The following is a 57,671-nucleotide window of genomic DNA, read 5'->3' as shown; positions in this document are numbered from 1 at the left end:
AATTATACTTATGGCTACAATTTTGTAGTTTGCTATACGGAACTATTTTTATTTTGACGCTACATCTCTGGAAAATATCTCAAGAAATGTTAAGAAAGTCAACGAATCCTGACATTTTGGAAAAATCCGCTTTACAAAAAAAATTCCGAGTAGTTAACTTAACCTGCTTATTAGCTCGTATGACTTTGATGCCACAAGTCTGAAAGTCCTGCTGTTACTGTGTATAGGCAAGATTTGGTGGTTAGTAAGAGTTTATATCGCGATGGCTTACATATCAAAAAATCACCTTAAAAGTTGGATCTATAACTGCTGGTATTCATCTAAGGTAAACAACACAATAATATTTGTCAGTTATTTTTGTATAAACTGTTGCAAAACATAACGGCTAAAGTATACTATCAAGGTTTTTACCATAGCATCTGTTAGCAATTTCTTAAGTAAGCCCATAATTTCTTAGTTAATTTCAGCACTAAAAATATCCAGTTTTCTTTTAAAAAACATCTGTAAAAGGGTGGAATAATACTCTGATTCATAATTAGGACACACATAAACAAAAGTGAGAATACAGAATTGCTAAATATTCCGCCTCTCAAGGAATAGAGCTTTAACAAAACAAGGAAGAATATTTAAACTTTGTTTCGCCCGCAAGAAAAGAAGTGTACTGCTGAATTAGGTTATGTTTACATTAAAACAGACGCGATCTAGTCACGTCTGTAAACTGTTTGGCGGATTTGCTGAGATTAATTGTTCTGAAGTTACATTGTTGTTTTAGTTACTTATTCGGAAGATTCCTGATCATTTGGAACAGTGCTGTCTTCTACTGCTAGCAGATTTTCTGGTGGACGATCATGGTTAAGTTGGTTTAGTAATGCCAATACCTTATTACCACGTTCTATGGAGCGATCTTCGAGAAATATTACTTCTGGTGTACGACGTAGCCGTACCCGCGCCCCAAGTTCGCTACGGACGTAACCCGTGGCTGACTTTAAGCCTGCCATTGTTTCTACCTTAGCTTCATCCGTACCATAAATGCTGACATAAATTTTAGCGTGTTGGAGATCGCCGGAAACATCAACATCAGTAACACTGACCATTCCAGTACCCACACGGTCATCCTTAATTCCGTTAAGCAGCATTTGGCTAACTTCCCGTTTGATCAGTTCAGCAACGCGGGAAACTCGACGATTTGTAGCCATAAAAATCTTGCCTCATCACAGAGGTTGTACGACAAAAATAAATGAAAGTTGGGTAGACAGTACTTAGCGGGAGCAACGCCAAGAGCAACCGTCTGTGGGGTATAGCCCCGATATAACGCAAGTCTAGATTGTACTCAAGCCCAGCATTGCCCGTAAAGTGAAAGTAAGGAAAACTAGGCTGCTCACAAATAAACCCAAGATAGCGATCAAGGTGATAGGGCGTTTCAACAATGGCACTAATGGCGCAAAAGTGTTCAGAAACAAGCCTAAGACTATCGTAATTAAGTATCGGGGGTAGCGAAAGACGTTATCCCAAAATCCGTCAAACATCTGAATCTAAACTGCCTTGTTATATACTTACGTTTGTTTTGATATGCTTTATCTACTCAATTGTAATATATGCGGCTGGAAAATTAGCCAGTTAATCTAAAATTTGGTTTGTCGGTTATATTGGCTTTATTTAGTCATAATTATTTTTAGTTAAATTGTAAATAAATGGTAATTCAAATCCCTAACGAAATTAGCCCGCGTCCATTTTTGAAGTGGGCAGGGGGTAAAAATCGGTTAATACAGCAATATATTCCTTATTTTCCCAAGAGTTATAAAAATTACTATGAGCCATTTTTAGGTGGTGGTGCTGTTTTTTTCTATCTCCAACCAAATGCAGCGATTTTAACTGATATTAATGCCGAACTAATTAACACTTATTGTTGTGTTAGAGATCGTGTTGAGGAATTAATTTCTCTATTAAAAGAGCATAAAATCCGACATGATAAAGATTATTACTACAGTATCAGAAACAACTCTGGTGGTAGTGATATAGAAAAAGCGGCTCGTCTAATTTATCTGAATAAGACTTGTTTTAATGGTCTTTATCGAGTAAACTCACAGGGCAAATTTAATGTACCTTTAGGCAGATATAATAATCCCAATATTTGTGCTGAGATTTTACTTAAATCAGCCTCCGAAACGCTTTTCCATGCAGAAATTAAGCAAGCAGATTTTACAGAAGTCCTAAATCATGCGACTAGCAGTGATGACTTTGTATTTTTTGATCCGCCCTACCATCCTATCAGTGATACTAGCTATTTCACTGCTTATAGTCAAAATTGTTTTAGTAAAAAAGACCAGGAACTTTTAAGAGATGTTTGTGCAGAGTTAGCAAGTCGTGGTGTCAAAGTTATGATATGCAATTCTAATAGTGAATTTATTAGAAAAATTTATAGTGAGATCAATTTTGAAACTTATAAAATTAAAGCAGTGCGTTCAATTAACTCAAATATAAAAAACAGAGGGATGATTGACGAACTATTAATTACATCTTTTAAAGATTTTTATTTGCCCAAGCAATGAATCTGTCTAAGCTATAAACTGCCAATAAATTCTGATTATCATTAACTCTTGCTTTCAACCATTTGCTTGCACCTTCTCGCATACCTTCACCACCTAAAATTACGATAGTTGGTGCAGGGTAATAGTGCTGAATATTCATGTTCAAGTAAGGAAACTTTTCATCAACGGAACCGGGGCTTTCTTGCCATTTGCACTCGAAAATTAAACCAGATGGCATTACAGATGAGCCAACAACATAAAAATCAACCTTTAGATACGTATGATAAATTCCAGTGCCAATATAAACTTCTTTGCCATAACGTTTTGGCAATAAAGTAGCATTTAATATAAATTCTTTTTGAACATAATTTCCTACTTGGAAATAATTATGCCCATGCAAGATTGCTTCTACATTTGCTTCTAAAATATTCCCAGATTTATTTGCCCGTCCGCCTTGAGTCAGAGCCATCTTCAATCCCTCTGCCAAAAGTCCTGCTTATTATAGGATTTCACAGAAGTAGTAAAAAAGGGTCAATTACTTAATATGAATTTTTGATTTTGGCTAAACGTGGTTGGATTAATAAGTAAAAAATCTGAATTTATTGGTATTTTTGTACTAAATAAATACAAATGTATTAATAATTTGCGTAAGAACGAGTTACAGTTCTTCAGATAATAGTTAAAATAATGGATTTATCTATAGTCTCAAAAACCAACTATTGCAAGCAACTACGCCATTTTTCTAAATATTGGGAACAATGGAAAACAGCGTAGACAATAATCTCCTGTTCATAAACTCGTAAAAAACGACGTAGGGAAAACGCCTGACTGTAGCGTGGCGATAAGTTTCATGAATAATCTAATATGTGCTGGGGTGACGCTGAATTAAATTCAGGCAGGCATTACAACATTTTTAATAACTGCAATTTAGCTTGGATAAATTTTAGTGATTTCGTCTTGGCTTCAACCTGTTTGAGCTTCAGTATGACCGTTGCGGATAGCCCATGCTAGTTCTAAAAGTTGAGTCCAGCGCTTTTGCAGCTGTTTGGGGGTGCATTTAATGGCTTTAGCGATCGCAACGTCGTTTTCTCGTGCAGTTTTTAACTGTAATATTTGCTGTTGCTGTTCTGTGAGTTGATTCACAAAGATTTCCCACTGCTGGCAAGATAAACCCAATTTTTGCTCTAAACCCGCGCCTAACCATTGATGTACTAATTGCCAGTGGTGTTGTTTGGCAAACTTTTCTACATGATATTTAAACCGTTGTTGGAGATAATCGCGCTGACGGCTAGTTAAACCGAGAATTTGGTCAATTTCTGGGGCTGAAAGGTCTTGAAGTTTCAAACTGAGGTAATTCATACAATCAGATTGACCTTGAGACTCCAGATATTTCATCAATTCAGTGATGACGCGATCGCGTTCTGATTCTTCAGATGGATCGAAATTAGTTTGGGCAATCATTTGCGATCGCAGCTGTTGCACCGCCGAGTTACGTTGGTAAGATTCTGCTTCTTCACCCTTAGCAGACTCTACCGCCATTTCAATATCCACGGTAGTTTCTTGGGGCTGACGACGAGCAAAACCTTGAGCGCGCAAGATAATCAATTGCTGATTTGCACCACCAGGTAAATTGATCCGGCGTTTGGCATATTGCTCTGTAAAAGCCATGTATTCAGCTAATTGCAGCTGAGTACGCGGCGTGTGATTCTCTGGTAGTTCGTTTTCTCTACGGAAAGCTTTGATTGCTTCGATATAAAATGCTTGTAAAAAATCTTCAATCAGGCTGTAACGAGCATCAAAGCCCAACTCTGAACCAGACATAGTTACATGACGGTAGACCATAGCACCCAAATTGCTATGTAATTCTACCCGCCCTTGCTTGGAACCTAGTTGGTAGTAACGTAAGCATTTTTGCATCCGATGCCTGCCCAACGTCATTTGCCAGGACTTGATTTCCCCAGATGTTTGAATGCGGGAGCTTTTGTCGCAAATGCGTTCTACTTCTACGGCTATGCGCTTTGCTAAAGCTTCTACACACTTGGGTGTTGCTTTCACTTGCGCTTGCATTTCCTTAGACAGCAATTGAATCAAGCGATCGCTGCTGCTATCTGAAAATTCTTCAGTTGAAATGTGATTCTCAAAAATGGGTGTAGAGTTTGGTAGACTGACGACGTTAGCTTTCATGACTTTTCCAGTAGTATTGCACCGTAATTACAACGCAGACACAGCAATCAAGACCGTCCAAGGCTGGAGAATCTTTAGGCATTCATCCATCAAGACTTGCCGTATATAATGCTCACATCTAAAGCTCATATATTAAAACTATAGGAAATACGAAAGAGTTACAGTTATGGCAATGTGTCGGTTTCGTTCACAAGCCACCATCTCAACGCTGGCACACGAGTACCCGCCATTTTTTTAAACTTGTCAAATACCTTACTGTGTCAAGTGTTGCCACCATCCTCTTATATCTACTGCCTCACCGAACAGTCAATCCTAGACATCGCTTTTAAATATGACAATTTTAAAACTGGAGTGATTTTTATCACAATTTCCGAAACAAAGAGGTGCGCCTGTGAAGTGGAATTTTTATACCCATGCTGCTGCTGTTTCCCAACCTAAACCCCTCCGTATAATTGCTGCTTCGTCTCCGGTCAGATCCAAGATAGTAGATACTTCAAATGTAGGTTCCTCACCAGTGTCTACAATTATGTCTACCAACTTGTCCAAACGATCGAATAGCTCTACCCGCGACTGAATCGTTTCAGGATTTATCCGAATCATGCCATTATCTAGTTCATCTGATGGCAGATGTGCTGAAGTTGAAATAATCGGATTGCCTAACGCTGCCAGCAATTCCAAACATACAGTATGGTTTGGTACTCTAATTCCAGTAGTTTTCCGCTTGGGGCTTTGCACCAATCGTGGTACCAACTTCGTAGCTGGGAGCAAAAACGTGTATGGCCCTGGAATTAGGCGTTTCATAATCCGATAGGCTGTGTCACTTACGAAGGCATAAGTTGCCACATTTGAAAGTGAGGGACATAAAAATGTCAATGGTTTATCGTTTGCTAGCTGTTTAATTTGCCGCACTCGTTCTACCGCCGACTTAGCATTCAAATCACAACCAATCGCATAGACTGTATCAGTAGGGTAAAGCATGACTGCTCCACCAGAGAGCGCCGACTTTACTTCCTCTATTCGGCGAATTTGAGGATTATCCGGATGAACTGGGAAAATTTTTGCCATAGGACGGGGATTGGGATAAGGGGTAATGGGGACTAGGAACTGGGAATTGGGGATAGGAGAGAATAAAAAATGATTCTTGACTAATGACTAATAACTAATGATTAATGACTAATTTTTTATGAATAAAATTGCTTATCTTCAATGTCCGACAGGAATTTCTGGTGATATGTGCCTGGGTGCTTTAGTCAGTTTGGGTGTTCCTGTGGAGTATTTAATTGCAAAACTTAATGGGTTGGGTATTGAACAGGAATATCAGTTAAAAGCAGAACTTGTTCAACGGAATGGTCAGCAGGCGACTAAAGTCCATGTAGATTTAGTACACGACGATCGCCATCACCATCATCACCACGATCGCGAACACAGTCACCATCACACACGCCATTTGCCAGAAATAGAGGGGATGATTATCAAAGCGGCGTTACCACCACGGGCAGAAGCTTGGAGTTTGGCAGTATTCCAACAGCTAGCAGTAGCAGAAGGGGCGGTGCATGGCATTTCGCCTGAAAAAGTTCATTTTCATGAGGTGGGTGCTATAGATGCGATCGTAGATATTGTGGGCACTTGCCTGGGGTTAGATTGGTTGGGGATTGAAAGCAATAACGAAGGATTGCCCCTACTTTACTGCTCGGCGTTTCCAACTGGTGGTGGCACTGTTCGGGCTGCACATGGTCAGATGGCAGTACCAGTACCAGCGGTATTAAAGCTGTGGGAAATGCGGGGTTGTCCAGTTTATAGCAATGGTATTGACAGAGAATTAGTAACACCAACAGGAGCGGCGATCGCCACTACTTTGGCAAGAGATTTTGGTTCGCCACCTGCGATCGCTATCAAGCAGATAGGACTGGGAGCAGGAACCATAAATTTACCCATTCCCAATATTTTACGCCTCTGGTTGGGTGAAAGCGCTAGTTTACAGGCAAATTTCAGTGATTTGGAAGCTACTAGCTCAAACTTGGAAACCATTTCGGTATTAGAAACCCAAATTGATGATTTAAGTCCACAAGCGATTGGCTATGTGTTTGAGGCGTTGTTTGCGGCTGGGGCGCTGGATGTTTTTACCCAAGCGATCGGTATGAAAAAGTCCCGTCCGGGGATTTTGCTAACTGTGATTTGTCATCCAGAAAATTTACTCAGTTGTGAAGCGGTTATTTTCCGCGAAACTACAACTTTGGGCATTCGGCGAACAACTCAGCAACGCGCCATTTTACAACGGGAAATTCAACAAGTGGAAATTGAATATGGCAAAGTGCGTGTCAAAATAGCATGGAAAAAGCAATCACCAGAAAAAGTTATTGCAAATGTGCAGCCAGAATATGAAGATTGTGCAGACTTAGCCCGAAAGCATAAGATTCCTTGGCGCGAAATTCAACGACTGGCGCTACAGCGTTGGTATTTAGTCAATGGCTGATAAGTTTGCGATCGCAACCCCATATAGTTTTATATTTTGATGTGCCGCATCAATTAAACCTCGTAAATCTTTTCTTTTACCAAATCGTTCATCTACACCAAAATAGCGAATTAGTAAAAAGACCCAATCTACCGTTAAGGCTATACTCATCAAAGGTTGATTAAAGATTTATGCAAGTTTAAAGAAAATTTTATATCCCCGATTTCTTTAAGAAGTCGGGGATATATATAGGACTCATATTTGATTGCGTGAAAAAACTCAGTACACCTTTATTCCTTTTTCCCAGTCCCCAGTCCCTAGTCCCTAGTCCCTAGTCCCTAGTCTCTAGTCTCTACGAATAATTTAGGAATCAAATCGGATTGCTATATTACCACGCTATTTGCGATCGCTCTTGGACAACTCGCTGATACACTTGTTCTGTTTGATTGGCTAATTTCGACCAGCTAAAGCGTCGCTCTAAATCCTCATAAGCATTATCTATCAGCCATTGGCGATAACCTGGATTTTTCAACACTTCTAAAATTCCCCAAGCTAAAGAATCAGGATTGTTTACCCAAGTGACAATGCCTGTTTTGGTATGTTGCACCACTTCAGGAAAACCACCAGTATCAGAAACTACTACAGGTACACGAGAGGCAAAGCTTTCTAAAGCAACAATCCCAAAGGGTTCGTAAAGACTCGGAAACACCGCGCAGTCTGCAACAGTTTGAAATTTATCTAAGTATTCATCGGAGAGAAAACCGGTAAAATAGCAATGATGCCAAATTCCCAAATTCCAGGCTTGGCGCTTGAGATGGTCAGTATTCCCGCCACCAACGATCACAAATTTAACATTACCTCCCATTTGGTAAAGGATCTTAGGTGCAGCATTGAGTAATATTGGTACACCCTTTTCGTAGGTCATGCGACCGAGGTAATAAACGATTTTCTCATTGTCTGTGGCAAATTGGCGGCGAAAATCTAGTGGATGAAAATCTACGTGATGCTGTTTCTTTTCGGCTCGGATACCGTTATAAATGACATCCATTTTATCCCAAGGACTATGCAATGCTCTTTCTATTTCTTGGCGCATATAATCGCTACAAACGATAATCCGCCAAGCGTTGAAAGCTAACAAGGTTTCTTTGCCATTTATATAACCTTGAATATCAGTGTTAATACCGTTACAGCGTCCGTATTCTGTAGCGTGAATTGTGGCAATTAGTGGTATTTTAAAATTATGCTTGAGAGCGATCGCAGCATCTCCAACTAACCAGTCATGGGCATGAATTAAATCAAAAGGCCCGTCTTCTAAAATCAACTTACCACCGTGATCTCCCATACTCAAGTTGAGATTGACTACCCAGTGGAAAAAGTCATTACTATATGCCACTGGCACTCGATGTATCTTTACTCCTTCAACTACCTCATACATCGATGCGTGACCAAACTCTGCTGTAATCAGGTGAATTTCATGTCCTAGCTTTACCAGTTCCGGGTATAACTCCGCCACGTGTCGCGCAATTCCCCCAACAATCCTTGGTGGAAACTCCCAACTTAGTACCAGTATCTTCATCTACAAGCCTCCCCAACACTTTATAAATATCTAACAAACTACATTTACCTAAAAATACAGGTCTGACCAGTGTAGTGAGTACTTTTACTAAAATTTTTTGATTTTTTAACAGTAACAGAAGGTAGGGGGCAGGGGGTAGGGGGCAAAACAGTTCCGAGTTCCGAGTTCTGAGTAAATTAAGTGAGATTTCCCACTCAGCACTCAGCACTCAGCACTCAGCACTTTCAAGTCAGGGGCAGGAGGAACCTACCCTACGCGCAATACATGATTTAGCTGAATTCTATTAGCTTTGATCCAAGCGCAGTACTGCCATAAAGGCTTCCTGGGGTACATCTACAGTACCTACAGATTTCATCCGCTTTTTACCTTTTGCTTGCTTCTGCAAAAGTTTTTTCTTGCGACTGATGTCACCACCGTAGCATTTGGCTAGCACATCTTTCCGCAGAGCCGGGATATGTTCGCTGGCAATAACTTTACTGCCAATAGATGCCTGAATTGGCACTTTGAATTGATGGCGGGGAATTAATTCCTTGAGTTTTTCTGCCATTGCCCGCCCAACGTTGTAAGCTTTATCTCGATGTACAATCATCGCCAAAGAATCCACAGGATCGCCGTTAATCATGATATCCAGCTTCACCAAAGGATTTTCACGGTAGCCGATGAGGTGATATTCCATACTGGCATAACCGCGCGATCGCGATTTCATCTGATCGAAAAAGTCAGTCACGACTTCCGCCAAGGGTAGCTCATAAGTGAGGGTGGTTCGTCCTTGGGCGAGATATTTCATATCTTTGAAGATCCCCCGACGATTTTGTGACAACTCCATCAAACTGCCGACATAAGTTTCCGGGGTAATCATCTCAACTTGCACGTAAGGTTCTTCAATTCTTTCGCGATCGTTGGGAGAAGGCAAACGACTAGGATTATCAATGTACACTTCCTCACCTTTCAGGGTAATCACCTTATAAACCACTGAGGGGGCTGTAATGATTAAATCTAGGTTATACTCTCGCTCTAGACGTTCTTGGACAATTTCCATGTGCAGCAAACCCAAGAACCCGCAACGGAAACCGAACCCCATCGCGCTGGAAGTTTCTGGTTCGTAGTGCAGCGCTGCGTCGTTGAGTTCCAGCTTTTCCAAGGCTTCGCGCAAATCTTCAAATTGATCGGCATCAATGGGGAACATTCCGCAAAAAACCATCGGGTTCGCTTCTGCGTAACCTGGTAAGGGTGCATCTGCTTTCGCCTTACTGAGGGTAATTGTGTCTCCTACCCGTGCATCAGCTACAGCTTTAATTGCCGCTCCCAAATAGCCGACTTCCCCAGCGTGCAGTTCTTCAACTTGCTTTTGAGTCGGAGAAAGGACACCCACTTCATCAATTTCAAATTCTTTACCAGATGCCATTAAATGGATGCGATCGCCTTTTTTAAGGGTGCCATCCATCACCCGAAAATACACAATTACTCCCCGGTAACTGTCGTAATAGCTATCAAATATTAACGCTCGTAAGCGTTCATTTATCGTATTTGGTGGTGGCGGTATCCGTTCAACAACTGCTTCTAAAATCTCATCAATACCAATTCCTTCTTTAGCAGAAGCCAGAATCGCCCCACTGCAATCTAGACCGATAATTTCTTCAATTTCGCCAATTACCCGTTCTGGTTCAGCCCCTGGCAAATCAATTTTATTCAAAACCGGGATAATTTCCAGGTTATTCTCTAAAGCTAAATATACATTAGCCAAAGTTTGCGCCTCTACACCTTGGGACGCATCTACTACCAATAGCGCTCCTTCACAAGCAACAAGAGAGCGGGAGACTTCATAAGAGAAATCCACGTGTCCCGGAGTATCAATCAAGTTCAGCACATACTGCTGACCATCTTTGGCTGTGTAGTTCATCCGGGCAGCTTGCAGCTTAATTGTAATGCCGCGCTCCCGTTCCAAATCCATATTGTCGAGAAACTGTTCCTTCATCTGTCGGTCTTCAACAGTGCCAGTAGCTTGTAGCAAGCGATCGGCGAGGGTTGATTTCCCGTGGTCGATGTGAGCAATAATACAAAAATTGCGAATGCGAACTGCGGGAACGTCAGTCATATACTATCTTTGCCTTAGCAGCAACCAAAGTTAAAAGGGCAATTTACTTAATGTATTTTAATGCTTTCTTAGCCAAGACGCTCCGCTTTTAGTGCTGAGTTCTGAGTGCTGAGTGAGGAGTTAAAAGTTAAGAATTAAGAGTTAAGAGTTATTATTCTTCCCCTGCTCTCTTGCTCCCCTGCACCCCTGCCTCTTTCCCCTCTTCACCCCATCTTTAACTTTCGAGCTAAATAGGTGGCCATTTAAGAATATTATGAAAGTCTATTTGTCGCTGCTAGTATTCAACAGCTAGGAGCGTACAATAAATGTAAATAAGTACATGTAGAGATCGTGTAGGGTTCATGGGTAATTGCGACTAGTAATTGCCTATGAGCGCTGATTTATTAGCAAAACTTCTAGAGCTATTGTCTAGTCAGTTATATGAAAAATGCGATTTAAAACTTAAAGCTGTTACTTTGGTGCTATTTCAGGGAAATATTTAATTGTGCACTTGAAAATTTTTTTGCGAATTAGCCCAAATAATGAATATAACTACTTTACAAAGCTTTAGACAAAACCAATTCCAAGAATTTAGAGTATATAAACCTATGAATATGAGAGAGAAAACTACCAAAGCGGAAAATACACAAGCCGATAAGGTAGAAATTGCTGTCCGCCTAGACTCCGAGTTACTAAAGCAAATTCAGCATCTCACCAATGACCCAAGTAAAGTAATTGAGGTGGCGATTCGCCAGTGGTTACGGGGTGAACTCCTCAGAGATGACGAACTAACGCGTACACCTGTGCGTACTTCTGTTCCTCCTCGCGGTGAATGGAATGATTGAGGCCATTATTTAACTAGTCAATGCAAGTTAAAAAAAGTAAAGTTTGCCAATCTGGTTTTCAAAACACCAAAAAATACCTTATAAAACACAAGAAAGCTGTAAAAATTTATGTATAAATTTCAGCGGCTTTAGTAAAATTACGGTCGGATACTCTTTGTCTATCCAACTCAATTAATGACTATTACTGCCAATTCCCAATTGTCGAATGTATTTTCCCAAAACCTGGAATCCATTACCAGTAATACTGATGGCTCATTACCAACTCTAGGAGCTGAATTGGTTTATACGCAAAATGGGGCAGGACACTATCTGACCTTTTATTGGCAGTATAGCGAACTCCTGGGGTTAAATACTGAAAAAATAGTTGACGACCTAAACCAGACTCAAACCTTTGCCCCGGTGGATAAGGTTACTTATTTGGAACGATTGCACCGAATTTTGACAAGTTTGGTACCAGAAAGGTTTCAGTGTTGGTTTAGCTATCACAAGGAATTATTTGAGTTGGACTTAGCGATTAGTCCGATTATGCCGAGTTTGGGAACAACTGCCACTACAGTTTTAGTGATGGGACGGTTAGTACAAGCGACACTCAACAAAAAACAGGCGTGTGCGGCAGCAAAAACGCCCACACAAATAGAGTTAGCTTTACGATCGCAACAACACCAAAAACTCGTAAATCGCATTACCAGAAATATTCGCCGGACATTGGATTTGGATATTATTTGGCAGCAAACAGTTGACAGTTTGGGGAAAGCACTGCGGGTAGAACGCTGCATTATTTGTCCTTATCAGCCCTCAAGCTCAAAAGTGCAGGTGAAGGCTGAGTATCGCCAGCAAGAACTCAAATCAATGCTTGGCTTAGATATAGATATAGCTTCTGAGCCTGCCTTTGCTCAAGCCTTGGCAACCCTAGAACCAGTTATGATGGAAGTGCCTGGATACAAAGAGTCTGGGCGGCAGAGAACTTTGGTAGTTGCGACTTGCTATCAAGACCAAGCCAATGGATTGGTTGCCTTGAATTGGCAGGATGAATGCTATACATTAACAGAACTGGAATTAGAACTGGCAAAAGAAGCAGCAGATCAATTGGGAACTGCGATCGCTCATGCTACTTTATATGAAGAATTAGAAATAGCGCGTCAAAAAGCCGAAGAAGCTTCCCGCCTCAAAAGCGAGTTTCTAGCTAATGTATCCCATGAAATTCGTACCCCCCTTAACGGTATGATTGGCTTTTTGAAGCTGATTTTAGAAGGGATGGCAGACGATCCAGAAGAACAAAATCAGTTTTTGGCAGAAGCTCATCACTTATCGATACATCTGCTAAATATCATTAACGATATTTTGGACATTGCCAAAATTGAAGCTGGGAAAATGGAGCTAGCTTACGCTCCAGTCAAGCTAGATGAGCTATTCAGCGCTGTAGAAGGTTTCATGCGTCCCCAAGCAGAAATGAAAAACCTCAGCTTCCAGATGCAAATGCCTGCTACCTCCGATGAAATCATTGTCCAAAGCAACTACCAACGGTTGCTACAAGTAATGATCAATTTGGTAGGTAATGCGATCAAATTTACCCATGAGGGTGGCGTTACCGTCAGTGCCGATTTAGTACTCAAAAAGGCAAACTTTCAAGAGCAGCAATTTCCTGGGATGGTGAAAGTACGTGTAGCAGATACTGGTATTGGTGTTTCCTTAGACAAACAAGATAAACTGTTTCAATTATTCTCTCAAGTCGATGGTTCCCGCACTCGCCAGTACGGCGGCACAGGTTTGGGATTAGCAATATCTCAAAAGCTCGTGGAGGCAATGGGCGGCGAGGTACATTTTTATAGTTTGGGCGAAGGACTTGGCTCAACAGTCACATTTACCGTGCCACTATATCAACAACCAGTTATGGTTTCGTCTAATGATGGCGACTCAACAAGTAGTGCTGAGTGTTGATTTAGTCATTGGTCATTGGTCATTTGGAACATTACCAATACTGGGTTTTGAGATTTTAAATTTAAATTTTTTGAGCAACTATTATTTAATAACTAAATTTAAAATTGGGAAGAGTTCTTTCCATAACCATTAAAGTTATATAATTATAGATTGGGTTGAAAAACGAATGATACTAAGAAAAGCCCTTTTAACTAGTTGGAGCAACGGCTGTATCTTAACTGAATGCCATTCGGTTGAAGAACAAAATACAACAAACGCTTAAATATTGGCTTTTGCTCGACTTTACTCCATTTACGAGAAATAGATTTTTGACCCTTTTTTACAGGGAGTGTACTGAGGAGCCTAAAATCCTGTCTTCCGTTGGACTGCAAAACAGAACCTAAAGGCTAGAGTAAAGTAGGAGGCTCAAAGGGAAACAAAGTTTCAGCTAATCTAATCTCAAGTTGCTAAAATCAGCAGTGGTTTAGTCAAAAGTCATTAAAAACTGACACCTGACAATTTATCGGCAACTAGATTTAGGATCGATTTAACAAAGCTGGAAAATAAAACTTTGGATAATGGTTAATGAGTAAGGGTGCATTGGTGATAGGGATCGTTATTATTTTACTATGCCCCATGCCCCATTCTCCATTCCCCATACCCATCCTTAACTTAGCAGGTCTAAACTATGGAACTCACAATTGACAACGTTGAAACAGTCTTAGATGAAATGCGCCCTTATCTCATGTCTGATGGCGGCAACGTGGAACTCGTAGAACTTGACGGGCCCGTTGTAAAACTGCGGCTGCAAGGTGCTTGTGGTTCTTGTCCCAGTTCTGCAATGACCCTGAGAATGGGTATTGAGCGTCGCCTTAAGGAAATGATTCCCGAAATTGCAGAAATTGAGCAAGTGGTGTAAAAGTTAGGAGTTAGGAGTTAGGAGTTATGAGTTTTGAATCAACTCCTAACTCCTTATTCTTAACTCCTAACTATTCTTATGTCCCATCCTCTCTACATTGCTTTTATCTGGCATCAACATCAGCCGCTGTACAAATCTCCTGGCAGCGGCGTTTCGCTATCTCCAAGTCAGCAGTACCGCCTACCTTGGGTACGTTTGCATGGAACTAAGGATTATCTGGATTTAGTATTACTCTTAGAGCAATATCCTAAGTTACACCAAACGGTGAATTTAGTTCCATCGCTGATATTGCAACTTGAAGATTATATTGCTGGCACTGCTTTTGACCCTTATCTCACAGCCAGCTTAACGCCAGATGAACAACTCACCTACCAACAGCGCGAATTTATTATCCAACACTTTTTTGATGCCAATCACCATACCTTGATCGATCCTCATCCTCGCTATGCCCAGTTGTACCAGCAAAGGCAGGAAAAAGGGCAAGCTTGGTGTTTGGCAAATTGGGAGTTGTCAGATTATGGTGATTTGCTAGCTTGGCACAATTTGGCTTGGATCGATCCGCTATTTTGGGATGACCCAGAAATTGCTGCTTGGTTAAAACAGGGTCGGAATTTTACTTTAGGCGATCGCCAGCGCATTTATTCCAAACAGCGAGAAATCTTGAGCCGAATTATTCCCCAACATCGGAAAATGCAAGATGCGGGGCAGCTAGAAGTTACCATTACGCCTTACACCCACCCGATTTTACCTTTGCTAGCTGATACTAACTCCGGTCGGGTAGCTGTGCCCAATATGACATTACCTAAACAACGCTTTCAGTGGGCAGAAGATATTCCCCGCCACTTGCGGAAAGCTTGGGACATTTATCAAGACCGCTTTGGACAGATACCTCGTGGTTTGTGGCCTTCAGAACAATCAGTAAGTCCAGCAATACTTCCAGATATTATTAACCAAGGATTTAAGTGGATATGCTCAGATGAAACCGTCTTAGGGTCGACGCTGAAACATCTTTTTCATCGGGATGGAGCGGGAAATGTGCAGCAACCAGAACTGCTGTACCGACCCTATCGCCTCCAAACCGCCGAGGGTGATTTATCAATTGTGTTTCGTGACCATAGATTATCAGATTTGATTGGCTTTACTTATAGTGCAATGCCAGCAAAACAGGCAGCAGCAGATTTAGTGGGACATTTGCAAGCGATCGCTAAAATGCAAAGAGATAGTCAAAGCGAACAACCTTGGCTAGTTACCATCGCTTTGGATGGCGAGAATTGCTGGGAATTTTATCCCCAAGATGGCAAACCCTTTCTAGAAGCTTTGTATCAAAGTTTGAGCGATGAACCCCACCTCAAACTTGTCACCGTCTCCGAATTTCTCGAAGAATTTCCAGCTACAGCAACTATTCCTGGAGGACAACTACATAGTGGTTCTTGGGTAGATGGCAGTTTCACCACTTGGATTGGCGATCCCGCCAAAAATCGTGCTTGGGATTATTTAACAGAAGCAAGAATTATGCTCGCAAGTCATCCCGAAGCGACGGAAGAAAACAACCCCGAAGCGTGGGAAGCATTGTATGCCGCAGAGGGTTCCGACTGGTTCTGGTGGTTTGGTGCAGGACACTCTTCAAATCAGGATGCCATCTTTGATCGGTTGTTTCGAGAACACTTATTTGGTATTTACAAGGCATTAAATGAACCTGTACCGCCCTATCTCAAGCAACCAGTGGAAAACCACCAAGCACAGGGAAATCACACCCCACAAGGGTTTATTCATCCCGTGATTGATGGTAGGGGTGACGAACAAGACTGGGACAAAGCTGGACGCATAGAAATCGGCGGAGCGCGGGGAACGATGCACAATAGCAGCGTCATCCAGCGACTTTGGTATGGAGTCGATCACCTGAATTTCTATTTGCGGCTGGACTTCAAAAGTGGCGCTGCACCAGGGCAGGATTTGCCAACAGAGTTGAATTTGCTGTGGTTCTATCCAGAAAAAGCAATGGTCAATAGCCCAGTTCCCTTGGCAGATGTACCAGATGCAGCCCCACTTAATTACCTTTTTCACCATCTTTTAGAAGTTAACTTGCTAACGCAATCGATTCAGTTTCGGGAAGCTGGAGACAATCATCAATGGCATCCCCGTTTCAGTCGCGCTCAAGTAGCTTTAAATAGTTGTTTAGAGTTAGCAGTGCCGTGGGCAGACTTGCAAGTTCCGCCAGATTCTCCTCTACGCCTGATTTTGGTGCTTGCAGATGAAGGGCGTTTTTCCAACTATTTGCCAGAAAATACTTTGATTCCCATTGAGGTACCTTAGAACTTAATACCTTTGGTTTTGCGAAATACCAATTAGGGGCGTATATCTGTACGCCCCTAATGTTGATTTATTACTGGAATCTAGACTAGTCAGGAGTGCAAAACTCCAAACCTTAACGGCAATTGATGTAGATCAAACCCTGATAATTACTGGCAGTCATCATATTTATGAAAACCCTTAAGTAGAAAAAATCCTGTCAATTCCTGTTCACTGCAATCAAGATTTGAAAGTTGGAATCTTGAAAGCTTTAATGAAAATAGCCCAGCTATCTGAAGAAGATTTACTTTAATTTCAAATTACTGCGAGAATGCAAGGTGCGATCGCTAAAGTGGCTATTCTTTAAGCAGTAGTTAAACAATAGTTATTGTTGTGGAGAGCGATCGCGCAATTTCACACCTCCCCTCATTTTCTTTTTTAAAGTGAACTATATTGCTTCTGAAAAACAGAAAGCTATACTTGGTCTTGCTGCTCAAAAAACTTATTACAAGGCTGCCCGCTCAGAACAAATTATGTCAGACAATGTTCATGCATCTCTACAATCCTCGGTAGTTCAAATAAGCCAGTCAAGCAATAGTAGTTTCAAAACTGAAAAGGTTTCCAGTGAATTTGAGGTATTTATTTCCTATCGTACTAGCCCCGATCAAAGTCTTGCAGTTGCTCTTAAAGAACTGATTGAGGCAGCAATAGAACCTCGACCTCACGTTTTTGTTGCTGGGGCAGGTGGTCTACGTCCATCTAACATCGGTTACAAACCCCAGATACAAGCAGCCGCACAATCTTCACGAGCATTTATTGCTATCATTACTCAGCAATCCAAGGAACGTGAGTGGCTTTTCTTTGAAGCTGGAGCTGCTTGGGGACGCAATCAGTTGTATGCACCCTTACTAGTTGGTACAAGCCCAAGTGAGCTAGCTAGTACTATGGCTGACTATCAAACAGTGCGAGCATCTGATCGAGAAGAAGTTAAAAATCTCTTAATTGCAGTCGCTCAGGCGGTCGGTGGTAATATTAAGACACGTTTAAGTCAACGATATCAAACTTTTTCTAAACAAATTGAAGCTTATCAAAAAATAGAGATTATTGAAGAAAACATAGAACAGTCTTCATCTCTATCAGAGCTTGTTGAAGAAAACATAGAACAGTCTTCATCTCTACCTCAAGCAATTAAGCTTTTGCAACGTGGAGAAGTAGAGAAAGCTAACACGATATTTGATCGGCTTGAAGAAACTGCATCCACCAACGAAGATAAAGCAAATATTAAAATTGTGAGATTGCTAAATAGTGATCGGGAAGAACGTAACCCTCTAAAGGAGCTAGAGTCGTTAGCTCCTGAATTACGTAATACTTACCATTGCCAGTTTTGGCTTGGCTTATTTGAATCTCGTGTTGCTGCTTCCATCTCCTATTATGAAGAATGCCTACGTCTAGCTACAGCCAAAAATGCTACTTTATTTTCTAACCCGGCAACTCTTTATTTAGCTAAGAAGAGATTCAAAATCGGTGAGCAAGAGATAGCACTTAACAACTTACGACAAGCAATGGTAAGTGAAGATAGAGACCTTAGAACTGAAACTGTAGAAACGTGGCAAAATCTTGACCAAAAGCCTCACTTTCTTGAGAAACTAGTTATTTTATTAACTGGTTTAAGCGATAAAGCTGACTCTTCAATTATGCTCAACGCCCTCACAGAGTTGGCTCTCGATCATAAATGGTCTTCTTTGCTTACTTATTTCGCTCAATGTGCAGATCAGGTTGATGTTCAAGGAACTGCTGCAAATAATCTAGGGCGTGCGTTTTCTGAATTAAAACTTTATTCACTTGCATATCTTGCGTATGCTAAAGCAGCTGAAGCTGGAATATCTGTGGCTAAGGTTAATATTGCAAATCTTCATTTATGGAATCCTCTTCCGGCTGCTGGTCTTAAACTTTTAAAAGAACATACAGGAACTTACGACGCTGCTGACGCTGGATATCCATACCATATTCGGGCTGAACTTGAGCGAAGTGTCCAGAAAGAGCATAAAAAAGCAGAAGAGCTATATAAGCAAGGGTATAAAGTTGCCGAGATGATAGGTCATTTTGGGTGGGAAGCGATTCGCAGTAACAAGCTCACTCTAGAAGGCAAACAAATTGAACTAGAATCTGGAATAGTAACTATCAAAGGAAGCGAACCAAATTGCCTCAAGTTCATTACAAATGATGAAAAAGTTTACTTAGAACTAAAACGTATTGGTCGTACTATCGGACTATGGCAAGCTGCCAATACAGACTCATTTACAGCCCTTTATTGCTTTACAGAAACAGGTTATATGCTTGAGTTAAGTGTACATTTGACAGAAATCACTATAGAACCCATTCTTAAAAAATATCCAATTCTCTATGTAGCTGAGGCATTAGTGCAATCGCCTTCAACGTAGTTTGGGTTTCTTGAATCAACTCAACACTTGCTTCTACTCAAACCCTACTACTTCGGCTAGGGGAGCGATTGCATTCCCAATTCAGGGCAAACGCATCTAAATTACTCTTGATCACAACGAAGGTTAAGAACCAACGAAAAAATCAGGATTTCGCGCTTAATTATTTTTTAAGCCCCAAAGCGATCGCCTAAAATTTTCGCAATAAGCAAGAGTTAATGACATTGTTTTTAGTTCTATTGAGAATAGACTTTGCTTGTTGACATGATGCGGCCGCCCTGATTCCCAATTTTGATCATAAGATGAGTGCTTATTGTGCAGGAATGGTGGCAAAATCTAAAGCAGAATTAACTCAATCAGTATATTGTGTTTTTGCTGAGTGCGATTTCCAAATGATTTATAAATATTCAAAAAAGACTTCAGGTACTAATCTGAATTCCCCAGATTTCAAGCGAGATATATCTATCCATAACGCTCTATGTTTATGATGTGGCGATTCGGAAAAAATTAAACTTTCCAGTTGATAAAATTTGGAATCAACAAAGTCACATTGAAAAAGCTGAATAATTTCATGACCTTGCCTACCATTAAATGTAAACAGGTTCTCTATACAACCGAGATATTTAATATTTGTTAAATCTGCCTGAATTTCCTCTTGAAACTCTCGTTCTAAGGCGGCACGGCTGGTTTCGCCAAATTCGACCCCGCCGCCTAAAGCCCGATAAAATGTTTGTTGTTTTACGGGATCGTAGCCTTCAGAAAGAAATATGCCATCGCCATTCCGAATTAGCCCCAAAGCTATTACGCGAATTTCGCCTGCTTTATTCATTTTTATAATTAATTCTCATAAATAGACTGAGGACGACTTTCGCTATCCTCAATAGGCCAATCTGGATTTTCGCCACCGATGTATAATTCTTCAATGGTGACATATTCCTGATTTAGTTGAGTGAGGGCATTGATTAAAATATCCAGAGCGATCGCATCACTGGTTCCTAAGTCAAACCAACAACGTCCCCATTGTCCCTCATATTCAAATTCACCAATGTTATGCATCAATGCTAGTAGGCTTTTGTCATAGCCTTGTTCATCATAATTCATGTAGCTGATATCGAGTCCAGTGTCCTGCACCTGGAGATTCTCTGCATTAAATGCACCCAATTTACCCAGATAAAACCAGGAATTGAAAACTTCTTCTACATATTGCTTTTCACGCGCAGAAGGATTTGTACTGAATTTCAGCCAAATCCACACATCAAAAGGATTAATTTCGCGGAACTGAATCTCCATTTTGGTCTAATATCTCAATTACTCTCTTGGAAATAAGCATATCAAAATGGGGAATAGGGCATAGTAAAAAAAACTTAATCGCCAATGCCCAATTATCCAGGATTTTTAAGACTAACTGCACTTCTGCGTTCGCGCTCAATTTGTTTGACTAAATCGCCTGGTAGTTGGGATTTTTTAGTCAATGCTTTGTCAAAATTAGCGATCGCTTCCTGGAACATCTGCTGGCTTTTTTCTTTTTGCCCCAGTTGTTTAAGGATTTGGGCTTTGAGATAATAAATTTCTGGATTATCGGATGTGGTTTGAATCGCCCGATTCACATACTCTAGTGCCTCTGGATACCTTTTTAAATCTCGGTAAGCAAGAGCAATACCCCGATCCACTAGATATTGAGGAGAAGCATTTTGTTCTAAGCGTTGAATTGCCTGATCTGGGCTAGCAAAAGGCAAATTAACCGCCAATAATAAATCCATATAACCTTTGATTAAATTCAGTTCTGGATCGTTGGCAGAAATCGCTTCGGCTTTGTCTAAATATTCATAAACTTGTCGCAGCCGACTCAAGGCTTGGGGTACACCGTTGACTGTACCTTGACGAGTGATAACTACTGCACCTTCTAAAAAATGACCAACAGCAGTGTATAAATTACCACGTAATGGATCGCTAGGAATCAGTTTTTGTCCTGTTTCTAGAGTTTTCTGACTATAGGTGTCAAGTTTAGCCCAATCCTTATTTCCGTATGCTAAAGATGCCTGCATAGCATAAGCTAGAGGTTCATTTGGCTCTTTGGATAGTGCTTGTTCCAGATAACGAGCTGCTGCTGGATAGTTACCTTGTTGAAAAATCGCTTTAAAAGCTGCTTCTGTTTGGTCGCCAATTGGATGAGGTTCGCGATTGCGAAATGGATCGCCAGCCAAAGAGGGATTTACCCACAAATTAAGTGCGAACGCAGTTGCAAAAGCAGTCTGAGCAAAGGTAGTGAGTTTAGCAAACACTACTAATCGAGGCGAATAAAACCTTTTAATCATTTTAACCCTCAGAATAATTGCGGTTGAAATAGTTGTATGTGTTACTTAGAATGCAAAAATGGTTAATTTTAACTTACCTCTGCTTCAACCAAAATTTTCTTATATATTGGTAATCTTTCTATGTTTCTAGGCTTGCTTTAACCATTATTTCAGGCTTAGTCTGCCACAATAAAGAAAAAGTGAATAATTCTTGCTGCTAAATTAAGGTGTTAATCCAGGTAATGCGTTATAAATTTTTCCAGAATTTTTCAGATCCTCTCAGTGTAGCTAATCAGTAATTTGCTGACTTTTTGGTAATCTTAACAAATGCTTTATCTCCGAAATGTAAATTATCATCCGACAGCGTGTCCAACAGCGATTCTCAAATCGATCAATTTAGAATTAGCACCCCAGCAGCTAGGTCTGATTATTGGCCCGAGTGGTTCGGGTAAAAGTACCTTACTAGAAATTTTGTCGGGACTAGCCGAACCCACTACTGGCGCTCTCTTCTGGCGGGAACAAGAACTTATAGCCGAACAACTACAACAATTAGCCGGGTTGGTATTTCAGTTTCCAGAGCGACACTTTTGTGGTGGTTCGATTTTAGAAGAATTGCGTTTAGGACATCCTGAGTTAGGATCAGAACGAGTCAGACAGGCGCTGAGTGAAGTGGGATTAGAGCATTTATCGCTATCTGCTGCCCCTTATGCTTTGAGTGGTGGTCAACAACGACGTTTAGCTTTGGCAGTGCAATTAATTCGCCAGCCAAATTTACTGTTATTGGATGAACCCACAGCTGGTTTAGATTGGTCAATGCGTCGGCAACTGGTAAGTTTATTAGCGAAACTGAAACAAGATTGGACATTGTTGATCGTGACACACGATGCTGGGGATCTGTTAGCGATCGCAGATCGATGCTGGACACTCAACCACGGTGAATTACAATCAGTAGACCCAAAGACACTAGAATCCAAAGTCAATGAACCTTTACCAACGGTGTGAGAGGAGAGCAGGGAGACAAGGGGACAAAAAGAATAACCATACTCCATGACAAATGACAAATTTATTGCCTGAGATGGCAGAAATCTGGCAGCAAACTCTCAATTGGCAACCTTCTGTCCAACAGCAAACGCAACTTCAAAAGCTTTATGAGTTAATCCTAGAAGGTAATCGCCAACAAAATTTAACTCGGATCGTTGAACCCCAAGAGTTTTGGGAAAAACATCTCTGGGATTCTCTGCGGGGAATTGCGCCCTTGTTATCAGCAAATTTTTACCCTGCTTCTCCCGCTATCATCGATATTGGTACAGGTGCGGGTTTTCCGGGTGTTCCAGTAGCAATTACTGTACCTAATTGCACAATTACTCTTCTCGATTCCACTCGTAAAAAAATTATTTTTCTCGACAATATATTAAATGAACTTGCTCTAACCAATGCCAAAACTATTGTTAGTAGAGCGGAAGAAATTGGTCAACACCCACAGCATCGACGAGCTTATGATATTGCATTGATCCGTGCTGTAGGGGCAGCCTCCGTCTGTGCAGAATATACTTTACCACTCCTGAAACAGGGAGGTTTAGCCATAATTTATCGCGGTAATTGGACAAAGGAAGAAACCACAGATTTACAAAATGCTGTTAACCAATTAGGTGGTGTGATTGAGTTAATTGAAAAATTTACCACTCCTCTAAGTGATAGCATCCGTCATTGCCTTTATGTGCGTAAGGTAGCAAATACAGCACTTAATTTTCCTCGTGCTGTAGGTGTACCTTCTCAAAAACCGCTTTGAGGAGGAATCAGTGCGAGAAAAAGGCGTTGCTGAGTGAAAGGATGAATTAGCCACATAAAATGACTTCTCCCCTCTTGCGGGGAGAAGGTGAGCAAAAATCAAAATAAATTGGTAAAAGTAGCAGTTTATAGTGTTGGAGATCAGCGTGTGGTGACAACGTGTGAACGGAGTTCACAAAAACAATTTCAGGAGATGGAAAACTTTTGTCGGTTGACGAAGCAATCAAGGTTTGAGTTGACGTTTTTAGACTGACGATTGCGAACACTTGCACTGCGTTTTTCATTAAAAAAAAACTGGCAGCAGAATGTTGTTTCTGTAGCCAGTTTTTAAGCCCCTATAACTCTAAATTATTGTCTGGTTTCAGGCAAATTTACTTGCTGCTGCAAACCGCTTATTAATTTCATCCCAATTAACCACGTTCCACCAAGCGTCTAAATAATCGGCACGGCGATTCTGGTAATTGAGATAATATGCATGTTCCCATACATCATTACCCAAAATTGGATATTTACCTGCACTTAAGGGAGTATCTTGATTGGCTGTAGTTGCCACTTCCAACTTGCCACCCTTGTTACGCACTAGCCAAACCCAACCACTACCAAAACGACCAGCACCAGCCTCGTTAAACTGTTTTTTGAAAGCTGCAAAAGAGCCAAAATTTTGATTAATTGCGGTGGCTATATTCCCTGTTGGTTCTCCCCCACCTTTCGGCTTCATAATTTGCCAGAACATTGAGTGGTTGACATGACCACCGCCATTATTACGTACTATTTTGCGAATATCTTGTGGTACGCTGTCAATTTTTTGCAACATTTCTTCAACAGTTTTGCCTTTGAGTTCTGGATGTTTGGCTAACGCTGCATTCAGGTTTTTCACATAAGTTGCGTGGTGTTTATCATGGTGAAATTGCATCGTTTTGGTATCGATGTGTGGTTCTAGTGCTTCGTAAGCGTAAGGTAAAGGTGGTAGTTGGATAGCACCTGGTGTACTTGCCGTTGTATTTGCTGCTGTATTTGGTGTTGTATTTGCTGCTGTATTTGCTGCTGTATTTGGTGTTGTGTTGGAAGTTGCAGTGTTTCCCTGAGAAGATTTCTCTGCCGATGCACAAGCGTCTAATGCAAAAGCACCAGCACCCGATGCAAGTAAAACTAAGAAATGGCGTCGATTAATAGTCATATAAGTTTTTACAACGAATCTATTGAGTCTATATTGCAGTTTTCATTTTCTTAGATTTTGGCTACAAAAAATTAGAAATTAGCGATTACTTCTGGCAGTTTAAGAAACTATTTATAAAATTCTGTCCCCAGTTTTGGGATCGAATACAAACAAATGATTTAAATCGAGCTGTAGAGAAAGGCGATCGCCTAGACGAAGACGCATATTACCGCCTACTTGAATATTCAACATCACCTCCGAACCAGGTAAACTAGCACGAATCAAAGTTTCTCTTCCCAAAGGTTCCACAACCTTAACTTCAACTGATAATAGTCCTGAGTTTTGAGTACTGTTAGCGGTAGCGGGAGGATCAGCTCGTTCTGAATCAGTGTTGATTTTAATATGCTCTGGACGAATCCCTAAATTAAAACTATGTCCCTGACGCAAGTGTAATTTTTCATTTACAACGGCTGGAATCGCTAATAACTGTCCACTCACATCAAAACCATTGTTTTGATAGATTCCAGGCAAAATATTCATTGGCGGACTGCCTAAAAAACCTGCCACCATTTGATTAGCAGGATTTCCATAAATAGTTTGGGGATCGCCAATTTGTTGAATACGTCCTCGATTTAGGATGACAATTTTATCAGCCAAAGTCATCGCTTCAACTTGATCGTGGGTAACGTAAATAGTTGTAATGCCTAATTCTTGATGTAACTGTTTCAATTCTGCCCTGGTATCATCGCGCAATTGGGCATCTAAATTAGACAAAGGTTCATCAAGTAAAAACACTTGTGGTTCACGAGCGATCGCTCTCCCTAATGCTACTCTTTGTTGCTGTCCCCCTGAAAGTTGTTTGGGTTTACGATCTAGCAAGCGATCCAGAGAAAGGGCTTGCGCCACATTCATCACCCGTTCTTGAATGATTTTTCGGTCAACCTTCCGCATTTCCAAGCCAAAGCCGATGTTTTGCGCCACACTCATGTGAGGATAAAGAGCGTAGTTTTGAAACACCATCGCCACATCTCGTTGTCTGGCTGGGATATTATTCACCAAGCGATCGCCAATATAGAGTTTGCCAGATGTAGCGGTTTCTAAACCGGCGATCGTTCGCAAAATTGTAGACTTACCACAACCCGATGGCCCGACTAAAACCCAAAACTCGCCATCAGGAATTTCAAAGCTAATGTCCTCAATTGCGGTGACGTTATTGAATCTACGCTTAATATCTTCTAGACGAACGTTTGCCATTATCTGATTTGATATTTTTAGTTTGGGATCATGTGGCAAGTAACCTCCAACTCAGTACTAGGGGCTTTTATCCGCCCCTTTTGAGGAACTGTGAGGCTGCTTTGTAAGTGCAGAAACTTGATTGTCCTGCACAACTCTAATCAGAAATCTTAGAGCTTCATTAACAGCATCGGCATTGGGAAAAACCTCTGCAACATCAGGTTCTAAACGAATTGTTGTTTTACCAAAGCTCTTTCGTTCAAGGCCGAATTTTCTGACTCTTAGGCTTTTTAAGTCATACTCTGAACGCAAATCCTCTTCCATTTCTGGCTTATTCTTCTTCATATACTTCTCGCTCGGCTCGCGTTACTTCTCTTGCACTAATGAGACGAATCGAATTTCCCCTTTCCGTATACGACATGATTAGTAAGCGTCCCTGATTTGACTCTCGAATAATAAGGTAACGCTCCTCATCATCAGAGTGGTCTGGATCATAGAAGTCAACATAAAGCGGATCGTCGAAAACAGTTTTGGCTTCTTCAAACGAAACCTGATGTTTTAAAAGATTTATTGCCGCTTTATTTTCGTCCCACTCAAACTTCATGAAATTATTAAATCACTACCTTTTGAATACCGATAAATTCTGGTATTTTTTTCATCAATTTTTGTTTATAAACAAAGTTCAATTACTTCTTTTATGTTAACCATCAACTTATCAATTGTTTCCCCTTGACTGTAACAGGCTTGTAGCTGAGTTACTTCTCCGACATAGTAGCCATCTTCATCCCGTTCAATAATGACGTAGAATTCTCTGTTGGTGGGATTGATCATAAGTCTATTTGTCCGTAGGCTCAAAATTATTTTTCTGGATTTTTAGACCAAGCTGGGTGAGAAAGTAAAGAAGCAAAAACTCGTACTCCGCGAAGTTGATTAGAAAGGGGTAAGTGACCTTTAGGCGCACTTAAATCCCAGGTAAACTCGTTAGGGTATCGCGTCCAGTTATTACCTGCCTTCCAGCCAATTTTCGGCCAGAAATTCTCCCAATTTTTACCCAAACTCAACCAGATTTCTCGCTGCACTGAAAAACCAAATTTACCTTCGGAGTAGACTAACCATAGGTTGTTAATGGTTTGTAAGTCAACAGACGAGGTATTTTCTACTTCGGTAAAATACAACCATTTTCGTTGTACAGCCGTTGGCCCTGATAGTTCGCACATTTTTTCGATGGTGACGCGATCGGCTGCTTGGAAATCTTGAGCAGCAAGTAGTTGTTGCAAAGAATTGTAATTAATCCCGCACTCTGATTTTAGAGGTACAATTCCTTCAGGAAAATAGGAACGCAAAAATTCTTTGGCTTGAGGTGCATCAGAGTTGTAAAGCATTTGGTAGGCTTTGCCGTCAATCCAAGTCACTGGGTTATCACGTCGTTTCAGTAAAAATTCCATCAACACGTTTAATCCCTCATTACCCAACTCAGCTAATTGTGGGATTATCTGTTGTTGGACTTTTTCAGACCCAGTGATTAACAGTATTCGGAGAGAGTCGATGTCATTAGCAGGGCCTGATAAAATCATTGGGTCTGTCATGCCATTCTTGTGTTAACGGTCAGTGAAAGAGCGGTAAGCTATCGGGCATTCTCTAAAGTGAAGTACTGATAGCGAAAAGTAGTTTACTATTTTTGATCGTACAAAATTGCGATCGCTTCACTGAAATCCCACACTTAATTCCCAAATAATGTACAAGGGGAATAAGGGGAAAATCTGCGGATTGGGGACTGGGGACTGGGGACTGGGGACTGGGGGAACATGGACAAGAAGGGGAATTATTTAAAAAATCACTCCATTGTCTCTTCCCAATACCCAGTCCCCAATACCCAATACCCAGTCCCTAATATACAAGCCTGCCACATCAGGATTTTTTGACTAGCAGTGTATCGATTAGGAGTGTGTGAACGATGTACGAAAAGATTACCCCCCCCGGAACCGGAGCAAAAATCACCTTCAAAAATGGTGAACCAACTGTACCGGACAATCCAATTATCCCCTTTATTCGTGGCGATGGTACAGGTATAGACATTTGGCCTGCTACCCAAAAAGTGCTAGATGCTGCGGTAGCCAAAGCATATAAGGGTCAGCGTCAAATTAGTTGGTTCAAGGTTTACGCTGGTGATGAAGCTTGTGATTTATATGGTACTTACCAGTATTTACCTCAAGACACTCTTACGGCAATTGAAGAATATGGTGTAGCTATTAAAGGGCCTTTAACTACTCCCGTTGGTGGGGGAATTCGTTCTTTAAATGTGGCACTGCGACAAATTTTTGACTTGTATGCCTGCGTGCGTCCTTGCCGTTACTATGCAGGTACGCCCTCACCCCACAAAAATCCTGAAAAGCTAGATGTAATTGTTTATCGGGAGAATACAGAAGATATTTATTTAGGCATTGAGTGGCGACAAGGTAGCGAAATCGGCGATCGCTTAATTAAAATTCTCAATGAAGAACTGATCCCCAGTACCCCAGAACATGGGAAAAAACGCATCCCTCTTGATTCTGGTATTGGCATCAAACCCATCAGTAAAACTGGTTCCCAGCGTCTAGTTAGACGTGCGATTAAACACGCTTTGCTATTGCCCAAACACAAGCAACAAGTGACTTTGGTGCATAAGGGCAACATCATGAAGTACACCGAAGGCGCTTTCCGCGATTGGGGTTATGAACTAGCAACGAGCGAATTTCGCCAAGAAACTGTTACCGAACGGGAATCTTGGATTTTAAGTAACAAGGAAAAAAATCCAAATATTTCCTTGGAAGAAAATGCCCGCGAGATCGATCCGGGGTTTGATGCTCTCACTGAAGAGAAAAAAGCGCAAATTGTCAAGGAAGTTGAAACTGTTCTTAACTCAATTTGGGCAACCCACGGCGAGGGAAAATGGAAAGATAAAGTTTTGGTGAATGACCGAATTGCTGACAGTATTTTTCAACAAATCCAAACCAGACCGGATGAATATTCGATTTTGGCGACGATGAACTTGAACGGCGATTACTTGTCTGATGCCGCCGCCGCCATTGTTGGAGGATTGGGAATGGGGCCAGGAGCAAATATTGGTGATTCTAGTGCCATATTTGAAGCTACACACGGTACTGCACCGAAACACGCCGGTTTAGATCGGATTAATCCTGGTTCAGTGATTTTATCTGGTGTGATGATGCTGGAATTTATGGGTTGGCAAGAAGCGGCAGACCTAATTAAGAAAGGTTTAAGCGATGCGATCGCGAGTAGTCAAGTCACTTACGATTTGGCCCGATTGCTAGAACCGCCAGTTAAACCCTTAAAATGTTCTGAATTTGCCGAAGCAATTATTCAGCATTTTGGTTAAATACACTGGTGTTAACTTAAGTTCTGGTGAATAGAATTCGCACGCTAGCTTCAAGTCTTTTAACCTGAGATATTGCAGCATTGTCAATTACCTCCTAAACTCGACTTTATCCATTTTTTCCCCAACGCGATCGTTTCAACTGAAACCTTTATGGAACATTAGTTTTACTTTTTTAACTTCATCGATAATCTGTGAGGTGGAAAAAGTATTTGCTAATAAGCTAGGGTTTTTGCCGGATAATGAAAACCGAGTCTTAATTTTGGATAAAGTCGAGCTAAGATACTGTTTGAAAAGTCAGACAAATGGTAAAAAACCTCTCTCAGTATACGCTGTGAATAGATAGTAGACAGTACTGAGAGAGCAACATGAGTAAAGCATACTCTAATTTTTGGTTTCAATCCCTAATAGGGATTTTAGTTAATTGCAATTAAAAGTTAATTTAAGGTTGTCTCAAAAACAAAAAGTTTCAATCCCTAATAGGGATTTTAGTTAATTGCAATTAATTGTTTTTGAGACTCAGGAATAGGCATTGTAATGTTTCAATCCCTAATAGGGATTTTAGTTAATTGCAATTTGTTTGACGGAACAAAAAGCTATTGAATATCTGTTTCAATCCCTAATAGGGATTTTAGTTAATTGCAATATTTAATTGATAAGGTGATTCAAGACCCAATAAAAGTTTCAATCCCTAATAGGGATTTTAGTTAATTGCAATAGGAGGTAGCAACCCTCATCATATTGTGATTTTTGTTTCAATCCCTAATAGGGATTTTAGTTAATTGCAATGGAACAATGCTCGATTACCCGGAGTTAGAACTAGTTTCAATCCCTAATAGGGATTTTAGTTAATTGCAATTTCAGCCATTGACGCTGAATGATATTTTATCAGGTTTCAATCCCTAATAGGGATTTTAGTTAATTGCAATTATCCCTGTCTGGTCTTCAAGGATGACATTAAAGAGTTTCAATCCCTAATAGGGATTTTAGTTAATTGCAATCGCTGGCTTCTGAAAGCGCTGCTGTATTTGGTTTTCAAGGTTCAGTTGCGCGAATGAACGAATCATAACACAGGGAATAGTAATATTACAAGATACAAATCGCTGAAAACCAGTCCCCATAAGGTGCGCGGATGGGTTGAAAGTACCATTGCCCTCAAAGTCTTGTATAGATGGAGCGTACAGCTTTTTTTACGCCTTCTGATTTTGTACACCTACCCATCCGCGCATTTGGCAAGAAAATTAGTCTAGTTACCGATCGCTACCACCATTAAAATAAGCGATCGCCTAATTCTTGCACACCTTAATTTATCAAATCAGGGAACACTTCTTGCACAGCAGGATGCACTAAGCGATGATTCTGCACATTCACACCTTTAGCTAATACTGGGTTAACTTCCAGTGCTAAAATTCCAAAATTCGCCAACTGGACAACATAAGGTAATGTACTATTATTAAGTGCCTGAGTTGCTGTCCAAGGTACTGCTCCTGGCATATTAGGAACGCCATAATGCACCACACCCTCTTCAAGGTATACCGGATTTGTGTGGGATGTAGGGTGTAAGGTTTCTATGCAACCGCCTTGGTCAACGGCAACATCAACTATTACCGAACCAGGACGCATTTGCTTGACAAATTCGCGAGATACTAGTATAGGCGCTCTACGTCCTAACACTAAAACTGCACCAATAAGCAAATCGGCTTCAATGACTGCGGCTTCAATATGAGCAGAGTTGCTGTAAAGCAATTCGACTCTAGAGCCAAAGAGTGTTTCTAAATAAGATAAGCGCTCGACACTCACATCTAAAATCTGTACGTTCGCACCCATGCCTACAGCAATTTTAGCTGCTTCTGTGCCGACAACACCGCCACCTAAAATTACTACTTTGCCTGGTTTAACTCCAGGCACACCGCCCAAAAGTACACCTCTACCACCTTGTTGACGTTCTAAGAATCTGGCCCCAAATTGTACTGCTAGCCGACCAGCAATTACGCTCATGGGAGTGAGTAAAGGTAATCTGTTAGCACCAGGTTGTTCTACAGTTTCGTAAGCGATCGCACAAGTGCCACAATCAATTAAATGCTCTGTCAATTTGCGATCGGCTGCTAAATGTAAATAGGTAAATAATATCTGCCCTTTTTGCAAAAATTTATACTCAGAGGTCAGAGGCTCTTTGACTTTAACAACCAATTCCCGATTCCAAGCCATTTCTGATGTAGGGACAATCTCGGCTCCAGCAACTCTATAATCATCATCAGAAAATCCAGCACCATTACCTGCTTGCGTCTCGACACAGATGCTATGACCATTTTCTCGCAGCACCCGCACGCTAGAAGGACTTAACCCTACCCGAAACTCTTGATCCTTATTTTCCTTGGGAACGCCGATTTCCATATATCGCCTCAGATAATTTTTTTTGTTTAACTGTAGCCTTCCAATTTCAAGCTTGCTACTTCCATCTTGTTAGTTCCGTATTAGAGATAGCTGGATTAGAAATACCTAACTTCTGTTCTAACTTTCTCAATTCAATCTGAGTAGCCCAAACTCTTACCCTTGACTATTGCCCCAGTATTTATACAATATATAAATAATAGTAACAATTTATTAAAAAAACGATTGTATACAGCTTACTACTAGTATTGTATTAAGCCAACCTTGCGGAGTTCGTAACGAGGGCTAAAGTTTTTACTACAAAGTTATTCATCTACCAAAGTTGATGTGGTGGATTAGTAGGAGGCTCTTGCTGAATTTATCAAGTCATTTTGGCATTCAAGCACTGCAATTAACTTTTAAGCTATCCTGACTTTTTATGTCATCTGTAAAAATTCAAACTCTCTCTTTTAAAAAGAGAGATTTAGAGAGAAGTTTTTCAGATACCATGAAAAGTAAGTAGTAATTATACCTACATTCCTTGACTTCTACCAGAAGTCTGATATCAAGTCCCGTCTGCCAAAAAAAGGTTTCTGAAAAACATGACACAAACACAACCAACAATTACACCTAAACTAGAAGAGCCTAAGTTTGGCTTTAACGAATATGCCGAACGCTTGAATGGTCGAGCTGCAATGATTGGCTTTGGTTTGCTGCTGGTGATTGAATATACAAGCAATCAAGGGGTGCTATCATGGCTGGGTCTGAAGTAATGCCATCAACAAGCACGATCTTGAAGTTGTAAGCTAGTAATTAAAAGAGTTTCAACCAGCTGGAACAACCAGTTGGTTTTAACTTCAATATATTGATAGCGGAGTACTTCGCCCTAAATAGATTAATTAAACTTATTCATAAATAACTGCCCTAGAATGTAAGTAAGAGAGGAATTTAAATATTTATTAGCAATCAAAATATCATAGACTTGCAGCTAGTATATGCAAGGCGATTAATGAGTAAATTTCCTCCCCCTACTAAAAACAATCATGAATTAGTGTCTGCCTTGAATGAGAAAGGCAAATTATGGGTGAGGTATTCTTGGTAAATATACACAAAAGGTGAACTGGAACTAACCAAGCTGTGATGAATGCTGTATTACCTCGTTTTTTGAAGTCAACCTACCGAAAAGAGCCACTAATCAGTGTATTGATAACGATGGGTGTTATGGATGCTATGATTGGCGGATTGAATGATAGCTGGTCGTTGTTTGCTTTTGGTTTGGGAACGGCAGGGATAGCGCTAGGCTTTAAGTTGTGGCGTTTTCAGCAGCGTCGTATTTTACCAGAGGAGCCTGTAGTGCAACATTATTTGCCCTCTCGTTCTTCTTCTACTGCGCCTTTACCAATGTTAAGCGTTTCTAAGAAAAAACCACCTCTTTAAGATATGCAGAGTTATTACTTAAATAACTCTGCAAAATTTATTGGGTTTAACTGTATTTATAAAAGTGAGGAAAAAGAGTGAGTAGTGAGGGAAGAGGTGGCGGTAAATTTCTGCGACCAGATATTATCCTGGCATTTATGGCAGCTGTGGCCCTTCCAGTGATTACTTGGGAAGGGTTTTATATTCATCAAGCTCATGCTGCTATTGAAGTAACGCCAAACTTCCCAGCTAATACCAACTTTGCTAATGCTCAACTGCTTTACACACTCATCGGACATAACGGAACCATTAAATCCCTTGCTTTCACTCCAGATAGCAGAATTCTTGTGAGCGGAGGTGCAGAAAACGAAGGTATAATTCGCCTGTGGAATTTAGCAAAGGGTAAAAAGTTAGCGACTATTAACAAAGCACACAAAGAAGCCGTAGAATCTTTAGTAATTTCACCAGATGGGCAAACCCTGATTAGTTGTAGCGATGACGATACAATTAACCTCTGGAACCTGAAAAATTTAAAATTTAGCCGCTCTTTTGTCGGACATACCAGTAACGTATTATCTTTAGCGGTGTCTCCTGATAGTAAAGTTCTCGTCAGTGGAGCTTTAGATGGGATTCGTCTCTGGGATTTGCTACAGCAGCGTCCTCTAGGGACTATAGTACGCTTTGATAATTCGATTTATACTTTAGCTATCAGTCCTGATGGACAGACCTTGGCTAGCGGTGATAATAAGGGTGTAATCAAGCTGTGGAACTTGAGTACTGGTAAATTAATCAGTCAATTGGCAGCTCATTCCGATGTTATTAGTGCTGTAACCTTTACGCCAGATGGACAAACATTAATTAGTGCTAGCCACGATCGCACCATAAAACTGTGGAATATTAATACTGGAGAATTAGTCCGCACTTTTACAGGACATAATAACTGGGTAAATGCGATCGCCCTTAATCCCGATGGACAAACTCTTGCTAGTGCCGGCAGAGATGGGATTAAGTTGTGGAATTTAACTACAGGCGAGTTAATAAATACACTGAATGGACATTCAGACTGGGTAAGCGCGATCGCTTTTAGTCCAAATGGTAAAATTCTTGCCAGTGGTGGATTTGATCGACAAATCAAGATTTGGGGGATTCCCACAAAACGTAATCAAAAATAATCGTCAAAAAGTAGACTATATCCCCGATTTCTTTTCAGAAGTCGGGGATATTATTTTTACACTCTTTTTAAGGCTGATTGACTCGCCATCACTCAACTTTTTATATTATGCAGAAATTCAGGCGATCGCTAATGCCAAAATATTTCCCCAATCATTTCCTGTATCTGCTAAACTTTGGTCTTGCCTTTTTAAAATTTTTGTAGTAAAAAATCAACCAAAGCTCAAATCAAATTTTGCTAGAACTAGTCAAAATCAATCATGGTAGCAACCAACAGCGATGTCTACGACGGGCTACGCCTACCCCAAATTTTGAAGAACTGTGAATACTTGATGAAAATACAGCCGAACTAATATTTTATCCAGCAAATTACTGTAAGTATAAACATAGGTAATTTCAAATCATCTGTGCAGTTACTTGCTCTCTAGATGGGAACAATTTCTGAACTTAGACAATCTTAGAAATGGTCATTGTTAGTAAATACACTCAGTTAAAAGTCACGAAATTTTGTGAAATCAAGGTTTGTAGCGCTCAAGCGTTATTTGTAAATAGGATAACTTGCTACATAAATGATGTTTAATTTTCCCGAACTGCTTTTGATCCCCATTTCGATAGAATGACTAAGCAGAACCCTAAAACTAAAAACCGCTTTTGACTGCGACGCCCATGAATCAATTGAACAATGGTTTTACGCTATTTTTAAGTCTGCTAGTCGAGGCGATGCCTTTTTTGCTTCTTGGGGTTTTATTCTCCAGTTTGCTGCTATTTTTTGTTGATGAGCGCAAACTAGTAGAAAAAATGCCCAAAAATCCGTTGCTGGGTGCTTTAGTTGGCAGCGCGATCGGCTTTTTATTTCCGGTGTGTGAGTGTGGGAATGTACCGGTAGCGCGGCGATTCCTGATTCAAGGAGTACCCACACCAGTGGCAATTGGTTTTTTGCTAGCAGCACCAACAATTAACCCAATTGTAATTTGGTCAACTTGGACAGCATTTCGAGATCAGCCAGAAATAGTGGTCTTAAGAGTCGTATTTTCCTTAGCAATTGCCACAATTATCGGGTATGTTTTCAGTTTTCAAAAGGATTTAAATCCCATAATCCAACCTGCGATCGCTCGTTATATGAAGTTTAATCCACCCGCGCAGCCTGAAACCAAACGCCGTGGTAAAACTTACCAAGCACAAGAGGAAGCAACAATACCAAATCTCTTGCAATCTGGGACTTATATCTTAGGAGGAAAAGCAGGTATACCTCTACGGATAGATGCTAATTTCATACCACCTACTACAGTCTCTACTTCCAATAAACCGCTAGCAGCAAAACTGCGCTTAGTTGTGGATAATAGCATCCAAGAATTCCGAGAACTCGGCGGAGTCATGGTTCTTGGAAGTGCGATCGCTGCTGCGATTCAAGTCCTAGCTCCCCGTGAATTAATTCTCAGTTTGGGTGCTGGGCCGATTACCTCAATTGTGGTCATGCTGATATTAGCGGTAGTCGTGTCAATTTGTTCTACAGTTGATTCTTTCTTTGCCCTATCTTTTGCCTCAACCTTTAGCAGTGGTTCATTGTTGGCATTTCTAGTGTTTGGCCCAATGATTGACATCAAAGGTATTGGTTTGATGTTATCCATTTTTAAACCCAAAACAGTTTTTTACTTATTTGCTTTAGCAGCACAATTAACATTTGTGTTTACACTTTTCCTAAACTTGCACGTCTTTTAAAAAATTATTTGTCATTAGTCCATTGTTAATAACCAATGACTAATGACCGATGACTAATGACCAATGACTAACAAAAATCCCAAATCTAGAATCCCAAATTTATTACTCCCTTGGCTCGATGCTCTAGCAATTACAGCTTGGGGCACTTTGATGTTGAGATATTGGCTAACTAACAAGCTGAACCTGTTAATTCATCCAAATTACATTTGGTTCGTAGTTGTGACTGGTATCAGCTTGATTGTTATTGGTTTCTTCAAGATGCAGGAACTTTGGCAACGTCGTCGCCGTGATGTGACGCCAAACGCTCCGCATATTAGTTTATTTCCCCCTGGTTGGGGCAGTACTTTGTTGTTGACTACAGCGATTCTAGGTTTTATTATTACACCGCAAGTTTTTGCCAGTGATAAAGCACTCCAAAGGGGGGTGACGGCTGATTTATTGGGAAGCACACGTGTCAAACCTCAAGCCTTTCGGGCTACTGTTCGTCCAGAGGAGCGATCGCTTGTAGACTGGGTACGCACTGTTAATGTCTATCCAGAGCCAGACACATATACAGGACAAAAAGTCAAGGTGCAGGGATTTGTCATCCATCCCCCGGATATAGGAAAAGAATATTTGTTTTTAGCTCGATTTGTCTTAACTTGCTGTGCAGCAGATGCTTACCCAGTGGGATTGCCCGTTAAACTCCCAAATAATCAAGAGCCTTACTCTGCTGATACCTGGCTGGAAGTAGAAGGACAAATGGTAACAGAAAATTTGGCAGGTAAACGCCAACTTACCATTGCCGCTACCTCTCTCAAAAAGATTCCTCAACCCCAAAATCCTTATAGTTATTAGTTGTTTGTTGATGACAAATGACTAATGACAAATGACTAATAACAAATGACTAATGACTAAATCTAAAGCATTTATCCAACCACTGGATCGTATAGCGATCGCACTAATGCTACTGCTGAGTGTGGTGATTGGGTTAATCATCTTGCAAGGTGATGTGGTAACTGCTCGTGTCCGGGAATTTACCTGGCAAAATCAACAAATTGGGGCAGAAGATAATTCTTTCACCCTCACCTTCAGCCGCCCAATGGAAGTAAAAAGCGTCGAGGATAACTTGAAAATCGAGCCACCCTTAGCAGGTAAATTCAGTTGGGCAGGGCGGCGGATGGTTTATACACTGATAACACCAGCACCTTATGGCACAAATTATAAAGTGCAGTTACAGGGAGCTAAAGATAAGTTTGCGGAGCAAGAAGGCAAAAATCGTGTCATACAGCCTTTTACAGGTAGCTTTCGGACACGCGATCGCGTTATTCTTTACATCGGAACCGATAAAGAAGAACAGGGACGGTTAGTTCTTTATAACTTAACCCAAGAGCAAAAAAGGGTACTTACCCCCAAAGACCTGATAGTAATCGACTTTGAGTCATTTCCTGATGGGGAGAAAATTTTATTTTCTGCTCGCGCCGCAAACAATCAAGACTTACTTTCAGCCAAACTGTATACGGTGACAACAGGCGTTTCTGCTAAATCTGGACAAAAAGCAGAATCAGAAGGCAAAGTTGACCTAACTTTAGATAGTAAAGATTATCAAAACCTGAAATTTGACTTATCACCTGATGGGCAAACTATTGTCATCCAGAGGGGAAATAAAACTAATCCTGGCGACTTTGGACTATGGTTTATGCCAGCAATCACTGATGGTTCAGCAGAAAAACCCACCCCGAAACGTCTAAAAAGCCAACCAGGGGGAGACTTTATGGTGACACCAGATAGTAAAGCTGTAGCAGTTGCCCAAGGACAGGGAGCAGCGATTTTACCACTGCAAGGTGATGCTAGTAAACCCCTGGATTTTCTGCCGCAGTTTGGTTTGGTACAGGCTTTCTCCAAAGATGGCTCTCAAGCAGCGATGGTAAAGTTTAATACAGATTACACGCGGGATTTATTTTTGGTGACAAACCAAGGTGTACAGAAACAGCTATTAAAAACAACAGGCTCAATTCTCAGTTGCCAATTTGACATCGCTTCACCCACCCTCTATTGCTTGCTAACACAGCTAGTATCCAAGGAACAATACATAGAACAGCCCTATGTGGTAGCAATTGATTTGAAAACTGGGCAACAGAAACCACTGTTAGTACTGCCTCCGGCTCAACGGAATGTGCAAATGAGTTTATCTGCCGACGGTTTGGGCTTGTTATTTGACCAAGTAGTACCGCAGACAAACACAACAGCATCATTACCCGCAAATACTTTGAAAACCGATGACGGAGATGTTATTGCTACCAGTAGCCTGTGGTTAATGCCTCTGTTACCCATCGCCGATGCTGCGACTGTTGAAATTAGACCAGAACAACTCCCCTTAGCCGGATTTCATCCCCGGTGGCTACCTTGAGCGAATAATTAATTCGTAGTTCGTAATTACGAGTAGCAATAACTTTAGGATGGACACCACTACAAACATCAAATTTAGGTTGCCTCGTTCCCAGTCTTGGACTAGGAATTTTCCTACAAGGTATGTGGTTAAAATAAATTAAACCTGCTGTAATTATAAGAATTACGAATTACGAATTACGAATTAGTAATTATTTGTTGATAATTTGTCCAAGCTTGCCAAAAAATATAAATTGATAGTATTCCTAAGAAAATGCGAAGCACTAAACTCACGGTGGAATCTGGCAGTTTAGGCAATGTGCGAGTACTCATCTGAACCCCTAAAAGACCGCCACATCCCAAAACTATACCTTGAACAAACAGAATATTTCCTTCTAATGTATGACCTGTGCAGGCAGCTAAAGCAGTGATGACAATCACGCCCAAACTAGTCTGAATTGCTACTTTAATTTCTTCTCCCAGTAGCAGCATTTGCAGTGGAACCATAATCGTACCGCCACCTAAACCGAATAAACCTGCTAAAATTCCTGCTGCTCCCCCAGTGCCAATTTTAGAAACTAATGGGTTAAATACTGGTGCTGTATTCTCAATTCCCTGGAAGGATAGTTGCTTGCGAAGCTCAATCAGATAGATATTAGCAAGTAGTATGATGCCAAATGTAAAAAGTATTATATAAGATGGTATTTTATTGGCGAAATATACGCCTATTCCAGTAGTTAAAAAAGCTGGAATTCCCAAATAAATTACTCGTTTAAAGTCAAAGTAGCCCATCCACCAATTCTGTAAACTTCCAGAAATTGAAGTAATCACAATAGCAAGGCTACTAGTTGCGATCGCTTGAACAGGAGTATAACCTAGTGTGACTAAAAGAGGAATTGTGATAATACCGCCACCTATTCCTAAAAGTCCAGCTATGACTCCAGATATTAAACCCCCACTGATTAAAATCAACCAACTAAAATCAATCATAAATAATTATTTTTCTAGAGAATTGATTTGGTGTGATTAACCTTGTACTGTCACCGGATGGCTAACAACACCTCCATAGAGCAATCCACAGTCATTCCACGGAACAGTAGTTGGTTGTGTATTACCTAAATTGTCAGTAGCACGAGCCTGGAGAAAATATTCCCCAGGAAGTGGGTTCCATTCAATGTCCCAGCGTACCCACGCAAATGGAAAATTTGGTTCTCTCAGTCGTGCAAATTGCCAAGTTTTGCCGCCATCTAAACTGACTTCTACACGGATAATTTTTCCTTTTCCAGACCAAGAACGTCCACGTAGTAAGTGGGTTCGAGCAGAAAGCGTAGCGGGCCAAGCCAACTCAAAAGCACTCTTAACATTTTGATAGGTAATCAGCTTACCTTTATACGGTGCGATCGCTGGATAATCTGCACCAACCAGCACCATCTGCTCTGTTACCCACTGTGTATATATCGGTGTTTCGGAAACCTCAATCCGCTCAATCCATTTAACGTTGGCGTTTCCTCCCCAACCAGGGAACAAAACACGACACGGCTGACCATGATCTGGAGGTAATGGTTCTCCATTCATGGCGTAGACGACGAGGGAGTTATCTGCTAATGCTTTGCTAATTGGAACTACGCTACTGAACTTGGATTTATGTTTTGAGTCCAGTGAATCTACATCTGCACCCTCAACGAGTACGTCTTTTGCAGTGGATTTCAGTCCAGCTCGCTCTAATAACATCCCAAGTGGTACACCAGTCCACTCAGCCACACCAATAGCCCCAAGTCTCCACCGTGTTCCAGGGAGTGGGGTGTTGTAAGCTTCTTCAAAGAAGCGCCGACCATTGGCAGCACACTCAATAGCACAAGTGACTGAAATCGATGGCATGGCGATGATTTCATCGTAGGTAAATTCACAGGGGGCAGAAACGCCAGTTCCATGAATTTGCAAACGCCATCTAGATGGGTCAAAAGGGGGAGGTGTACTACGGTTGTGAACATAGAACCAATCATTTGGTACTAAATAGCCACGCCCATACATCGCTTCCCAGTTCATTTCTAATGTGCCTTTGCTATGAGAGATATACCCTGGTGGCAATGGCTTAAGTATTTTACTGCCTTTAGTTTTAACAACTGTCTGACTGTGAGCGAGTGCAGGTTTAGCTAACCCTCCGATGGCTGTTGCACCAACCATAGTAGCTAGTATTTTCAGAAAGCGCTGGCGCGAAATACCTGCATCTGTACTTTTTTGCCAGATGCACTGTTCAACCCGTGCCTGTAGATAATCCTCGTGGTCAAAGAGGTTTTCATCGCTCAAGCTATTACCTCCTTATAATTTGTACTTCCTAATTAAGAAACAGAAAATGAAGCAGGGGAAAAGTTGCAGTCAGTCTTTCCCCTCTGTACTGCCTCTTTCAATGCCTTAAAAAAACTGGCTGTTTATTGCTGTCCAAACACCAGTCATCTGATCTTGTGTGTAATCGGGCAAATAATGAGCCAATCCGTTTTTAGCTATTTGAGCGATCGCATCTATAAAGCGATCGCAATCTTCTAATGTATTATATACAGCAAAGCTGGCGCGGATAATACTAGGAATATTGCGTGTAATTCCTCTGTCTACTTCCTGAGCAATTTCCCAGTCTTGCTCGTCTGAAATATTCTTGAGTTTGCGAATGTATTCATAAGTGCAGAAAGCCCCAGCCCGAATGCCAATGCCATATTCCTGTGCCAGAATTTCTGCTACTAAGCGTCCATCAAACCCATCAAGATCCAAGGGAATAACATGGGCTAAATTATCTCCTCGGATATGTACTTTTACACCAGAAATAGCTTGAAGTCGTGTGAATGTGAAGTCAACTAGAGAATGTTCATAATTAGCAATGCGATCGCGCCCTACTGCTTCGATAATTTCAATCGCCTTGGCAATGGCGATCGCACCCATTGCGTTTGGTGTTCCAGGGTCATGGGCCCGTTCTGTATAAAAACGCTTGATCTCCAGGTTCCTGGTGATATAAGGCAGATTTCCACCCCCGATTTGATAAGGGTAGGAGCTATCAAAAAATTCCTTTGGCCCTAGCAAAACTCCGGTTCCATAAGGGGCATACATCTTGTGTCCAGAGAAAGCCACAAAATCTAAATGACATGGGTCATCATCTGCACGCATATCGACTCGTTCATGCTGAATTAACTGACACACATCAGCGAATATTTTTGCACCATACCGATGTGCTAAAGCTGCGATTTCATAAATTGGCGGTCTGTAACCTGTAATTGTGGAAGCACCTGTAATAGTTACTAACTTAATTTGCTCGGCTTCGGGGAGATTTTGGTGTGCCTTAAAGATATCTTCAATTTCTGCAATACTTACACTTCCATCTGGCTGCGTTCTGTACTGCACAACTTCGTCTCTAGTAACCCAAGGCAGCAGGTTAGATGAATGCTCGATATCAGAAACTAAGATTTTCCCAGGTTTTTTTGCCCAAAGTGTGGCGGCTCCATTAATTGCTTCTGTAGTATTCTTCGCAAAGATTACATAGTTATTTGCAGATGATCCCACAAAGTCCCGAATAATGTTCCGACTGGCATCATATTCTCGTGTAGTGATGATCGACTTTTGCCCAGAACCTCGATGTACACTGCCATAGGTATCAAGCATTTCATCCACGTACTGCTTGAGGGTTGCAAAGGGTGTGGTTGTAGCTCCATTATCCAAGTTGACGTACTTGACATAGTTTCCGTTAAGAGTTTTTACCTTAAAAGATAGAGACTCATCTGTAAATAAGGGTCTAATTTCTTTGTCCCAAAAGCTGTCACAATTTTCTGCAAATATCGGGAATTGGACAGCTTCTTGCTTGATTGTTGCATTTATTGCAAGTACGTCAGTCATCTTTAGCACCTCTACTTTAATTTTGTATTTTTTAGACAAACATAACCGCCACAAAGCTTTACTTCGTGACAAAATAATATCAATTGCCAGTAACCATAGTCTCTATTATTACTTTTATTCTAGTAGAAAACTCGGTCATAATAATTATTCTTTAATAAAATAATAAAAAAGGATATTCGTATCTACACTTAACTATAGTGTTTGTATTGTTATTAAATACACGATGTAAACAATATTCAGAAGCAGTCAAGTATACTTTAAACAATTTTCTTGTAGTCATTAAACAAACTTGATGCATTGAAGACAAGTTGATCGAAAAAGTCTCTCACTAACTAAGACTATAATTGCTTGCTGGGACTGTATTTAAGGATAAAAAAGCTTCTACTGATTTGAGATTGCTCTTTAAAAAAGCTTTATTAATTAACTTAGACTCATTGTTACTTCTTCAACATTGCTTTATACGTATTTATTCGCAATTGTCAAGCTTTAATGATATTAGAGCCATTACAGAAGCTCTTAGTTGTTTGCTGACATTGAATAGCGATCGTCTAGGAGCGCAGAATTATCATCTAATAGTAGATAGTTATACGGACATCTATCCTAAGTAATAAATAAATCAGTATAAAAATGTATTGAAGGAGACATTTTATATTTATGTCTTAAGACAGATGCGGTTATGACCAAAATATAAACCAAAGCAGTTTTTGGATCTAGACAAATTTCATCAGCCAGTAGCAAATGCAATTTAGTTTTTAACGTATTGGATTTCTCCCCTCTGTTGCCTATCCTCAAAGGCGGATCGAGTTCTTTTTCTGTTTGCTTTATCTTGACGGGAAAGAGCATCATAGTGTTATAACGGCATCAGTCTAGATACAAAATAGGGAAGACCAATTGATAATTAATTACTGGTGCTTGGAGAGAGTTACACTTAGCTTCTAGAGCAAACCCTGATTAGACACGAGTTGATAAGCAATGCTAATGCCAGCACTGCTGAATATTTTTAAGCAGGTGAGTCAAGAGTGATGAACGAAGCTGACACCTCAAACAAGGGGGCTGTGATGGAATCCCTAAATTCTGCTAATTCGCCACAATCAGAACAGGCGAATTGTCCCTTTTACTCAGTTGTGCCTAATGACAATATGACAGTTAAAAAACTGCCACTCCTCATGCCAGCTGAAGATACACAATTTTTACAAGATACTACCCAGCAGGACTGGGTTGCAGAGCCTGAAAGCGGCAAACAAGCACTTATTGACTCGGAATTTCAGAAATTGCTGGCATTGAACGAAGAATTAAGTGCGGCTAACAATAAATTGTATGAACAAGTAGAGCAGCTAAAAGACAACCTAGCCGAGTCAGAAAAGGTTTTGCAGTGGCAGAAAACGCGTTCTAGCGTTAGTGAGTCGATGCTCAACCAACATACTCAGGAATTAGCTGCGGCTCAAGAACAGATAAAATCTTTATTTCAACAATTAGAAACTGCTGTACAAACTGTTCAACGTCAGGAAATTTTTACTGATACTTATAAAGCACAGCTACAAATTAGCCAACAACGCCTTGCCCAGTTAGAGCGAGAATGTTCGTTGCTACACACTAATAACAACGAACAATCTCAGCAGTTATTGCAGTCAGAAAATGTTTGTCGGGAGTTACGTACAAGACTGATGCGACAACAACGCCAGACGCTGCAATTCAAAGCAGCTTTGGAAAAATGTCTAGATACATCGGTTCCTAGCTACGACTCTTTAGAGGATGCTGCAAAACATCCTAAAGACATAACTACTAGCCAAGGAAGATTTTCTAGAAAAGCTCGGTCTTTGTTTTCTAACGCCCAGCCAATTCAACCTTGGTCAGCAGAAGAAGAATCCTTGAGTAAAGATTTAGATAATTCTTGGGGCGAACCTTCAGCACCAATCCCATTCCAAAAAAATGAAGCCCCTACGACATCGGCATCATCTGCTTGGAACTGGACAGTTAATAAAGACACGCCAACACCAACACAACCCCCATCATCTCCAAAAGTTGATGATTCTCCAGATACACCAGATACAACTGAAGCGGTTTCACCTTCGGATTCATCAAATTTAGATCGGCAATTGGATAGTTTAATCCAAATGTTTTTTACCTCCCAGCCTGCATCTACATCACCACCACCTGCTGCGAAAACGGATGTTAGTGATGCTCCAATTTGGGAGACTTTAGCAACAATCTTAGAAGACGATGAGGAACTAAAAAATCCACAGGACGTACAGATGGAAGCAGAAATTAATCCTCCTGCAACTACCTCTACTTCTTGGAGGACGGATTCTATGCTTTCACCAGCCAATGACTTACTAGTTTCCTCGACTCCATCTCACACCGAAACGCCTGTCGGAGAAACTGAAGACTACTGGTCAGAAGTTTCACAATTGTCAGCAAGTAATTTGTCCTCAGAGTCATTAGGTGATAACACTAATGATGATAATTCACCTTCACCAGTAGTTTATCCCCAGCGTCCACCCAAGGGGCGTAAGTCATTGGCATCTGTAGAACTGCCGAATTTTCGCCCCAAGAATTAGGAGAGACGCGATTAATCGCGTCTGTACAAGAGTTGGAAATAGGGAGTCAAGTAATTTATGCCCTATACCCAATGATTAATTCAGAATCCTTGCTTCTGACTTCGGAATTATGGCTTCTGGGTTGGTTTTTGCTACCTGGCTGGGCGATCGCGGTTTGCCTGTGGCGATCGCATAATTAATCGCCAATAACCACAGCCACAAGCCTGGATTCCGGGGTTCTAGCCAAAAACCTACTCGGTTCAAGAAGCGTGAGAACCACGGACTTAATAAAGCACTAACCAGGGCATGACGACCGAAGTTGAAATAACTACCAAGCCATCGCACTAAATCTCTAGGGCCAGCAAGTTCCCAAATCCATAAAAGCAAGGCAGGATTTTTATAAGCGGCTTTCAGTGCTAAACGGTTAAAGGTTAACCAATCACATCGGTCTTTGATGAAGTTATCTGCCACCTCTAGCGGTTCGTCTGCTAATAGCCCAAAAAAGGTATTGAGCATGGCGTTAATTCGTTGCGGTGGTAAAAATTTCCCTGTGGGTACCATCATGCCTTTGGAAAAGAGCCAAGTCACGGAAACGTTGGTTTGATAGGCGCGAATTTGGTTTAAGTGGCGGAAACTCAACAACTCATGTTTGAGGGCAGTATCCAACAGCGTTGTTAAGCGCTCTAAGTTGCGAACTAAGGAACCAAAACCTGTGAAAACGAGGGGAGATTGGAGTGATGCCGCATCACCGATCGCTATCAATCGATCGAAGGCAACTGTGCGATCGCGACTTCCCACACTAAAATGCCCTGGTATATACCCAAATGTCGGCTTCTTCCACACCAATTTGTCCATATCGCATCTGCGATACTCTGGCAAAATCGTGAAAAAGTCCTCGTACATCTCCAGCAAAGAACCAGGATTTTCAGCATTAACTTCGTGGTAATGAAATAAATAAATCGTCAGTTCATCATCTGCTGCGGGAAACAATTCCCAAATTAACTGCCTTCCCCGTGAAATATCCCCATGACTATAAAGAACGTCCCCATATTGGGAATCCCATACTCCCGGCTCAAATCCGCTCTCAACTGCCGCTCCCACTGTTGGACAGACACTATCAAAGGCACGACCACCATTTAATTGCCAAGCGATCGGGGATGCAGTTCCCATTGCATCTATTAGCAATCGTCCACTTACTTGCTTCTCAATCTGACTGGGCAAGTGCTTGACTTGTAAAACTACCTGTGATATATCAATATCTGCACGGATAAACTCTGTTTCATCCCAAATTTCACCGCCTGCGGCTTGCAGTTTTTGCCCACACATTTGGAGCCATTTTTCGGAATCCAAGCCTAAATTTAGGACTGTGGGTGTGTGGAGGATGGGCGATCGCAGTTTGACTGGATTATTAGCATCAAAAAACTTATTAAATCCATCTTTGTATTCCCTGGCAATGATGGTTTCTAACTCAGCGGGGGTGATTAAACCCAAGTTAACTAAGCTTTGAATCTCGTCGCGGGAAATATTCCATTCTCGGTTCATCCGCCCAAAGGGCATTCGTTCCACCAGCAAGACTTTGTATCCCAGTTTCGCCATTAGTGCTGCATGGATTACGCCTAATGCGCCGCCAATATAGATGATGTCGTACTGGGAATTAGGGATTAAAGATTGGGTATTGGGATTACCTTTTCCCCAGTCCCCAGTCCCCAGTCCCCAGTCCCTTTGACTGGAAAACACCACTCGACGCGGCTGCTGCGGATTCTGCACCCCTTCGCGCCATCGTTGTTCCCACCAATAGGCACGAGTTAGGTCATATTCACCGTTGGGCATTTTCTGAAAATACTTGACGGTAAGGGGATAAGTAGAGCCGAGTGCGGCAAATATTGATTGCTGGGATAAATCAATTGCTGGCGGTTCTGGGTAATGATGCGGAAAACGGCTTCTGATTTCTTTGGTCAAGCGTTGCAGAATTTGTTTTTCACTGGGAAAGGGTTGTTCTGACCAGCGAAACACTTTCAAGTAGGTAGTTCGTTGCACCGACCAGATAAATACCGAAAGTTCTATAGACAAGTTTTCGGAAAAAGCCACTCCAGCAGGTGTGGTGCTACTAGCTATTTTAAGGCGAAAGCCTTCCGAGGTAAGCACTTTTTCTCCATTTCCAGGTTCAAAATCTGTTTGTAACCAACTACGCACAGATTCTATATCTGGAGTTGGAACTTCTAAATAAAGTATTTCTTTCATTTTTTCCTGACATCTCCCATCAATTTATTCACTAAGACAGATTTTCTTAAGACATAAAGTAAGGTACACTCCGCCCTATTAGTTTCGTAAAGATTCAGTGAAGAAATTTTAAGAATTTGTCAAAGTTATTGTTCATTTTGTATTTCTGTAAACCCACGCCATGAATTATCCCATTCCAGACAGTCCCCAAGAAATTATCGCTCTGCGACAACAGCCAATTGATGAAGAACTAGTTGCCAGTGCGATCGCTGGAGTCATTAAAATTGTCCGCGCTCAGGGTCAATCTTTGGAAGAATTGACCGCTCAGTTGTTAGCAGACGATCCACTCCTGGATCAGCAACAACGTCGCTGGTTAACTCAATTAGTTGCCCAATCCTGGGAAAATTTCTCCTAAAACCTTGCATTAAGACGAAGTTTTGGTTGCAGGATGAGATTTCTGGGTCTATACTTAAATGTTGGCGATGCCTGCGGCGGGCTGCGCCTACGCATTTTTAGTATAAGGGTAATAATAATGGTCAGTATGTAATTGGTAATTGGGTTGTTATTTTTGCGTTCATGGCATAGAAGCCACTAAATTAACCATATCAGCGTTTTACGTTGCTTATAAATTTTACAACGTTCTGAAACGGAAAGACTTTTGGCGCAAAGCAAAGGTCTTTTTTTTGGGAGCAATTTTTATACTGTTTGAGCAACACCTCAGTACATAAATTCAGTTGAGCGATCGCTAACCAAGTGAGTAAAAATAAATACAACTATCCTAAAAGCCTTGACAAGGAATAATCGTAGTCAGCGGCTCTAGCCATTTAAAATCTTATGCAGAGCGATAAATCGCTGACTACGAACAAAAGTTTTATCTTAGATTTAATTATGTCTACCTACTTATCTACAGACGATCGCTTTCAACCCATCAACCTTTTTGAGTACGAACAGCTAGCAAAAAAACATTTGTCTCAAACGACACTTGATTACTACAGCAGTGGTGCTTGGGACGAAATCACATTGCGAGATAATCGTGCTGCTTTTGAGCGAGTCAAGCTGCGACCTCGGATATTAGTCGATGTGAGCGATCGCAATCTAAGTACTTCCATTTTAGGAGAACCCCTGCAACTACCTATGTTAATTGCACCGATGGCTTTTCAATGTCTAGCCCATCCAGACGGAGAAGTTGCCACAGCTTTAGCTGCTGCATCAGCTGGTGTGGGCATGGTGTTAAGTACAATGGCAACAAAGAGCATTGAAGAAGTGGCGACTGCGTGTAATCAGTTTCCAGATTCTCTACGATGGTTCCAGCTTTATATCCATAAAGATCGGGGATTAACTCGCGCTTTGGTAGAAAAAGCTGATAAAGCAGGCTACAAAGCACTTTGTCTCACTGTAGATGCACCCGTTCTCGGACAGCGCGAGAGAGATAGACGTAATGAGTTTGCCTTACCGCAAGACTTACATCTGGCTAATCTTGCGAGCATCTCAGGGCTAGATATTTCCCATGAAAAAGGTGAATCTGGGTTATTTACCTATTTTGCCCAACAGCTCAACCCAGCAGTCACTTGGGACGATTTAGAATGGTTGCAGTCATTATCTGGGCTACCTTTAGTCATCAAAGGAGTTTTACGCCCAGATGATGCTGTGCGGGCTGTAGAATATGGAGCCAAAGCAATTGTTGTTTCCAATCATGGTGGCAGACAACTTGATGGTGCGATCGCTTCTTTAGATGCCCTGACTGAAATAGTAGCCGCAGTCGATGGTAAAGTAGAAGTCGTGTTGGATGGAGGCATTCGTAGAGGCACAGACATTCTCAAAGCTCTGGCATTAGGAGCAAAAGCAGTACTGATCGGACGACCTATTTTATGGGGACTAGCGGTAGCCGGACAAATCGGCGTATCTCATATCATTTCACTGCTGCAAGATGAGTTAAATGTAGGAATGGCCCTTAGCGGCTGTGCCAAAATACAGGATATTGACCCTAGTTTATTGAACCTGCCACGCCTTTAAGCTGGAGATTCTGAAAACTATTATTCCAGCAAAACTTTGAGAAATAATTTTCATACTTGTTACAAAATCTCTTAATTTAGTGTATACTAGTTAAGATTAGATATAAGGGCGGGTGGCGGAATTGGTAGACGCACCACACTCAAAATGTGGCGGCCTTACGGTCATAGGAGTTCGATTCTCCTCCTGCCCACTACTAAACAAGTTGCTAAAGAGGTAAAAAATTTATGCGCCTGAAAAGATGGGAATCTCCCCGTAAAGAAGGCAGAAATGATAAAGGTAGAGGCGGTTCTGCTAGGAAGCGTCAACTGAAAAAGCAAAGGCAAATGTTACGCCAAAAACTTAAAGAAAGTAACAAGCCAGACAATAACAAAAACGAGAGAGCAGGGAAAGATAAATTTATCTTTCCCTTATTTTTTGGGCTTTTATTTCAGAGAAAAATAAAATCTAGAGATTTTTCATCAGTACAGAGATTAAATTAAATCTGTCATAAATTTGTAAATTGTAATCAAAAGTTATTAGCCGTTCTTTAACATATACTAATTTTAATTCAAGCTCTTAAGCGCATATTTACGTATAAAATCAGCAGACTAAATAACTAGCATTTTACTTTCTTACTTAAGAAGCTAAGTACTATATACTACTTAATATACAGCATTTATCTAGGAATTTATTGCAATTGTAATGCTTGGATGAACTAACTAAAAATCAATTATGAAGGAAGTATGAATTTTGTCAAGCAATGTCTAAAATCCTTAACATAAAACAGTAAGCTAAGACACAGCAGCAAATAATTCTAGTATTACCGATTAAGCTAAAAGTATACTAAAAGCCAATTGCACCTCCACGTGTTAACTTCCAACAATGACACAAGCCTACAAAAAGTCAGGAGTCATCCAATCCGAATTATTAAATAATTTGGATTGGTTTGGGTAATCTATGAATTGTTTTCTTGGATACAGGAGTTATTGATGGTGGCGAGAGTGCTTCTACCTACTAAAAAAGTGCTTGATTTTCCTATTACTGCTTTACGGTTTGACCAGCAGATACAAACAATACTGAAGTGGGCAAGTAGGCGTGAAAGCAAAACTGTGTATGTAGCCAATGTACACATGCTTATTGAAGCCCATTGGAATCCAGAGTTTGCCACCATATTGCGAAATGCAGATATAGTTACTCCTGATGGTATGCCTCTGGTATGGATGATGCGAAAAATGGGAGCATTTTGCCAAGACCGTGTGGCAGGGATGGATATTTTTTTGGCATTGTGTCAGCGAACTCAAACACAAAATCTAAGCATTTTCTTTGTAGGTTCCCAAACAGAAATTCTGTCTAGGATGCAAAACAGATTAGAGAAAGAATTTCCGCAGATAAAGATTGCGGCGATGGAACCTCTACCCTTTCGTCCTCTAACGGAAATTGAAGACGAAACTTTGGTTAAAAAGATTAACTCTAGTGGTGCTAACGCTGTTTTAGTTTCTCTGGGATGTCCCAAACAAGAAAATTGGATAGCTCAACATAAGGGCAAAATACAAGCTGTAATGATTGGACTGGGTGGAGTTTTCCCAGTTTATGCCGGAATTCATAAGCGGGCACCCCGCATAGTTCGAGACTTAGGACTTGAATGGCTATATCGATGGATTCAAGAACCGCGCCGACTTTGCGGCCGCTATGCAAAGACTATTCCACTTTTTATATGGCTAGCTACTAAACAACTATTATCATCAAGTCGGATTGCAGCAGTTTTCCTTCACGAGACTGGGGAGTAAAGAACAAGAAATAGGTGAGACGACATCTAAGGCGTTTACCCATCAAGTAAAGCAGATTTTAGATGCCAAGGAAAGAATTTTATGCCTTAAGCATCAAAAATCAAGGAGTCAACCTCAACAAAATGATCAAAGATTCTAAATGTAAAGATTCCGACTCATCAATGTCCTGCTGTAAAAACCCATTATCTGAAATCAACTATTAAAGTACTTGACATTAACCCAAGACTAAGTGTTATACTAAGCATAGTGAAATTGTTGGGGCGTCGCCAAGTGGTAAGGCAGCGGGTTTTGGTCTCGCCATCCCTGGGTTCGAATCCTAGCGCCCCAGTTAATCTAGAATGCAGGTTTTTCAAATTGCATTCTAGATTTTTTAATTGCATTTTTAAGATGTATCTCAGTGCATATAATCCTGTAAACGTTACTTGTCAGAGGATTTGAGAGCTTGATCTAGAGTTTGCCTGGCTAGTTCTGCTTTAGACCGCGCTTCTTGGTAACGCACATTTGCTTGAGCAAAATTTTTGAGAACTTTAAAACCTTCCTTGAGTCGAGTAATTTCCTCTTCAGTCACCGACTCATCAGTGAACAGAATATCAATAGCTTTGCGAATTTCCAACGCTTCAGATCGTGATTCCTGAACTTTCAGCTTGAGCGTTGCCAAGTTACTCAGAATCTGGACAGCTTGTGTAATTGTATCCTCACCATTAGCAGTATCAATAGTTGACTCTTTTACCTCAATTAATTGTTGAGGGCCAAATCCTTCTTCCAGTTCCGTGGGTAGCTTACCTGCATCCATCAGTTCCATTAGCTGATCCATTGCTTTATCACGGGCTTTAGCTGAATCTTTTCCAGAAACAGTAAGGATAATTTCTGGGCTTTGAGCGAGAGTGTATTGAACCATATTTGAGCAGAAAATTTGCTGATTTAATCAAGCCAAGGCAAGTAATTATATCATTTTGCGTGTCAGACTATTGTTGATTGTGTAGTCAATTCAAGGTTTCAGACCGAACGTCAACACGTAGTTTGGGAAAGTTTAGTGGTTCCGACTTTACTCAGCTACTCTGTGGGAAGGAAGCTAGAGTGGGAGTTGAAATTAAAGTCTAAAACTCTCTTCTCTACCAAATGCTGTGCAAACAATTTTGAATTTTGAATTGTTACCTCATATCATCCCTGCTAAGTCACTCAAAATAAAACTTTATACTTAAGAAAAGGGAATAAGTTTTAACAGGAGGGGAGAGCAATGGCTCCCAGTCCCACCATCATGCAAGCTGTGGAACAACTGGGCTACCGTGTTACCGTTGGTGATGTGGCAACTCAGGCAGGATTGAACGTCGCTGAAGCTAATCAAAGTTTGTTAGCCCTGGCATCTGATGCTGGCGGACATTTACAGGTAGCGGATTCCGGTGATATAATTTTCCTTTTTCCACAAAATTTTCGAGCAATTTTGCGTAATAAATACTTCCGTTTACGATTGCAGGAATGGTGGAAAAAGGTCTGGAGTGTTCTGTTTTACCTGATTCGCATTTCTTTTGGAATTTTCTTAACTGTTTCCATCGCCCTGATAACTATTACTATCTTTATTATCATTACTGCTGCTAATTCAGACCGTAACGGCGACAATCGGGGCAGTAATTCCGGCGGTGGCGGGTTCTTCTATTTTCCAAATTTATTTTGGTATCTTAGCCCAAATTATGACACCCACTACCAGGAACCGCAACGTGGAAGCCGGGAAGAAAGCAATCTGAACTTCTTTGAAGCTGTATTTTCGTTTTTGTTTGGCGATGGTAATCCAAACGCCAACTTAGAAGAACGTCGCTGGCAAGAAATTGCTACGGTGATTCGGAGTAACCGTGGTGCAGTGGTGGCAGAACAAATTGCCCCATATTTGGATGACATTGGTCAGGGATACACAAGAGAGTACGAAGATTATATGCTGCCCGTTCTGACGCGATTTAATGGGCAACCAGGAGTAAGCCCAGAAGGACAAATTGTTTATTACTTCCCAGAGTTGCAGGTGAGTGCAGTTAAAAAGCGCCGTCATGCAATATCAGATCACTTGGAGGAATTTCCCTGGCGTTTTAGCGCTGCAAGTTCCGGGCAAATTATGCTGAGTGCTGGGTTAGGGATACTAAATTTTGTTGGTGCTTTAGTACTGGGAAGTTTATTGAGGGATGGAACTGTTGCTGTTCAATTAGGTGGACTGGTAGCTTTTGTACAAGGAATTTATTGGCTGCTATTGGCTTACGGAGCAGGTTTTTTAGGCATACCGTTATTGCGTTATTTCTGGATTCAGTGGCGTAATCGCCAATTTGGCGATCGCAACCGCGAACGGCTTTCCAGAGCAAGGCAATTGGCCAGTCCTGATGCACCTTTGCAACAAAAAATTGACTATGCCCAACAATTTGCCGCAGAAAAAGTCATCGGCAACGAAGATTTAGTGTATTCTAGCGAAACTGACTTACTCGACCAAGAAGTTGAACGTTCTGCACAAATTGACGCTGAATGGCAACGGCGGTTAGAACGTGGGAGTGGGGAATAGGAAGCAGAGGGGTAGAGGGGCAGGGGGGCAGGGGACAAGGAGATAAACTCAGTACTCCTTTGCCCAATCCCCAATCCCCAATCCCCAATCCCCAATCCCCAATCCCCAATCCCTGATTACTTCGCCTGAATCGGTGTTAGGGCTACACCTTGATAATAATGTCCCAAAATTTGCAAATGGTTCACTCCTTGCCGAGCCAGATTGTACGCCCCCCACTGACTCATGCCTAAAGCATGACCGTAGCCAAGTCCTTGCAGTACAAAACTACCATCGCCTCCTTTGGTGACGGTAAAGCGGGTACTTTTTAACTTGAGGGCTGTTCGTACTTGCTCGCCCTGTAGCACCTTCGTGCCCTTGTTGCCGACAATTTTTAAAACTTTAACACTGCCAAAAGGTGAGTATGTTTCTGGAATCATCGCCGTCACACTGCCCACCTCAGGAAATTTAACGCTAATTTCACTGGGCGAGAAGGTTTTCACCCAATTACACTCGCGGATATTTTGATCGTAGTCTTGAACAGCACGTAGATAAGGTTCGCTGCTTCCCCAAACATCTTCTACGTTTTCAGTGTGTCCGCCAGAACAAGCGTGGAAGACTGAGAGAATAATTCGGTTTTTGTAAGTTAGTACCTGCCCTAGAGTAGAATCCACTGCGGTGTAAGTAGCAGGAGATTCACTAATGACACCTTTGTAAATTTGCCAGCGATCGGGCGTATTACCTAAATCATAAACGGGATTATTTCGTTGTTTTTCCCGTTCGTAAAGGGCATAAGTGCGGGCTGCGATCGCTTGGGCTTTTAAAGCTTCTTGGGGCCAGCTAGCATCCATTTCGCCACCAAGAACGCTGTAGAGATATTCTTGATCGTCAACCCAGTTAACGGCGGTTAAGCCTTTTTCTGTGGGGACAACTAGAGTTCTGCCCCGATACCAGCGATCGCCAATATAAACAAATCCCTTGCCAGTTGGCTCAATCCAAAATAAACCAGACTGCCACTTATCTAAAGCAACTCCGCCAGGAACGGCTTGAGCATAATATGCACTCATTGCTGGCAACTGTCCAAGAGTCCGGCCAGTACTATCTTTAACGATCCCAGTAGTGGAACTACCCACTTTTACCTGATTAACGCCCCTCTCAATTGCCACACGTAGGATTACAGACGCTTGGGCTGGAGCAACCAAAGCTATCCACAAAAAGATACTGACCCACCAATAACGTATTTTAATCTGAGAAAATAAAGAGCCTAAGTAAAGTTGGAATTTCATACCGATCATCTAATCACACTAGTATCTAATTGACGCTCTGGATTATGGCATCTACTACTTTAAGATGAGACAGTTCTCCAACGCAGGAGGTTGCCACCTCTTACTAATTATGCATTTTGCTTTAGCTATAAGGTATTAAGTGAAGCGGTAGGAAGCAGGGGAGACAAGGGGACAAAGGAGAATTATTAGTCATTCACAAAAAATCATAGCTTGTTCTCAAATAACTGAGCTTAATGAGAGTTAACTTTGACTCAAAAAGAGTTTTGCACCGCGGACTAAACTAAACTCCAGTTGTCAATAAGACTCTATCTATAAGAAGGTCAAAGCTCTTAGCTGTCTTGTCACCCCCTCATAAATTCCAATTAAGGCGCAAAAAAATTCCGTTTAGGAGCCATTTTTTGGACTGAAATCCTGTATTGTACTAGCAAGAGCAAGTTGAGAAATCTTCTTGACTAGCAAGCAAAAATATTTGCTCTGTTGCTAACGCCTGCTTAATTTATTTTGGTGTGAGGAAAATATGTGGAATTTGCAACTGTCATTGTTGGCGGCTACTTTGATGTCGGTATTTTTTGCACAGACTGTATTAGCACAGGAAGTTAGTAAGAGGCAAAATCTGACAGACAACCAAGAAAATCAGAAACACCAGATAAAATTGCCAGCAACTCATGCAAATAGGAGGATTAAGCAATTAAGCGAGCTAGAACCAGTTTTTACTAGCGCGAGAATGTTATTGGTGCAGTCGCCAACACCCACATCAGAAATTGTCCAAGTTACAGCTGTCAAAGCAAACCCCACCTCTAAAGGCGTGGAGTTGATTTTACAGACATCAAAAGGTCAACAGTTGCAGCTAGTAAATCGCTCCAGTGGCAATAACTTTATCACTGATATTCCGAATGCCCAACTGCGCCTGCCGTCAGGCGATGCGTTTACATTTCGCTCAGAAAAACCAATAGCGGGTGTTAGCGAAATCACGGTGACAAACTTTGATGCCAATACCATCAGGGTGAGTGTTACAGGCCAAGTGAATTTGCCAGTTGTGGAGTTGTTTGATAGTCCTGATGAGGGGATAATTTTCTCTGTTGCAAGTGCTGCATCTGCCACGTCATCACAGCAGCAACCGCAAACACAACCAAACCAAACTAGTCAGCCACAGAATCAGACACAACCAACTCAACCATCAGCTTCGGGTGATGAGCCGATTGAGTTAGTGGTGACTGGGGAACAAGATAATTACCGTGCCACAGATGGATCAACTGCTACCAGAACTGACACTCCTCTACGCGACATTCCGCAATCGATTCAGGTAATCCCGCAACAAGTCTTGCGCGACCAACAAGCGACCACCATTCAAGATGCCCTTAGAAACGTGAGTGGAGCGAATATTACACAGATTCCCGGTTTTCAATCAAGCAACTTTGTGCTTCGAGGTTTTGCTGGTAGTTATCTCAGAGATGGTTTGTTTGATGCCAACAGTTCTCAATCAGCTGATCTGGCTAATATTGAGCGAGTGGAAGTTCTAAAGGGCCCAGCATCAGTGCTGTTTGGTCTAGGTTCTCCAGGTGCCACAATCAACCTGATTACAAAAAAACCGCTTCCAGATCCTTTCTATCAGGTCGATGCCACCGTTGGCAACTACAGCACTTACCGTGGTGCGATAGATTTATCTGGACCCTTAAACGAGTCCAAAACGGTGTTGTATCGTTTGAATGCCTTTTACCAATACAGGGGTAGTTTCGTCGATTTTCAGAACAGCAAAAGTTATTCGATTGCCCCGGTGGTAAGTTTGATGATTGGCAAAAGAACAAAATTAACTCTAGACGCAGAATATAGGCATTCGCGTGTCGATGGGTTTAACTTGGGTCTACCAGCTCAAGGCACGGTGCTTCCCAACCAAAATGGTAAAATCCCCATCAACCGAAGTACTGGTGAGCCTAATTACTATTATCAGTACAATACCAGTAGCCTTGGTTACAATCTGGAGCATCAATTTAGCGACAACTGGTCGCTCCGCAACGCCTTTCGATTCTCCTACGTGCGTGGTAATAGTTTTCGATATGTGGGCAGTGAGATTCTAGACGATAACCGTTCCCTAGATCGCCTTATTATAGCTGAAGTTTTTGATAATTATAGCTATAACCTAACAACCAATGTGATTGGCAAGTTCTTAACTGGTCCTGTTCAACATCGGTTACTTTTTGGAGTCGATCTCAGTCAGGGTGGATACCCACTGTATACCAGTGAGTTCGGAGAAGCGGCAGCATTTGACATATTTAACCCCGTGTATCGTCTGCCACCACGGGTTCCTGTACCAAATGATGATCCCAGTAATTTGGGTTCTTCTACTAGATTAACCGATCAACTTGGTATCTACATTCAGGATCAAGTCAATATTGCCGAGAATTTAAAGTTACTACTGGGCGGACGGTTTGATCTTTTTAGACAGAGGAATGCAGATATACTTGCCGATACTTCAGATTCCCAAAAAGGTGATGCGTTTAGTCCTCGTGTTGGCATTGTCTACCAGCCGAACAAAGCCATTTCGCTTTATGGCAGTTATAGTCGCTCCTTTGCTCCGAACGGTGGCAGAGCCTTTGATAACAGCCTATTTGACCCACAGCAAGGCAGACAGTACGAAGTTGGTGTGAAAGCAGATTTGAGTACAAGTCTTTCTGCCACCCTCGCTTTTTACGATATCGTACTCAACAACGTTTTAACAGAGGATCCAAACCATGCTGATTATTCGATTCAGACCGGTCAGCAGCGTAGTCGAGGCATTGAATTGAATCTGACTGGCGAGATTTTGCCGGGATGGAATATCTATGCAGGCTATGGTTACACCGATGCCCGCATCACCAAAGACAACACCTATCGCGTTGGGAATCGGCTGTATAGTACACCAGAGAATGCCCTTAACCTGTGGACAACTTATGAATTTCAAAGGGGCGGCTTGAAAGGCTTTGGGGTTGGGTTGGGATTGTTCTACGTCGGAGAGCGAGAAGGAGATTTATTGAATAGTTTTCGACTGCCAGATTATTTTCGCACTGATGCGGCTCTGTTCTACAAGGGTGGACAGTTCGGGGCACAGCTTAATTTCCGAAATCTGTTTAATATCGATTATTTTGAAACGGCTGCGGATATTTCACGTGTGATTCCCGGTAGTCCGTTGATGGTCGAAGGGAGAATTTCTTGGAAGTTTTGAGTTTACGACTTATGCCTGGACACCATACATTAAAGGGATGCTCCCACTATACATTCCTTCGGGAGCATCCCACTTTGGCGAAAACATCAAATAGTGAGTGTTCCATTAAGGTAAGCACAACGGACAGAAAGTACCGAATTAACGTTCTCAATTT

Annotated in this window: 47 protein-coding genes, 2 tRNA genes and 1 CRISPR repeat array; of the genes, 25 read left to right on the top strand and 24 right to left on the bottom strand. The window is 41.3% G+C overall.

The features are described 5' to 3' along the window. Window positions 1-776: 776 nt before the first annotated feature. Window positions 777-1,196: a 30S ribosome-binding factor RbfA gene (gene rbfA, locus V7K79_RS10090; protein WP_335047139.1), complete on the bottom strand. Its 420-nt coding sequence runs from the start codon at window positions 1,194-1,196 to the stop codon at window positions 777-779. Between the two features lie 123 nt (window positions 1,197-1,319). Next, window positions 1,320-1,526: a DUF751 family protein gene (locus tag V7K79_RS10085; protein WP_104908071.1), complete on the bottom strand. Its 207-nt coding sequence runs from the start codon at window positions 1,524-1,526 to the stop codon at window positions 1,320-1,322. 165 nt (window positions 1,527-1,691) lie between these two features. Between V7K79_RS10085 and V7K79_RS10080 the strand changes: the two genes are divergently transcribed. Then, window positions 1,692-2,549, top strand: a complete 858-nt coding sequence (locus tag V7K79_RS10080) for a DNA adenine methylase (RefSeq protein WP_335047138.1) — start codon at window positions 1,692-1,694, stop codon at window positions 2,547-2,549. Here the strand turns inward: V7K79_RS10080 and V7K79_RS10075 are convergent. The 3 genes from V7K79_RS10075 to V7K79_RS10065 all read right to left on the bottom strand — a co-directional run bounded on the left by V7K79_RS10075 (window position 2,521) and on the right by V7K79_RS10065 (window position 5,777). Next, window positions 2,521-2,997: a PD-(D/E)XK nuclease superfamily protein gene (locus V7K79_RS10075; protein ID WP_334929923.1), complete on the bottom strand. Its 477-nt coding sequence runs from the start codon at window positions 2,995-2,997 to the stop codon at window positions 2,521-2,523. The genes V7K79_RS10080 and V7K79_RS10075 overlap by 29 nt on opposite strands. Window positions 2,998-3,491: 494 nt before the next feature. After that, the gene (locus V7K79_RS10070) at window positions 3,492-4,712 is read right to left on the bottom strand and encodes a HetZ-related protein (RefSeq protein ID WP_335047135.1); all 1,221 of its coding nucleotides are present in this window, start codon (window positions 4,710-4,712) and stop codon (window positions 3,492-3,494) included. A gap of 405 nt (window positions 4,713-5,117) precedes the next feature. Further along, window positions 5,118-5,777 carry an L-threonylcarbamoyladenylate synthase gene (locus V7K79_RS10065; RefSeq protein WP_335047132.1) on the bottom strand — a complete coding sequence of 220 codons (660 nt, stop codon included), beginning with the start codon at window positions 5,775-5,777 and terminating at the stop codon, window positions 5,118-5,120. Window positions 5,778-5,895: 118 nt separating this feature from the next. Here V7K79_RS10065 and larC point away from each other — a divergent pair, with 118 nt between their 5' ends. Continuing rightward, entirely contained in the window at window positions 5,896-7,185 is a 1,290-nt protein-coding gene (gene larC, locus V7K79_RS10060) for a nickel pincer cofactor biosynthesis protein LarC (protein ID WP_335047129.1), read from the top strand. Here larC and V7K79_RS10055 read toward each other — a convergent pair. From V7K79_RS10055 to lepA, 3 genes are all read right to left on the bottom strand, one after another. Next, window positions 7,171-7,335, bottom strand: a complete 165-nt coding sequence (locus V7K79_RS10055; protein WP_335047127.1) for a hypothetical protein — start codon at window positions 7,333-7,335, stop codon at window positions 7,171-7,173. The two genes, larC and V7K79_RS10055, sit on opposite strands and share 15 nt — an antisense overlap. Before the next feature lie 217 nt (window positions 7,336-7,552). Further along, entirely contained in the window at window positions 7,553-8,740 is a 1,188-nt protein-coding gene (locus tag V7K79_RS10050) for a glycosyltransferase family 4 protein (protein WP_335047124.1), read from the bottom strand. A 283-nt stretch (window positions 8,741-9,023) separates the two neighbouring features. Beyond that, on the bottom strand, window positions 9,024-10,835 hold the full coding sequence (gene lepA, locus V7K79_RS10045; RefSeq protein WP_335047121.1) for a translation elongation factor 4: 1,812 nt from the start codon (window positions 10,833-10,835) through the stop codon (window positions 9,024-9,026). 587 nt (window positions 10,836-11,422) lie between these two features. Between lepA and V7K79_RS10040 the strand changes: the two genes are divergently transcribed. From V7K79_RS10040 to V7K79_RS10020, 5 genes are all read left to right on the top strand, one after another. After that, complete coding sequence (locus V7K79_RS10040) at window positions 11,423-11,659, top strand: hypothetical protein (protein ID WP_335047119.1); 237 nt, start codon at window positions 11,423-11,425, stop codon at window positions 11,657-11,659. A gap of 174 nt (window positions 11,660-11,833) precedes the next feature. Beyond that, window positions 11,834-13,597: a sensor histidine kinase gene (locus tag V7K79_RS10035; protein ID WP_335047118.1), complete on the top strand. Its 1,764-nt coding sequence runs from the start codon at window positions 11,834-11,836 to the stop codon at window positions 13,595-13,597. A 667-nt stretch (window positions 13,598-14,264) separates the two neighbouring features. Then, window positions 14,265-14,495 carry a NifU family protein gene (locus V7K79_RS10030; protein ID WP_012408256.1) on the top strand — a complete coding sequence of 77 codons (231 nt, stop codon included), beginning with the start codon at window positions 14,265-14,267 and terminating at the stop codon, window positions 14,493-14,495. A 78-nt stretch (window positions 14,496-14,573) separates the two neighbouring features. Then, a complete protein-coding gene (locus V7K79_RS10025) occupies window positions 14,574-16,808 on the top strand; it encodes a glycoside hydrolase (protein ID WP_335047115.1) in 2,235 nt (744 codons plus the stop codon). Window positions 16,809-17,317: 509 nt separating this feature from the next. Next, window positions 17,318-19,225, top strand: coding sequence for a hypothetical protein (locus V7K79_RS10020; protein ID WP_335047112.1), 1,908 nt, complete (start codon window positions 17,318-17,320; stop codon window positions 19,223-19,225). Between the two features lie 394 nt (window positions 19,226-19,619). Here the strand turns inward: V7K79_RS10020 and V7K79_RS10015 are convergent, their stop codons facing one another. The 3 genes from V7K79_RS10015 to V7K79_RS10005 all read right to left on the bottom strand — a co-directional run bounded on the left by V7K79_RS10015 (window position 19,620) and on the right by V7K79_RS10005 (window position 21,537). Beyond that, complete coding sequence (locus V7K79_RS10015; protein ID WP_335047110.1) at window positions 19,620-20,051, bottom strand: NUDIX hydrolase; 432 nt, start codon at window positions 20,049-20,051, stop codon at window positions 19,620-19,622. 8 nt (window positions 20,052-20,059) lie between these two features. Beyond that, window positions 20,060-20,512, bottom strand: a complete 453-nt coding sequence (locus V7K79_RS10010; protein ID WP_335047108.1) for a DUF3531 family protein — start codon at window positions 20,510-20,512, stop codon at window positions 20,060-20,062. Between the two features lie 92 nt (window positions 20,513-20,604). Then, window positions 20,605-21,537 (bottom strand): Sll0314/Alr1548 family TPR repeat-containing protein, encoded by a 933-nt coding sequence (locus tag V7K79_RS10005; RefSeq protein ID WP_335047106.1) that lies wholly within the window; start codon window positions 21,535-21,537, stop codon window positions 20,605-20,607. 306 nt (window positions 21,538-21,843) lie between these two features. Here V7K79_RS10005 and V7K79_RS10000 point away from each other — a divergent pair, with 306 nt between their 5' ends. Next, entirely contained in the window at window positions 21,844-22,518 is a 675-nt protein-coding gene (locus V7K79_RS10000) for an ABC transporter ATP-binding protein (RefSeq protein ID WP_335047104.1), read from the top strand. 52 nt (window positions 22,519-22,570) lie between these two features. Further along, entirely contained in the window at window positions 22,571-23,305 is a 735-nt protein-coding gene (gene rsmG, locus V7K79_RS09995) for a 16S rRNA (guanine(527)-N(7))-methyltransferase RsmG (protein WP_335047102.1), read from the top strand. Window positions 23,306-23,665: 360 nt separating this feature from the next. Here the strand turns inward: rsmG and V7K79_RS09990 are convergent, their stop codons facing one another. The 6 genes from V7K79_RS09990 to V7K79_RS09965 all read right to left on the bottom strand — a co-directional run bounded on the left by V7K79_RS09990 (window position 23,666) and on the right by V7K79_RS09965 (window position 27,279). Further along, entirely contained in the window at window positions 23,666-24,481 is an 816-nt protein-coding gene (locus tag V7K79_RS09990) for a superoxide dismutase (RefSeq protein WP_335047100.1), read from the bottom strand. Between the two features lie 111 nt (window positions 24,482-24,592). Beyond that, window positions 24,593-25,714: an ABC transporter ATP-binding protein gene (locus V7K79_RS09985; RefSeq protein ID WP_335047098.1), complete on the bottom strand. Its 1,122-nt coding sequence runs from the start codon at window positions 25,712-25,714 to the stop codon at window positions 24,593-24,595. Window positions 25,715-25,771: 57 nt separating this feature from the next. Then, the gene (locus tag V7K79_RS09980) at window positions 25,772-26,038 is read right to left on the bottom strand and encodes a hypothetical protein (RefSeq protein ID WP_335047097.1); all 267 of its coding nucleotides are present in this window, start codon (window positions 26,036-26,038) and stop codon (window positions 25,772-25,774) included. Continuing rightward, entirely contained in the window at window positions 26,025-26,297 is a 273-nt protein-coding gene (locus tag V7K79_RS09975) for a BrnT family toxin (protein ID WP_335047096.1), read from the bottom strand. Before V7K79_RS09975 ends, V7K79_RS09980 begins: the two co-directional genes overlap by 14 nt. A gap of 65 nt (window positions 26,298-26,362) precedes the next feature. Further along, window positions 26,363-26,524, bottom strand: a complete 162-nt coding sequence (locus tag V7K79_RS09970; RefSeq protein ID WP_335047094.1) for a type II toxin-antitoxin system HicB family antitoxin — start codon at window positions 26,522-26,524, stop codon at window positions 26,363-26,365. 26 nt (window positions 26,525-26,550) lie between these two features. Beyond that, on the bottom strand, window positions 26,551-27,279 hold the full coding sequence (locus V7K79_RS09965; RefSeq protein ID WP_335047092.1) for a GUN4 domain-containing protein: 729 nt from the start codon (window positions 27,277-27,279) through the stop codon (window positions 26,551-26,553). 368 nt (window positions 27,280-27,647) lie between these two features. Between V7K79_RS09965 and V7K79_RS09960 the strand changes: the two genes are divergently transcribed. Next, window positions 27,648-29,069: an NADP-dependent isocitrate dehydrogenase gene (locus V7K79_RS09960; protein WP_335047090.1), complete on the top strand. Its 1,422-nt coding sequence runs from the start codon at window positions 27,648-27,650 to the stop codon at window positions 29,067-29,069. 391 nt (window positions 29,070-29,460) lie between these two features. After that, window positions 29,461-30,067: direct repeats of the CRISPR family, unit length 37 nt; unit sequence GTTTCAATCCCTAATAGGGATTTTAGTTAATTGCAAT. 301 nt (window positions 30,068-30,368) lie between these two features. On the opposite strand, the gene ald is transcribed toward V7K79_RS09960, so the two are convergent. After that, entirely contained in the window at window positions 30,369-31,460 is a 1,092-nt protein-coding gene (gene ald / locus V7K79_RS09955) for an alanine dehydrogenase (protein WP_335047088.1), read from the bottom strand. Between the two features lie 578 nt (window positions 31,461-32,038). Here ald and V7K79_RS09950 point away from each other — a divergent pair. From V7K79_RS09950 to V7K79_RS09925, 6 genes are all read left to right on the top strand, one after another. Beyond that, window positions 32,039-32,209: a hypothetical protein gene (locus V7K79_RS09950; protein WP_199784633.1), complete on the top strand. Its 171-nt coding sequence runs from the start codon at window positions 32,039-32,041 to the stop codon at window positions 32,207-32,209. 367 nt (window positions 32,210-32,576) lie between these two features. Beyond that, the gene (locus V7K79_RS09945; RefSeq protein ID WP_335047182.1) at window positions 32,577-32,873 is read left to right on the top strand and encodes a hypothetical protein; all 297 of its coding nucleotides are present in this window, start codon (window positions 32,577-32,579) and stop codon (window positions 32,871-32,873) included. 77 nt (window positions 32,874-32,950) lie between these two features. Continuing rightward, window positions 32,951-34,024 carry a WD40 repeat domain-containing protein gene (locus V7K79_RS09940; protein ID WP_335047086.1) on the top strand — a complete coding sequence of 358 codons (1,074 nt, stop codon included), beginning with the start codon at window positions 32,951-32,953 and terminating at the stop codon, window positions 34,022-34,024. A gap of 664 nt (window positions 34,025-34,688) precedes the next feature. Then, window positions 34,689-35,741 carry a permease gene (locus tag V7K79_RS09935; protein WP_335047181.1) on the top strand — a complete coding sequence of 351 codons (1,053 nt, stop codon included), beginning with the start codon at window positions 34,689-34,691 and terminating at the stop codon, window positions 35,739-35,741. 63 nt (window positions 35,742-35,804) lie between these two features. Then, window positions 35,805-36,578, top strand: a complete 774-nt coding sequence (locus V7K79_RS09930; protein WP_335047085.1) for a TIGR03943 family putative permease subunit — start codon at window positions 35,805-35,807, stop codon at window positions 36,576-36,578. A 52-nt stretch (window positions 36,579-36,630) separates the two neighbouring features. Beyond that, window positions 36,631-38,130, top strand: a complete 1,500-nt coding sequence (locus V7K79_RS09925) for an Ig-like domain-containing protein (protein ID WP_335047084.1) — start codon at window positions 36,631-36,633, stop codon at window positions 38,128-38,130. A gap of 176 nt (window positions 38,131-38,306) precedes the next feature. Here V7K79_RS09925 and V7K79_RS09920 read toward each other — a convergent pair whose 3' ends face one another. The 3 genes from V7K79_RS09920 to V7K79_RS09910 form a co-directional block, all read right to left on the bottom strand. Beyond that, window positions 38,307-39,098, bottom strand: a complete 792-nt coding sequence (locus V7K79_RS09920; RefSeq protein WP_335047082.1) for a sulfite exporter TauE/SafE family protein — start codon at window positions 39,096-39,098, stop codon at window positions 38,307-38,309. A gap of 36 nt (window positions 39,099-39,134) precedes the next feature. Continuing rightward, window positions 39,135-40,415, bottom strand: a complete 1,281-nt coding sequence (locus tag V7K79_RS09915) for a sulfite oxidase (protein WP_335047080.1) — start codon at window positions 40,413-40,415, stop codon at window positions 39,135-39,137. Window positions 40,416-40,520: 105 nt separating this feature from the next. Then, window positions 40,521-41,984, bottom strand: a complete 1,464-nt coding sequence (locus tag V7K79_RS09910) for an aminotransferase class V-fold PLP-dependent enzyme (protein ID WP_335047078.1) — start codon at window positions 41,982-41,984, stop codon at window positions 40,521-40,523. 1,022 nt (window positions 41,985-43,006) lie between these two features. Between V7K79_RS09910 and V7K79_RS09905 the strand changes: the two genes are divergently transcribed. Next, entirely contained in the window at window positions 43,007-44,542 is a 1,536-nt protein-coding gene (locus tag V7K79_RS09905; RefSeq protein ID WP_335047178.1) for a hypothetical protein, read from the top strand. A 75-nt stretch (window positions 44,543-44,617) separates the two neighbouring features. On the opposite strand, the gene V7K79_RS09900 is transcribed toward V7K79_RS09905, so the two are convergent. Then, a complete protein-coding gene (locus tag V7K79_RS09900; protein ID WP_335047076.1) occupies window positions 44,618-46,762 on the bottom strand; it encodes an NAD(P)/FAD-dependent oxidoreductase in 2,145 nt (714 codons plus the stop codon). 160 nt (window positions 46,763-46,922) lie between these two features. On the opposite strand from V7K79_RS09900, the gene V7K79_RS09895 reads away from it, so the two are divergent. The 6 genes from V7K79_RS09895 (at window position 46,923) to V7K79_RS09870 (ending at window position 50,848) form a co-directional block, all read left to right on the top strand. After that, window positions 46,923-47,156, top strand: a complete 234-nt coding sequence (locus V7K79_RS09895) for a hypothetical protein (RefSeq protein WP_335047075.1) — start codon at window positions 46,923-46,925, stop codon at window positions 47,154-47,156. Window positions 47,157-47,629: 473 nt separating this feature from the next. Further along, window positions 47,630-48,754: an alpha-hydroxy acid oxidase gene (locus V7K79_RS09890; protein ID WP_335047177.1), complete on the top strand. Its 1,125-nt coding sequence runs from the start codon at window positions 47,630-47,632 to the stop codon at window positions 48,752-48,754. A 106-nt stretch (window positions 48,755-48,860) separates the two neighbouring features. Next, a tRNA-Leu gene (locus tag V7K79_RS09885) sits at window positions 48,861-48,944 on the top strand. 34 nt (window positions 48,945-48,978) lie between these two features. Continuing rightward, window positions 48,979-49,233: a hypothetical protein gene (locus tag V7K79_RS09880; protein ID WP_335047073.1), complete on the top strand. Its 255-nt coding sequence runs from the start codon at window positions 48,979-48,981 to the stop codon at window positions 49,231-49,233. A 489-nt stretch (window positions 49,234-49,722) separates the two neighbouring features. Next, the gene (locus tag V7K79_RS09875; protein WP_335047071.1) at window positions 49,723-50,520 is read left to right on the top strand and encodes a WecB/TagA/CpsF family glycosyltransferase; all 798 of its coding nucleotides are present in this window, start codon (window positions 49,723-49,725) and stop codon (window positions 50,518-50,520) included. 256 nt (window positions 50,521-50,776) lie between these two features. After that, a tRNA-Gln gene (locus tag V7K79_RS09870) sits at window positions 50,777-50,848 on the top strand. A 90-nt stretch (window positions 50,849-50,938) separates the two neighbouring features. On the opposite strand, the gene V7K79_RS09865 is transcribed toward V7K79_RS09870, so the two are convergent. Beyond that, on the bottom strand, window positions 50,939-51,418 hold the full coding sequence (locus tag V7K79_RS09865; protein WP_335047069.1) for a hypothetical protein: 480 nt from the start codon (window positions 51,416-51,418) through the stop codon (window positions 50,939-50,941). 339 nt (window positions 51,419-51,757) lie between these two features. On the opposite strand from V7K79_RS09865, the gene V7K79_RS09860 reads away from it, so the two are divergent. Next, entirely contained in the window at window positions 51,758-53,056 is a 1,299-nt protein-coding gene (locus V7K79_RS09860; RefSeq protein WP_335047067.1) for a hypothetical protein, read from the top strand. 116 nt (window positions 53,057-53,172) lie between these two features. On the opposite strand, the gene V7K79_RS09855 is transcribed toward V7K79_RS09860, so the two are convergent. Then, window positions 53,173-54,318, bottom strand: coding sequence for a SpoIID/LytB domain-containing protein (locus tag V7K79_RS09855; RefSeq protein WP_335047065.1), 1,146 nt, complete (start codon window positions 54,316-54,318; stop codon window positions 53,173-53,175). Window positions 54,319-54,835: 517 nt separating this feature from the next. On the opposite strand from V7K79_RS09855, the gene V7K79_RS09850 reads away from it, so the two are divergent. Then, the gene (locus tag V7K79_RS09850; RefSeq protein ID WP_335047063.1) at window positions 54,836-57,517 is read left to right on the top strand and encodes a TonB-dependent siderophore receptor; all 2,682 of its coding nucleotides are present in this window, start codon (window positions 54,836-54,838) and stop codon (window positions 57,515-57,517) included. Window positions 57,518-57,671: the final 154 nt, after the last annotated feature.

Origin of the sequence: Nostoc sp. (assembly GCF_036917575.1) — a bacterium.
Lineage (GTDB): Bacteria > Cyanobacteriota > Cyanobacteriia > Cyanobacteriales > Nostocaceae > Nostoc.
Note: the sequence above shows the minus strand (reverse complement) of the source record. Positions and strands in the feature narration are given on the sequence as shown.

Coding starts and splice junctions, on each gene's coding strand:
- rbfA (WP_335047139.1), bottom strand. CDS start 1,196: ATGGCTACAAATCGTCGAGTTTCCCGCGTTGCTGAACTGATCAAACGG.
- V7K79_RS10085 (WP_104908071.1), bottom strand. CDS start 1,526: ATGTTTGACGGATTTTGGGATAACGTCTTTCGCTACCCCCGATACTTA.
- V7K79_RS10080 (WP_335047138.1), top strand. CDS start 1,692: ATGGTAATTCAAATCCCTAACGAAATTAGCCCGCGTCCATTTTTGAAG.
- V7K79_RS10075 (WP_334929923.1), bottom strand. CDS start 2,997: ATGGCTCTGACTCAAGGCGGACGGGCAAATAAATCTGGGAATATTTTA.
- V7K79_RS10070 (WP_335047135.1), bottom strand. CDS start 4,712: ATGAAAGCTAACGTCGTCAGTCTACCAAACTCTACACCCATTTTTGAG.
- V7K79_RS10065 (WP_335047132.1), bottom strand. CDS start 5,777: ATGGCAAAAATTTTCCCAGTTCATCCGGATAATCCTCAAATTCGCCGA.
- larC (WP_335047129.1), top strand. CDS start 5,896: ATGAATAAAATTGCTTATCTTCAATGTCCGACAGGAATTTCTGGTGAT.
- V7K79_RS10055 (WP_335047127.1), bottom strand. CDS start 7,335: ATGAGTATAGCCTTAACGGTAGATTGGGTCTTTTTACTAATTCGCTAT.
- V7K79_RS10050 (WP_335047124.1), bottom strand. CDS start 8,740: ATGAAGATACTGGTACTAAGTTGGGAGTTTCCACCAAGGATTGTTGGG.
- lepA (WP_335047121.1), bottom strand. CDS start 10,835: ATGACTGACGTTCCCGCAGTTCGCATTCGCAATTTTTGTATTATTGCT.
- V7K79_RS10040 (WP_335047119.1), top strand. CDS start 11,423: ATGAATATGAGAGAGAAAACTACCAAAGCGGAAAATACACAAGCCGAT.
- V7K79_RS10035 (WP_335047118.1), top strand. CDS start 11,834: ATGACTATTACTGCCAATTCCCAATTGTCGAATGTATTTTCCCAAAAC.
- V7K79_RS10030 (WP_012408256.1), top strand. CDS start 14,265: ATGGAACTCACAATTGACAACGTTGAAACAGTCTTAGATGAAATGCGC.
- V7K79_RS10025 (WP_335047115.1), top strand. CDS start 14,574: ATGTCCCATCCTCTCTACATTGCTTTTATCTGGCATCAACATCAGCCG.
- V7K79_RS10020 (WP_335047112.1), top strand. CDS start 17,318: ATGTCAGACAATGTTCATGCATCTCTACAATCCTCGGTAGTTCAAATA.
- V7K79_RS10015 (WP_335047110.1), bottom strand. CDS start 20,051: ATGAATAAAGCAGGCGAAATTCGCGTAATAGCTTTGGGGCTAATTCGG.
- V7K79_RS10010 (WP_335047108.1), bottom strand. CDS start 20,512: ATGGAGATTCAGTTCCGCGAAATTAATCCTTTTGATGTGTGGATTTGG.
- V7K79_RS10005 (WP_335047106.1), bottom strand. CDS start 21,537: ATGATTAAAAGGTTTTATTCGCCTCGATTAGTAGTGTTTGCTAAACTC.
- V7K79_RS10000 (WP_335047104.1), top strand. CDS start 21,844: ATGCTTTATCTCCGAAATGTAAATTATCATCCGACAGCGTGTCCAACA.
- rsmG (WP_335047102.1), top strand. CDS start 22,571: ATGACAAATTTATTGCCTGAGATGGCAGAAATCTGGCAGCAAACTCTC.
- V7K79_RS09990 (WP_335047100.1), bottom strand. CDS start 24,481: ATGACTATTAATCGACGCCATTTCTTAGTTTTACTTGCATCGGGTGCT.
- V7K79_RS09985 (WP_335047098.1), bottom strand. CDS start 25,714: ATGGCAAACGTTCGTCTAGAAGATATTAAGCGTAGATTCAATAACGTC.
- V7K79_RS09980 (WP_335047097.1), bottom strand. CDS start 26,038: ATGAAGAAGAATAAGCCAGAAATGGAAGAGGATTTGCGTTCAGAGTAT.
- V7K79_RS09975 (WP_335047096.1), bottom strand. CDS start 26,297: ATGAAGTTTGAGTGGGACGAAAATAAAGCGGCAATAAATCTTTTAAAA.
- V7K79_RS09970 (WP_335047094.1), bottom strand. CDS start 26,524: ATGATCAATCCCACCAACAGAGAATTCTACGTCATTATTGAACGGGAT.
- V7K79_RS09965 (WP_335047092.1), bottom strand. CDS start 27,279: ATGACAGACCCAATGATTTTATCAGGCCCTGCTAATGACATCGACTCT.
- V7K79_RS09960 (WP_335047090.1), top strand. CDS start 27,648: ATGTACGAAAAGATTACCCCCCCCGGAACCGGAGCAAAAATCACCTTC.
- ald (WP_335047088.1), bottom strand. CDS start 31,460: ATGGAAATCGGCGTTCCCAAGGAAAATAAGGATCAAGAGTTTCGGGTA.
- V7K79_RS09950 (WP_199784633.1), top strand. CDS start 32,039: ATGACACAAACACAACCAACAATTACACCTAAACTAGAAGAGCCTAAG.
- V7K79_RS09945 (WP_335047182.1), top strand. CDS start 32,577: ATGAATGCTGTATTACCTCGTTTTTTGAAGTCAACCTACCGAAAAGAG.
- V7K79_RS09935 (WP_335047181.1), top strand. CDS start 34,689: ATGAATCAATTGAACAATGGTTTTACGCTATTTTTAAGTCTGCTAGTC.
- V7K79_RS09930 (WP_335047085.1), top strand. CDS start 35,805: ATGACTAACAAAAATCCCAAATCTAGAATCCCAAATTTATTACTCCCT.
- V7K79_RS09925 (WP_335047084.1), top strand. CDS start 36,631: ATGACTAAATCTAAAGCATTTATCCAACCACTGGATCGTATAGCGATC.
- V7K79_RS09920 (WP_335047082.1), bottom strand. CDS start 39,098: ATGATTGATTTTAGTTGGTTGATTTTAATCAGTGGGGGTTTAATATCT.
- V7K79_RS09910 (WP_335047078.1), bottom strand. CDS start 41,984: ATGACTGACGTACTTGCAATAAATGCAACAATCAAGCAAGAAGCTGTC.
- V7K79_RS09905 (WP_335047178.1), top strand. CDS start 43,007: ATGAACGAAGCTGACACCTCAAACAAGGGGGCTGTGATGGAATCCCTA.
- V7K79_RS09900 (WP_335047076.1), bottom strand. CDS start 46,762: ATGAAAGAAATACTTTATTTAGAAGTTCCAACTCCAGATATAGAATCT.
- V7K79_RS09895 (WP_335047075.1), top strand. CDS start 46,923: ATGAATTATCCCATTCCAGACAGTCCCCAAGAAATTATCGCTCTGCGA.
- V7K79_RS09890 (WP_335047177.1), top strand. CDS start 47,630: ATGTCTACCTACTTATCTACAGACGATCGCTTTCAACCCATCAACCTT.
- V7K79_RS09880 (WP_335047073.1), top strand. CDS start 48,979: ATGCGCCTGAAAAGATGGGAATCTCCCCGTAAAGAAGGCAGAAATGAT.
- V7K79_RS09875 (WP_335047071.1), top strand. CDS start 49,723: ATGGTGGCGAGAGTGCTTCTACCTACTAAAAAAGTGCTTGATTTTCCT.
- V7K79_RS09865 (WP_335047069.1), bottom strand. CDS start 51,418: ATGGTTCAATACACTCTCGCTCAAAGCCCAGAAATTATCCTTACTGTT.
- V7K79_RS09860 (WP_335047067.1), top strand. CDS start 51,758: ATGGCTCCCAGTCCCACCATCATGCAAGCTGTGGAACAACTGGGCTAC.
- V7K79_RS09855 (WP_335047065.1), bottom strand. CDS start 54,318: ATGAAATTCCAACTTTACTTAGGCTCTTTATTTTCTCAGATTAAAATA.
- V7K79_RS09850 (WP_335047063.1), top strand. CDS start 54,836: ATGTGGAATTTGCAACTGTCATTGTTGGCGGCTACTTTGATGTCGGTA.